We start from the raw sequence: 56,893 nt of genomic DNA, 5'->3' as shown, positions 1-56,893 counted from the left end.
ATCGGTGATGGCAGCAGTTTGATTTCCGGCGTGTCACAAGCGGCACCCAAGGCGCAGGTCAGCGAATCGATGACGCCTACCAGGTCCAGATGCAGCAATGCGCTGAGGGTGTTGGTCAGCGGCGCAACCAGATTCAGGACGGCATTGACCAGCGGCGTGATGGCGTCGAGAACCGGCAGGTTGATCGACAGCAACGTCTTGACCTGTGCGGTTCGTACATAGATCCGGTTGGGTCCCAACGGTGCCAGTGCCGCAGTCTTCGGGTTGCCGATGGCTGACAGTTGCGGCGGTTCCATCACCTGCACCCGTGCAGTGATCTGCGCCAGGCCCGCGAGGTTGATCGGCAGTGACGCCACCAGACCGTTTTTCTTGTTGGCTAACTGCACCACCGCTTCAATGAGGTCGAACGCTTTCAGGTTCACTGCCAGGGCCGAAATGTCAGTGCCACTTTCGACATGCAGCATATTACCCAGCACCACGCTCGTTGTGCCGGCCGCCACCTTCAGTGCCTGCAAGCTGACGATGGTTGCGCTGGCACCCAGTGTGCCGCCGGGGTCCAGAACATTGATCGCCGTCTGGATCAACTGGCTGACGTTGATCGTGTTGCCCAGCACCTGATCGTAGCCGGCGGCGGTCAGGCCCAAGTCGATTTTCAGTCGGTTCAGGTAGCCGAGCAGGCTGATGTTGGTATTGACCAATCCATTCCAACCCACCGCACTGATGTTGACGTTGCCTCCCAGCAAGCCACCGAACAACAAACTGGTGATGGTTGCCTTGCTGGTGTCGAATGTCAGTGCGGCACTGCGAATGGTCAGCGATGCCAGCGGCGGCGGTAACGCGGCGACTGCCGTAGCGTTCAGGGTGAGCGTTGCACCTGCGGGCGCACCGCCGAACAGCGCGCCGATGCCACCGGCAACACTCTGCATCACGACATGGCTGGCGATTACCCGGATGGCCTCGCTTTTGGCGGGGTCGACGGCAAATACCCGAAAGTTGTTGGCATCCAGGGTCACCGCACCGCAGGCGACGTTCAGTGCACGTCCATCACTGGGCAAAGCGAAACCATTGCGTTGGGCGCTGGCGGTGGCATAAACCGTTGCTGTTGAACCGGGGGAGCAGTCCCCCCCTCGGGTGGCGGATTCCAGGGCGGCCATGTCAGCGACACGTTGCAGACTGCGTTTTTCCAGGTAGAGCCGACCGCTGTCGATCACCACCAGCGCGAACATCAACGCCATCGCCAGCGTCAGCGCCGCCATCAAGCCGATCGCTCCCCGCTGCCGGGCCGGGCCGCTTAACTGCATGCGGGGAGACATGACGCACTCCTTTGCCGACGCGCTGCCTGGCGCGACCTCCATTGGTGAACAGCAGTGTAGTAGGGACTTTGGCTGGTTGCCGCTGATCAAAATCAAAAGATCGCAGCCTGCGGCAGCTCCTACAGGAGTACATCAATCCTATGTAGGCACTTTGGCTGGCTGCCCGCTGATCAAAATCAAAAGATCGCAGCCTGCGGCAGCTCCTATGTAGGAGCTGCCGAAGGCTGCGATCTTTTGATCTTCCCGCTATTTACCGCGGTGGATAATTGGACAATATCCGGGTGACCGTTTCACGTATCGCGTTGCTGCGGTCCGACGGGTTGGTGGTGCGGCTGAGCATCTGCTCGTCACTGCCGCGCCAGACCAGTTTGCCGTCCTTGCCGTCGAGCATGTCGATCTGGATGGTGGCGACCTTGTAGGGAACTACGCGGGTTTCGTTGTACATCGGTGCGCCCCAGTAGCCGTTCCAGGGGTTGCCCCAACCGCCGCCATAGTTAGTAGTGATCTGCTGCTGACGTTCTTCGACAACCAGGTAGGTCTGCACGCTCAAGTCACCTTTGGCACCGGCCGCCGCCGGGCGCAGGCCGCGTTGATCCAGTTGATCGGCCACCGACTGGCGCACACGTTGTTCGGTCAGGTCACTCTTGATCCGTGGGTCATCAGGGCGATATTGCAGGGCGGGTTCTTTCCAGCTCCAGCTGCGATAAGCGGCGAAGTCGCGGCTGGCATCGAAGTCGTGATTGACCTGGTTGGCGGCGCAGGCACTGAGCAGCGCGACCACTGCCAGTAAAGCGTAACGGCGGAACATGATAATTCTCCGGTAGAAGACATGAACCTGTGAAATGCTTCTTAACTGCAGAAGCTAACCAGGAGGATACGCCGACATGGCCTTTTCTACAGCCTCGCGTATGGCATCCGCTTGTTCCATTTGCGTGCCCTTGCGCAGGGTTTCAGCGCTGGAGCTCCATACCGGCTGGCCGCTCTGCGCATCGAACATGTCCACCTGCACCACCACGACCTGCTCCTGATAAGTCCGGACAATCGGCACGGTGTTGTACATGCCAATACCGTTGCCGTAGCCGCCGTGCCCGCCATAGTAGCCACCGCCGTAATAGCCATAGTCGTCCTGGACCTGGCGCAAGCGGGTTTCCAGACGCAGGTCGGCGCTGACAAACAGGTCCGCCGGGCGATTGTCATGCAGCGGGCGCAAGCCCCGTTGATCGAGGGCATTGCTGACCGCTTCGGCGACCTGCGCCGAATCCGCCCACGCACTGCCTGGTGGCAGGTGCCCGTTGAGCCAGGCCCAACTGCGATAACGCCCGTAATCACGCGGCGCCGCCGGGTAGGCACTGCGGTCGAAGGTCTTGGCCGCCTGAGGTGGTGCCGGTGGAAGTGGGTTGGAAGTTGCCACATACGGGTTGCCGCCCTGACAGGCAGCCAATCCCAGACACATGACCAACAACCCCGTACGACTTTTCATTTCGTGCTCCGATCAAACCGGTCGACAAATCCAGTGCAAGTAACGCCCAAGTCCGGCGAAGCTCGGGTGACGGCGGTGGGCCAGTTCCATTTCCAGCAGGTCCACCAGTTCGGCGCGGGCCTGGAATTCCACCGGCATGTAATCGTGAAAAACCCGCACCCCACTTTGGGTTTCGACCTGCCACAAACCCTCAAGTTGCGCCGCCAATTCCCGTGGATCAAGGGGTTGTTGCGGGGTCAGGCTTTGCTTCTCGCCAGCCATGTCGTTCTTGCGCATCTTGCGGAAATGGCCCTTGAGCAAGTTGCGGTAAATCAATGCATCGCGGTTGTAGAAGGCCAGTGATAACCAGCCATCCTGCTTGGTCAATTGATGCAGCACCGGCAGGATTGCATGGGGTTCGGCCAACCATTCCAGCACCGCATGGCACAGCACCAGGTCGTAGGGTTCGGTGAGTTGACCGAGCAATTCCTGCCACGGTGCCTGAATAAATGTCGCGGTCTGCCCAGCCTCGGCGAAGCGCTGACGAGCGCCTTCGAGCATGGGTTCGGCGGGTTCGGCCAATGTCACCTCATGGCCGCGCTGCGCCAGCCACAACGACATGTGGCCAAGGCCGGCGCCAATGTCCAGCACCCGCAACGGTCGGGCCGGCAAGGTTTCAGCCAGATCCGCCTGAAGCACCGCCAGACGGATCGCGCCTTTGGCCCCACCGTAGATTTTTTCGGCGAAGCGGGTCGCCAGTTGATCGAAATGACGGTCGCTCATCAGCTGAACCTCCGTTCGCTGTCGGCCAGTTTGCTGCGCACCACTTCATTCATGTCCAGACCCAACTCACTGCACAACAACAATAGATAAAGCACGATGTCGCCGACTTCCTGCCCGGCATGGGCCAGTTTGTCCGCCGGTAACTGGCGAGACTGGTCTTCGGTCAGCCACTGGAAAATTTCCACCAGCTCGGACATTTCCACGCTCGCGGCCATGGCCAGGTTTTTCGGGCTGTGAAATTGCCGCCAGTCATTGCGGTCACGGATGGCGTGCAGGCGTTCGGTCAGTTCAACAAGGTTCATCGGGCTCTCCTGAAGGCGTATAGCTTCGGGGGGATGGCGAGTGAAGGCAAGTGACAAAGATTGGGGGCTCGCTCCCACAGTGTTAGTCAGGAATCTTTGCGCCATACTCAAAAAGATCGCAGCCTTCGGCAGCTCCTGCAGGGAACTCGGTGCGATGATCGATAGCCCAAACCACGCCTTTCTTTGATCAGGACGCTCATTCCATGCAGGTAGAAGGTTTTTTCGAATGGCTCGGCCAAGCCCTCGGTTCCGTCATCCGTTTCATCGTTGATGGCCTCAGCGGGCTGTTTCAAATGATGAGCCGCGCCAGCAGCAACTTTGTCGAAGGCTTGTCCCGCGCCTTGGGCATGGACACCTCGATCATCAGCATCGCCACGCTGATCCTGGGGCTGCTGTTGTTGTGGTCGGCGATCCGCGCATTCATGAATGCCTCGTTCATCATGGGCATCATCTGGCTGATGCTCGGGCTGTGGCTGCTGAGTTGGGTGGTTCACTGACACCGCCCAATCCTTGATCGCGATAAAGCTGAAAATACCCCAGGGTTACAGATTCTCAGCATTATCGCTGACGACCTTCGCGAGCAGGCTCGCTCCTACAATGGTTCGCGGCATATTCCAAAATGTGTCGCTACAATGCCCGCTCCCCAAGGAGCCTGCATGTCCAACCTGATTGCCGACTGGCGCGACCGCCCCACCCATCGTCGGGTCTTGGCGCTGGCTGCGCCGATGATTCTCTCGAATATTTCCGTACCGCTGGTGGCGCTGGTCGACAGCACCGTCATCGGCCACTTGCCCCACGCCCATCAGCTCGGTGCCGTTGCGGTCGGCGCCAGCCTGTATACGTTTCTCGCCTGGGGCATGGGTTTCCTGCGCATGGGCACGACCGGGTTCGCCGCCCAGGCAGCCGGCCGAGGTGATGGCGCGGCGTTGCGGCAGATTTTGTTGCAAGGGCTGTTGCTGGCCATGGGACTGGCCGTGGTGCTGGGCGCAGCGGGTGTTCCGTTGAGCGGCGTGGCGTTGCATTTCATGCAGCCATCGACGGAGCTGGATCAAATGACCCGCGAGTTCTTCCACACGCGGTTGTTCGGGCTGCCGGCGGCGCTGGCCAGTTATGCGCTGGTCGGCTGGTTCCTCGGCACGCAGAACGCCCGCGCGCCGCTGGTGATTCTGCTGAGCACCAACCTGGTTAACATTGCGTTGAATTTATGGTTTGTTCTCGGCCTGGAATGGGGCGTGGTGGGTGCCGCTCGTGCGTCGGTCATCGCCGAGTGGACCGGTGCGCTGATCGGCCTGTTCATGACCCGTCATGCCCTGCGCGCCTACCCCGGTCATATCGCCTGGGCTGCCCTGGCGCTGTGGCAGAGCTGGCGACCGCTGCTGGCGGTCAACCGCGACATCTTCATTCGTAGCCTGGCCCTGCAATCGGTGTTTTTTCTGATCACCGTGCAAGGTGCGCGACTGGGCGATGCCACCGTCGCCGCCAACGCGCTGCTGCTCAACGGCTTGCTGCTGACGGCCCACGCACTCGACGGTCTGGCCCACGCCGTGGAAGCCCTGTGCGGGCATGCCATCGGTGCCCGCGACCGTGATGCCCTGCGTCGCTCATTGGTAGTGGCATGCGGCTGGTCGTTGCTGGCGAGCCTGGGTTTTGCCGTGATGTTCCTGTTTGCCGGTCACTTGTTCATCGAGATGCAGACCAACATCGAAAGCGTGCGCGACACCGCGTTCATCTACTTGCCCTACCTCGCCGCGCTGCCGTTGATCGCGGTGTGGAGCTACTTGCTCGACGGCTTGTTCATCGGCGCCACCCGCGCCCGGGAAATGCGCAACGGCATGCTGTTGACGGTCGCCTTGCTGGTGCCCTTCGGCTGGGCACTGCAAGGTTTCGGCAACCATGGGCTGTGGATAACTTTCCTGTTGTTCATGTTACTGCGCAGCCTGACCCTCGGCGCCATTGCCTGGCGTCTGCGCCAAAACGACGGTTGGTTCGCCCGCGCTCACTGAGTCGGCGTTGTCCTGACGAACGACGTAACCTCGTCCAGTACCGGCGCCAAACCGCGCAAGGGTCGGGACAACGCCGCCACCAGCATGGCGTGGCCGGTGCGAGAGAAGTACAGGTCCTGCACCGGCACGCCCGCTTCACGCAACTTGATTGCGAGACCGCCGGTATTGCGCGTCGGGTTGACCACCTCGTCGTCCGTTGAGGCCATCAACAACGCTGGCGGCGCGCCTTGGGTGACATGGTTGATCGGTTGCGATTGCGGCGGTGAATCCGGCCAGAAAAACACCGGGCGCACGTCCGGATTCTGGATCGGCAAAAAATCATAGGGGCCGGCCAGACCGATCCAGCCGCTAAGGTTGTGCGGCGAAAGGCCCACCGCCGCCAACAGCGCGAGGTCCAGTGCCAGCATCGCAACGTTATAGGCCCCGGAACTGTGCCCCATCAGGTACAAGCGCTGCGGGTTCCCGGCGTACTGCCGGATGTGCTCATGGGACCAGGCCACTGCGCTGGCGGCGTCTTCGAGAAACAGTGGATAACGCACCTGTGGATACAACCGATAGTCCGCCAGTACCGCGACGATCCCCCGGGACGCCAAGGCCTCACCGACAAATCCGTAGTCGCTGCGTGATCCACTGTTCCAGCTGCCGCCATAGAAAAACACCACCACCGGGGCACCCGCCATCGGATGGTGCGGCACATACACATCGAGTTTTTGCCGCGGATCACTGCCATAGGCAATGCCCTCGGTCTTATCGAAGGTCCCGTCGGGGGTCAGGGCATTGAGCATTTTCAGCGGTGAACACGCGCTCATTACCGCCAGCAGCAAACCGCCGAGCGCCAGGCTGATGATCCGCTTAACCCTGCTCGCCATCGGTGTCGAGCCTCATGTTCAGGGTTGAAGGTTCTGCCAACGGTTGCGCAGATTATCCAGGCATTCTTGCTGAGTGGCTCCCGACAAGGGCAGTTCAGGTACAACGCCGGGGTACTGCAAGCGTAGCCATAACCAGCCATCCAGCACCGGGCGTTCGCTAAAGCCCAGCGCCAGCCCTTCCTCCATGTGGGACCACAGCGTGTAGTAATCGGTCCCGGTGGATGTGCACCATTGCCACGCATGCTGTTCCAGCAGGCAGGTTTGCAGCCTTGCCTTCTGATGAGGGCTGAGTGTTTCTTCAATCGCTAACGGGCTGACGGCAAGCAACGGATTGATTAACTGTTGCCAGCCATGACGGCCGATTGCACGGTCGGCCCAGGTCCCGCCGTACCAGCGCAACTGGTTGATCGGCCCCAGCCAGCGACTCAACTCCCCGGCGTCGCAGGCATCAAAAAAGTAACTGGCGGTGTGCGGGTTGTAGTAACTCAGCAGGGCCCGGTGGTGCAGGCCGAAACTCACCGAGAGCATGCGCCGCAAGTGCGCCAGCAACGTCGACACCGGTGCTTCGCTGAGCAACAGCAGGCCCGGCCAGCGCTGTGCCTCGCCCTGACAGCGTTCGACCAGCGTCGGACAGGTCCTTAGGTCGATCAGGGCTGGACCTTGTTCACGCAGCGCATGCCACTCAGTGTTTTCGAACAACCAGAACCACCGGGCATGGCCAAACATGTGCTGCAGGGCTGACCCCGCCTGCGGCGCGCCCGGTACGTCCAGCAATAACCATTGCGGCAGCGTGTCCGGTGTCTGCACGGCGATCATGCCGCACCACTCTGGCCAAGCCGCGTCGCCGCACGACAGGTGCAAAGGGCCTGCGCGCAATGGTTGAAAGGGCCACCGCCGGGCAGCAAACACAGCAACAACAAGGGTTCACCGGAGCGCAACCATCCCTGTACAGCTTCAGAGGGGCAATCATCAGTGGCGTACGTCGTCTCTACCTCTTCGATCCGGTCTGGCTGATGCAGAAACCCGGTAATCAACGGTCGGTCCGGATCACCTTCGATAAAGCTCACCACCACCTCCGCGCCTTCACTCAACTGCGCGGCGCTTGCCAATGCCAGCCCCGGCGCCAATGGCAGCCAACAGTGGCTGGGCGTTGCACCTTCCCCCTGATACAACCAGTCAAATTGCACCGCCACCGGCCGGGAAGGGTCAGGCCGGAGCTCATCGACATCTACCACCCATGCACGCTGCAGCCCCCGCATGGTCGGTTTCTCTGCAATAGATGACGACTCAAACGCCACCTCCCAACGCATCGCACGCAACTGGTTGCTGTAGGGCGCGATGGGGTCCTGACTGCCCTGATGCTCGACATGGGTCAGCAGCCACAGCTGATTCCACTCGGCAACCGGATGCCCCGCCAGCGGCATCAGTTGAGCGCTGCGCAGCATCGGCAGGTCGCTACCGCACTGCGCACTCTGCACCGAACTGTCCGCGCTTCGCTGAACCTCGAAACGGCGCACCGCCGGGCGCTCGCCTTCGCTGCTGAACAGCGCCGTTTCGCCGCGACGGAAATGCCCCTGTCCATCGGCAAACACCACGCAGTGCCCGCGAGCCCGGTGTTCGAAGTGGTAGTGCAGCCGCTCCTGGGCGCACAGGCGTTGGATAAATTGCAGGTCCGATTCACGGTACTGCGTGCAGAAATCACGGGCGGGGTAATCGCCGTCCAGTTCAAAGCGCCGATCCTGGCCGACAATGCCGTGCTCCCTGAGCACCTGATCGAGGATTTGCGGCACCGAGCGGGCGCTGAAGATGCGCTGGCTGAAACGTTGGGAAAGGCAAGCCAGCCGAGGCCCCAGGCGCACATGACAGAGCCGGTTCATCGATCCATGTTCACGCTGGATCAGCTCATGCAATTGCCCGTGGACGCTGTTGCCCGCTGGCCCGAAATACAACGAGGCTGAACGGTACAAGAGGCTGGCGAGGTCGAGCGCGGGGTCATTGACCAGCAGCTCCATGTCGAATACGAATGGCTCACTGATGGCTTCTCTACCGGTAAAGGCCAGTACCTCGAAGACGTCGGACAGACCTGCTACGTCCAGACGAAATGCAGGTTCGTTGGCTGGATCGAACATCGGCGATTCTCTACAGGAGGGGCGGCCGGGGATTCTCGCCGAGAGACATGGCCGAGTAGAGAGGCGAAGTACAACTTAGGAAATGACCTACGCGAAAAGAAGACCAAATGGCCTGGATGGCCAAGGACGTAGGTCATTTCGCAGGGAAAAAGAGAGGCGTCGCACCAGGTCATCTGAAATTTCCGCAGCGTGCGGAACATTTTCAGACAACCCGATGAGAGCGGGACTTACCTCAAGAAGAGAGGTAAGACGAGCGGGTCAGGCCCAGACGCAGAGCATCAAGGAACTGAGTGCGCTCGCTGGCACTGATGCGGGCATTGGCGCACTTGTCGCGGTAGTGGGTCATCAGCTCTTCCGGCGACAAGTGGACGTAACGCAGCATGTCTTCGATGGTGTCGTGGGTTTCAATACCGGCGTGGTACACGCTGCCGTCGGCGTTCTGGTAGATGTTCACCGAATCGGTGTCACCGAACAGGTTGTGCATGTCGCCCAGAATTTCCTGATAAGCGCCGACCAGGAACACACCCAGCAGGTAGTCCTCGCCTTCGTTCAGCGCGTGCACCGGCAGGCTGGTCTCAATGCTCTGCTCGTCGACGTACTGGTTGATCTTGCCGTCGGAGTCGCAGGTCAAGTCCTGCAACACGGCACGACGCATCGGTTCTTCGTCGAGACGGTGCAACGGGATGATCGGCAGTACCTGGTCGATGGCCCAGGTGTCCGGCAGGCTCTGGAACACCGAGAAGTTGCAGATGTACTTGTCGGCGAGCTTGTCGTTGAGTTCGTCCAGCACCTGACGATGAGAACGCTGGCGCGCCTTCAACGAGTTGTGCAGGCGACGGCACACGGCGAAGTAACATTGCTCGGCCAGGGCTTTTTCAGCCAGGGTCAGCTTGCCATCGGCGTACTGGGCGGCGATATCGCTCATGTAGTGCGTGGCGCGCCAGTAGGTTTCGGTGACCATCTCGATATCGGTCGGACCCAGCAGGTCCACCAGCCACTGCACGGTTTCCGGCAGCGTTTCCTTGTTGTCGATCTGCGGCACGTCGTCGTTGTGTTTCTCGACGTCGGTGACCTGAATCACCAGCATGGCGTGGTGCGCGGTCAGGGAGCGGCCGCTTTCGGAGAAGATGTTCGGGTGCGGCAGGCTCTGCGCGTCGCAGAACTCCTTGAGCATCCCGACCACGACACCGGCGTAATCGTCCATGTCGTAGTTGATCGAACTGGCGTTACGCGAGTGCGTACCGTCGTAGTCCACGCCCAGGCCACCGCCGACGTCAATATGGTCAACCGGCAGGCCAAGGTTGCGCAGCTCGCCGTAGTAGCGGATCGCTTCCTTGAAACCGTGCTGGTAGTCCGCCAGGTTGGCGATCTGCGAACCCATGTGAAAGTGCAGCAGGCGAATGCCTTGGTCCAGACCGGCAGCGCGGAACCGTTCAACCACCGACAGCAGCTGCGCCGCCGACAAGCCGAATTTGGATTTCTCGCCACCGGTGTCCGCCCACTTGGACGATGCCAGAGACGACAGACGCACGCGCAGGCCAACCTGAGGCTTGACCTTGAGCGACGCCGCTTCTTCGATCACCAGGCCGACTTCGGATTCTTTCTCGATCACGATGAACACGTTGTGACCAAGCTTCTGGCCCATCAGCGCCAGACGGATGAACTCGCGGTCCTTGTAGCCGTTGCAGACGATGGTGCCGCCCTTCGGCGCCAATGCCAGCACCGCGAGCAGTTCAGGTTTGGAGCCGGCTTCCAGACCGATGGAGACGTTCTGGGTGGCGATGATGTTCTCGATCACCGCTTCCTGCTGGTTCACCTTGATCGGGTACAGCGCGGTGTACTTGCTCTGGTATTCCAGACGCTCGATGTTGGCGTCGAATGCGCCGGTCAGCTGACGCACGCGGTCTTGCAGAATGTCCGGAAAACGTACCAGCAACGGCAAGGACAGGCCGCTCTTGCGCAGCTGGTCAACTTGCTCGAACAGGTCGATAGGCGAACTGCTCGGACCGTTCGGACGAACTTCGACGCGACCGGCGTCATTGATCGCGAAATACCCGGCCCCCCAATGGCGAATCCCGTAAACACTGCGGCTGTCCGCAACTGTCCATTGGCTGCCATCGTCTTTGCGTGTGCGTCGTACGGACATCGAAGTCCCCTATAAAGAAGTCATAGTGCGTCGCCTGGATTCAGGCCGGCGCAGTCTAAAGAATGAAAATGACGGTTCGTCAACGAGGGATAGACCCCGCCGACCGCAGTGAGTTTAGAAACCGGTCATGAACAGGCTCTGTGAAAACCATGGTGACGACGCCAGCCCTTGAGGCAAACAGGACTGGATCAAGCCGCGGGTGGTTTTCACAGAGGCTGCTAGCCGCCGGACTTCTTTGCCTTGAAACCGTGCTTGATCAACTCGGCCAAGAGTAGCTCGACATGATCGCCCTGGATTTCAATGATCCCGTCTTTCAACGCTCCACCGGTGCCACAACGTTTTTTCAACGTGGTGGCCAGGTCCTTGAGCGCGTCTTCGGCCAACGGCACGCCGGTGATGGTGGTCACCGTCTTGCCGCCACGGCCCTTGCTTTCGCGACGTACACGAGCAACGCCGTCGCCGGCAGGGATTACGGTCTGTTTGCAGATACAGGCGTCCACCGGCTTACTGCAATCCGGGCAATGACGACCTGCGTCGGTGGAAAATACCAAGCCACCAAGGGCGGCGAAGGATGCGGCTTTTTTGGCCACCGGCAATCCTCTTGGGAGGACAAAGACTGGTCGCGGCAGGACACCCGGCACCATCGACCGCGAAGCCCCACTCAGGCAGGGGCAGCGCTACTGAAACGGGATAACTCTATGTAGGAGCTGACGAGTGCAACGAGGCTGCGATCTTTTGGTTTTGACGCAAATGCAAAGTCAAAAGATCGCAGCCTGCGGCAGTTCCTACAAAAGCAATACCGGTTCAGTTTGAAAAGGTCGCGCAGTGTAACGGCAAAAGCGCCGATTGCTAAGAGCCAATCGGCGCCAATTTATAGCGCTTTTGCGACGTCTTCGCCGCGAGCCCGAAGATAGCGCTTTAACGCTGCCAAAGAGTCCGGGCAATAAGGCTTTTCGTCGATTTCCCGTAGCACTTCATCAATCGGCAAAAAGCGCGCTTCCAGCACCTCTTCCGGTTGCAGGATCAACGCGCCATCCCACACCGCTGAAAACGCCGAACACCACAGGCGATTACCGGTGTCTTCGAAGAAAAAGTGATCATGGGCGGTCAACTCCACTCCGCTCACACCGAGCTCTTCTTCCAACTCACGGGCTGCTGACTCGGCATAAGTTTCAGTGGCAAGCACCATACCGCCCGCCGCCACGTCCCAATACCCTGGATAAATGGCTTTGCTCAATGTCCGACGGTGCACACAAAGCTCACCGGCGGAATTGAACAACATAATGTAGGTGCCGCGCCCGATCAGCCCGCGCTCGCGCAGGTCGGACCGGACCAGGGCGCCGAGCAGGTTGTCCTGCTCGTCGACCCAGGCGATCTGTTCGGCATCCGAGGCCACCCGGTGGGCAACCTCTCTGGCGTTATCGACCATGACTCAGCCCTGATTCAGCAGTTGACGCAAATCGATCACCGCCGCGTTGGCCCTGGAAATGTAGTTGGCCATGACCAGCGAGTGGTTGGCCAGGACGCCGAAGCCGCTGCCGTTGAGAATCATCGGGCTCCACACTGGCTCTTGCGAAGCTTCCAGTTCACGAATGATCTGACGCACGCTGACCGTGGCGTTCTTCTTCGCCAATACATCGGCAAAGTCGACTTCAATGGCGCGCAGCAGGTGCGACAAGGCCCAAGCCTGACCGCGAGCTTCATAGAACACGTTATCGATCTGCATCCACGGGGTTTCGACGATTTCTTCGTCGACCTGCGGCACTTGGCCCGGGATAACCACTTCGGTTTTCAGCGAGGTGTTGAGCTTGACCCGGCCAACGCTGGCCGACAGCCGTTGCGACAACGAACCCAGGCGAGTACCGACATCCCCGAGCCAGTTGTTCAGGTTGTCGGCACGAGCGTAGAACAGCGCGTTTTTCTGCGTGGGATCCGACAGCCGAGCCTGATAGCGGCTCAAGGAGTTGATACCTTCCTGATACTCCGATTCGGTGGACGGCAGGATCCAGCTCTTGTTATCGAAGTTGAAGCGCGGCTCGGCCTTGGCCAGATCCGCATCTTCAGCCGATTGCGACTGCGAGCGGGCGAAGTCCTTGCGCATGGCGCGCGTCAGATCGCGCACTTGCACCAGCACGCCATATTCCCAGCTTGGCATGTTGTCCATCCACAGGCCCGGCGGGAAACGGTCGTTGGAGATGTAACCGCCCGGCTTGGTCAGCAAAGTGCCGGCAACGGTCTTGAGGGTTTCGACGGTGGTGTAGCCAACCACCATTTGCTTGCCTTCTTTCTCGGCAGCCATTTGCGCATTCTGCTGCACCGGAAACAGCGCGGGCTCTTCACTCCAGTACCAGCCCAGACCGCACGCCACCAGCAGGTAAATGCCGATCAGGGTAGCCAGCGCCCGGCTGAACAGCAGGCCACCCAGATAACTGCGGGTAGCCGATTTCGGTTCAGCGGCACGTTCAGGCGCGCTACCGGCGCGGTTCTTCCAGTCCAGCATGGCGATATCCTTTCAATCACTTGGGTTCATCGGTTCGACCACAACCATACAACAACGTGCCTTGGCCCGGCACCCGCCGTTGGGTTTATCCCGAAAATTACCGCCCGAACCTTCGTCAACCGTTGCCAATTAACCCAGTGCCCATGCCAGCGCTAAACGCCGATGACCGGCATTGAAATCTGCTGCAGCTCAGCTGGCCCAAAGAGATGGGCGATGCCCTGACCGTCGGTTCTGCGCGCGGCAACCTGTCCTTCCACAGTCGCAAAGTAGCGCTGCTGAGTCAGCGGCGCGGCCGTTTCGCTTTCAACGATGCGGAAGATCCTCGGTGACCGTGAAGCCTGGGGCGGCGGATTTCTCATCAACGCCATGACCTTGTGCTCGAAGATGAGCAGCGGCACCGCCCAGTCGCCGTAATCGGCTTCAGGCCTGATCAACCGCCACTCGCCACGCTCAACCTGATGGAGCACCTCGTCGTCGATGTCGATCATCAGCCCGGCACGCAACTCGTGCATACCTTCGATCGGTTGCCGATCTTGCAAGGCCTGACGGACGTGATCCAGTGCTTGCTCGCCGGGGTAGGCATGTTGGCGCTCCCACGGGGTCAGATGAAACTCATCGACCAGCCTCATGCCGACGCCTCTGCACTCCACTCGTCGGAGCCCATGGTCCCGCTGATTTCATGCCGCCAATAGATTCGCCGGTAGCTGAAGTGGACTTTCTCCAGCTGCGTCAGGTGTGCGGTGCCCGGGTCCTGGCAATGCGGCATGAGCACTTCGGCACCGATGATCAACGCGTCCTCCAACTCCATCGTGTAGAAATGTTCCTGCGTTCCCTGCGCCGAGGTGCGATACCACTCGACGCGGCACTGGCTGAGCAACTCCCCGGAACACAAAGCGTTGTTGATCAGCGGCGATGACTTGTCGATTGACTTGGTAATGATCAACGGCTTGTGCATCCGGCGACCCGCTCCTGACCCTCTGGGCACAAAAACGCCATGGCTGAGCGCCTGAATCATGATTTGGTCCGCACGTCCCAACTGGTAGATGTTGCCCACCGACGCCTGGGTGAAGGCACCGGCGCTGATGAGGCCTTGGCGTTCACCGCGCAGGGTCATGAAGGCTGGGGATGGCATGGTGGGGTTCCTTTTATTGAGGTTGAGGCGCGAAGGAATGGGATGGGATTCTTGGGGGCGGTCACTGGTCATCATCGAAGGGTGTCCACGGCTTGCCTATCGAGAGGGTGATCAGATAGCGCTCTTCGTCTGGATGCGTGCTGTCTGCGAAACGGTGCATGAACATCGCTACCTGGTATTTTTCACCCGCCAGCCAGTAAGTCGTTCCTACCCGGTTCTTAGCCCGTAGCCGGGCACGCCATGCCGGTGTGTCGGCAAAGGGCGGATAGGTTCTGGGGCCGGCAACCCGCCATCCGCCGCGGCGCCACTGATCCTGTAAATCCAGCGCTACCTTCAAGGCGTCATCGAGCAGCAACGGCTCGACCATAGGTGACATGCGGATACTTATGATTATGTTGTCGTCAAATCCAACGGTGAAAAAACGTGCCTGAGGAGTAATGAATTCGTACTGCTGGTCGATGAATCGCAATCGTGCATCAGTCGTGGGAAGCCCCATCCAGATTTCACCGGGTATCAGTGGACTAAAGGACGCGGACGAGCGTTCGCGCAAATCTTCATAGGTGCCACCCATTTCCAGAGCGATTTCCGGCTCATCCGACAGCACTCCGATCGCCCAGAGCACCCCCAGTACAATCAAAATCATCAACACTGCCTGCCGCCAGCCGCGATACGCTCGCCACGACATGATCACGACTGCCCGCCCACCGCAGCGATCTCTCGAATGGATTGCTCCAACGCCGGCCGGTCAGCACCCTGCAACATCTCGTCGAAGCGAGATGCGGCCCGCAGCACAAAGGGCATTCGTTGTTGAATGTCCGACAAGTCCGCCAGCGGGCTGTTATCAAAACCGATGGTTCGCCCATCCTCTACACGCTGGCATTGGCTGGTAAGCGTCAACTCAATAGCCTGGGCCGCACCGGAAGGAAAGCCGGTCACATAGGAAACGTGGTTGCCACGCAGCAACGCCACCAACTGGCGATCTTTGTAAATCGTAGGCTGGAGAATGTTGCGCTGCTCATGCCCCGCCAAATGCTTAACGCCACCGACTATATCTCCGGCGTCTATCGCCTCAAAAGCTTGTAGAACCTCAACGTAACTCAACCCAAAAGGGAGTGCTTCCTGATCCACCGGCCAAAACACCGGAAACGTCGGATGCCCATAAATTCCCGCTCGGTTCTCCAGACAGTACTTCAACTCCCTCAACCCACGCTTCGCATAAAACTCATGCAACGGATAAACATCCAGAAACAGCGTGGTATTCCCCAATGCCATCATGTCGTGCACATGCCGGTATTGCTGCTGTACCAGCGACAAATCCTCGCCCGCGGGATAGAGGTCCAAAGAAGGAACAGGGTTACGCGCATCCGCTTCTTTATAGTTGCGCAAAGCATCTGCCTGTTCTGACATCCTGCCCGATGTCAGCAGACCGTATTCACGGCGGCTGTCTCGCAAACGCACCCGAGCCTCACGCTCCTCGCCAATACGCTCCACACTTTGCGCCGCATGCAACAACCCGCAACCGACCTGCTTGGAAGCAAACGCCGCCAACCCGGCCCACTGAAACCGAGGGTCATGCAGCCACAACCGGGCATAAGCCGCGTTGATCACGCGGTTGCGCTCCACCGGATCGGCGATCAATACACCGTTGGGCGCGACGATCTCTTCAGCCTCGCGCTGGTAGATACGCCAAAGGCATGAGCACGTGAGAATCGGCACCTCGGTGACCAGGGTTTTGCTGCCGTAGAGCCGCTCCTCCTTGCATTCACAATCGGCAATGGGTGTGGTGTTGTGGTTCAGCCGCTGGTCATCGCTGGGATGTTCTTTGAAACACAGGGTCATGGTTCGCGGGCCGGCTGTAGGGGAATCCCTGAACCCTATCAGGCGAAAATCCCGACGGGATCATGCACGCGCAAAATCAGAAACAGCTGACAGACGAGGTCCTCCAAGCCATGGGAAGCGGCCTGAAAATGATCAGGAAATCTCCTGGAACACCCAATTTATGGGGTTCTACCGCCTAGCGTCGCGCCCACCGAGACTCATTGGTCACAAACTGAATGCACTCACATTGCAGATTGTTGACGTACAGCACTCATGCAATCGAAAAGAGGTGCTAGCATAGAGCCACCAGTCGACCTCAGCGTGCACCCTAACTAGTAGTCAGGATATGACCGAGCAAGAAGACCCCAGCCGCGAGCGCCTCAAGCATCACTTTGCCCAGCGGGTAATTCATCAAGCACGTCAGATTCTTGAGATATGGCAGCGCCTGCAGCACACCGAATGGTCCATCAACGATCTGTCGGAACTGAGCGAGGCCAATTTGCGCCTGCTACGTTTCGCCGAGCGCTTCGAACAACCTGAACACACGCAACTGGCACGCCACATCGGCCAGTCGCTGGAGGCTGTCGACGCCAATCGCGGACGCCTGAGCAGCGGACTGATCACTGACCTCAACCGCTTGATGCAGCGCCTGTCACGTACCGGGCTGCGCCATGGCGATCAACTCGACCAAACGTTCCTGCCGCCGTTGCGCAAGCCGATTTACGTGATGCTGCAGGATCACGAACGTGGCGAGCGCCTGGCCAAACAACTGGAATTCTTCGGGCTTAGCGCCCAGTCCCTGGACAGTGTGGCGGCGTTTCGCTCCTCAATGGTCGAGCGATTGCCGGCAGCCATCGTCATGGACGTCGATTTCAGCGGCCCCGGCATCGGGCTGAAATTGGCCGCCGAAGCCCAGGAAGGTCTCGATCACCGTTTGCCGCTGCTGTTCTTCAGCCTGCACGAAACCGACACCCCGACCCGCCTCGCTGCGGTGCGTGCCGGTGGCCAGGAGTTCCTCACCGGCACCCTCGAAGCGTCGAGCCTGCTGGAGAAAATCGAAGTCCTGACCTGCGTCGCGCAGTACGAACCCTATAAAGTGCTGATCATCGACGATTCCCGCGCCCAGGCCTTGCACACCGAGCGCCTGCTTAATAGTGCAGGGATCGTGACCCGGACCTTGATCGAGCCGATCCAGGCCATGGCCGAACTGGCGGATTTCCAGCCAGACCTGATCATCCTCGACATGTACATGCCCGCCTGCACCGGCACCGAACTGGCCAAGGTGATCCGCCACAACGACCGCTATGTCAGTGTGCCGATCATTTACCTGTCGGCCGAAGACGACCTGGACAAGCAACTCGACGCCATGAGTGAAGGCGGCGACGACTTCCTGACCAAGCCGATCAAGCCCCGGCACCTGATTACCACCGTGCGCAACCGAGCGGCGCGGGCCCGCAACCTGAAAGCACGAATGGTTCGCGACAGCCTTACCGGTTTGTACAACCACACCCACATTCTGCAACTGCTCGAAGACTGCTCGTTCCGTGCCCGCCGCGAGAACAAGCCGCTGAGCTTTGCGATGCTCGACATCGACCACTTCAAGCGGGTCAATGATAGCCACGGCCACCCCATGGGCGACCGGGTGATCAAGAGCCTGGCACTGTTCCTCAAGCAACGTTTGCGCAAGACCGACTTCATCGGCCGTTACGGCGGTGAAGAATTCGCCATCGTCATGCCCGACACCGATCTCGAAGCGGCCTACGCCGTACTCGATGAAATCCGTCAGCGATTTGCCGAAATTCACTACCCGGCGCAACCCCATGACCTGTGGTGCACCTTCAGCGCCGGGGTGGTCGAGTGGTACGAAAACTCCGACAGCCTGTTGATGGCGAGCCAGGCGGACGAGGCGCTATATCGCGCAAAAGACGCCGGGCGTAATCGCGTACAGGCTGCCCGGACGTCAAAGCAAAGTGCCACTTTTTCATCGCTAATGACCCCTTCCGTCATAACCCTGTAACAGAAACGCAATAAATTCAGGCGCTTACCACTCTGTCGTTGGTAGACAAAAATGCGCCTGAAGTTGCTGACCAATCTCAATACTCTTCTTTTAGTTGCCGTGTGCGTGGCGCTCGGTGCCACGCTCTGGTGGTCGCAAAAAGCCCTCGAACGCCCTTATCTATTAATGGAGCGTTACCTTGGCCTGTCCCAGCAGTTTCAAAATCAAGTGGCGCGCAACATTGAAGATTACCTGGCCAGTGGCGATGCCCTGCGCTTGAGCAGCGCCAGCCAGGCTATCGATGGCTTGCAGAAAGAACTCGGCGAGCTGCCACCGGCACTCGCCGAAACCTTGCGCCCCAGTCTGACGACCCTTGACGAATTCAGCAAAACCGACCTGCTGGCCGCCGGTAAACTCGCGGGTGACCCGCAAGCCCTGTTGCTGCAAGCAGAGCGGGAACTGGGTGCCAGCCTTGATCAACTCAGCCAGTACGCCAGCGGCAATGCGGCGTACCTGACACCGCTGCTCGCCGCGTCCCAGCATTTGGGCAAACTGTCGCTGGCCCGGGATAAGTTGGTCAGCAGCGGTCGCAGCGAACTGGCCGCCGATGTCGAGCGCGAAGTCACCAGCCTCCGCACTCAAGCCGGACAACTGGACGCCCTGCCCCTGTTGGGCGTGGCCGCCAGCAGCGAATCAAATACCGACGATTTCGCCGCGATGATGGGGCTGGAGAACACTGAGAAAACCGTCGCCGAAGATGCCGGCGTCGGTTTCAAGCGTGAACTCAACAGCCTGCTCACTCGCTACCCGGCAGAACTGGCGCGCACCCGCGACCAGATCCAGAAACGCGCCGACCTCAGCACGGCGACTCACCTGAAAATCGCCGCCGTACAGCAAGCCATCGCGGGTCTGGAGCCTGTTGTTCGTGCGCAACACGGGCAGATCCAGGGTGAAGTGCGACTGATGCAAGGCGTGATGATCGGCCTGATCCTGCTGATCGCCCTGCTCATCGACACCCTGCAACGGCGCCTGGCGCGGACGCTGACCAACCTGGCACCCGCCCTGTCGACCTGGGCCGAGGGCGACTTCAGCCGGGACATTCAATTGGGCGCGACCAATCGCGAACTGCATGACATCGAAGCGTCGCTCAATCGCCTGCGCGCCTATCTGGTGGACTTGGTAGGGACCATTCGCCTCAATGCCGAACAGGTGGCTGGCAGCAGCCGAACCCTGGCCGAGCTGAGCAATGACTTGCACAGTGGTGCCGAACATCAGGCGAGCGACACGGCACTGATCCGCGATTCCCTCGGCGAACTGGAAGCGACCATCCAGCAAGTCGCCGGTGACGCCAGCCAGGCCGCCGATGCCAGCCGCCATGCCGGCCTGGCAGTGGAGCATGGGCAGAAGGTCATTGGCCTGAGCCTCACCGGCCTGCATGCGTTGGTGGAAGAAGTGCAGGGCAATGCGCAGATGATCGAGCACCTGGCCGAAGAGTCCGGCACCATCGGCGGTGTCTTGACGGTGATCCGTTCGATTGCCGACCAGACCAACTTGCTGGCCCTGAACGCCGCCATCGAAGCAGCCCGCGCCGGGGAAATGGGCCGCGGTTTTGCTGTGGTGGCAGAAGAAGTCCGCTCACTGGCGCAACGCACCGCCGGTGCCACCGCCGAAATCCAGACGCTGATCGCCGGCCTGCAAACTGCCGCGCGACAATCGGTCGAAGGCATGCGCGCCCAGGTCGAACACGCCGAAGCCACGGCCAACCAGGCGCAGGCCGCTGACGGCGCACTGGATAAAATTGTCGGGGCAATCCAGACCATTTCCGACACCGCCGTACGCATCGCCGATGTCACCGCCCAACAGAGTGGTGCAGTCAGCGAAATCCGCGATCACAGCGAACGGATTCACCAGTTGGGTGGGGACAACTTGCTGCGTATCGGCGAAGGGCGCGAGCAAGGGGAGAATTTGCTGGTACTGGGCGGGCGATTGCACACAGCCGTCCAGGCCTTCCGCCTCTAATCGCATTCATTTGCAGGAGCTGGTAGGAGCTGTCGAGTGAAACGAGGCTGCGATCTTTTTGGTTTTAAGATCAAGATCAAAAGATCGCAGCCTCGTTTCACTCGACAGCTCCTACCGGCTCCAACGGGCTCCTACATACGGACCCGAGGCGACTCCGCTATCATTCCCGCACCTTTGAAACGCGAGATAGTCATGCGCCGTTTGCTCTACCTGCTGTTTCTAGTGCTCGCCCTGCCGGCTACCGCCGCCGGGTTGCTGGACACTCGGCCAAATTCGACCCTGGGCTCGATCAACAACAGCGCCGACTTCCTGCCGGTGCGCGAAGCCTTTCAACTGAGCCTGGTAGAAAGCACACCGCAATCAATCAAGCTGCGCTTCGTCGCCACCGAGGGCTACTACCTCTACCGACATCGCTTTCAATTCCGCGCCGATCCGGCTGACGTCGCCCTCGGCACCGCGCAACTTCCTGACGGGCAAAAAAAGCACGATGAGTACTTCGGCGACGTCGAGGTCTACCACGGCATTCTCGATGTCGTACTGCCGCGCACCGATCAGCGCGCGTTCACCCTGACGGTGACCTATCAGGGCTGCGCCGACAAAGGCTTGTGCTATCCGCCCGAGACCGAACGCCTGAGCATCGATGGCAACGGCGCTACAACAAGTCATGCCTGGGGATGGCGCGAGCTGGCGTTGTTTTTCCTTGCCGGGCTGGGCCTGACCTTTACGCCTTGCGTACTGCCGATGCTGCCGATCCTTTCCGGTGTGGTGCTGCGCGGCCAGGTCGGCGGCTTGCGCGGTTTCAACTTGTCGCTGGCCTACGTGTTGCCAATGGCGGCCTGCTTTGCGTTGCTCGGTGCGTTAATGGGGATGTTTGGCGCACAGCTCAATTTGCAGGCGCGCCTGCAATCGGCCTGGGTGCTGGTGCCGTTTGCAATGTTTTTTGCGCTGTTTGCCTTGGCCATGTTCGGCGTTTTCGAACTCAAGTTGCCGCATGCAATCAGTAGCCGGCTGGACCGGATTGCCGGGCGCACCGAAGGCGGTTCGTTGTGGGGCGCAGCGGTGCTGGGCGTGGTGTCCAGCCTGCTGGTTTCGCCCTGCGTATCGGCACCGCTGGCCGGTGCGCTGCTTTACATCAGTGCCAGCGGCGATGCACTGGGCGGCGGTCTGAAACTGTTCATGCTCGGCCTCGGCATGGGTGCGCCGCTGCTGCTGGTGGCCACTGGCGGAGCCGCATGGCTGCCAAAAAGCGGGCCATGGATGATCTACGTGAAAAACGCGATTGGCGTGCTGCTGCTGGGGCTGGCGATCGGCTTGCTCAGCCGGGTATTGCCGGGCCAGATCACCTTGTTGCTGATCGGCCTGCTGGCCGGTGGCGTCGGTTTGTTCATGGGCGCGCTGGAGTTCGTCTACAAACCGCCGAGAAAACGCCTGGGCCAATTGCTCGGGATGTTCCTGGTGTTTTACGCACTGGCCTGTTGGTACGGCGCCTTCAGCGGCCAGACTGATCCGTTCAACCCGATTGGCCAGACACGTACGGTTGTCGCCACCGAATCAACGCCAAACACCACCCCCTGGCAAACCGTCAGCACCCCGGCGGACCTCGACCGCATGCTGGCCGAAGCCCGGGCGTCCGGCACACCGCTACTGCTCGACTGGTACGCCGATTGGTGCATCAGCTGCAAAGTCATCGAACACGAAGTGCTCAACGACGCTACCGTGGTTGAACGCCTCAAGGGTTATCGGCTGATCCGTTTCGACATCACCGACAGCAATGCGCAGCAACGCACCCTGCTCGACCGCTACAAGCTGTTTGGTCCTCCGGCGCTGATGTTTTTCGGCAAGGATGGCGTCGAGCGCGCCGATGTGCGGGTGATCGGCGAGATCAACGCCACGGACTTCGCCGAACGTGTCGCCAAGGCGAATGACCGGATTTAATCAAGCGGTCATATATTTCGCGCAAACATCGGACATCGTGCTGGCTATTGCAGAGAACTGGACAGTCACAAAGGCTTTGCGGCATAGTCGCCGGGTTCTGACAATTGCACATAGATAACATAGGAACAGCCGATGGCGACGCTACTGGTTCTGCACGGACCCAACCTGAACTTGCTTGGTACCCGCGAACCGGGCACCTACGGCGCCACGACACTGGCGCAGATCAACCAGGACCTGGAACGCCGTGCCCGCGAAGCCGGCCACCACCTGCTGCATCTGCAAAGCAATGCCGAGTATGAATTGATCGACCGCATCCACGCCGCTCGCACTGAAGGCGTGGACTTCATTTTGATCAACCCGGCAGCTTTTACGCATACAAGTGTCGCATTACGTGACGCGCTGCTGGCGGTGAGCATCCCATTCATCGAAGTGCATTTGTCTAACGTGCACAAACGCGAACCTTTCCGCCATCACTCTTACTTCTCCGACGTAGCGGTGGGAGTGATCTGCGGCCTTGGCGCCAGCGGTTATCGACTGGCCCTGGAGGCCGCACTAGAGCAGCTTGAAAGACAGGCAACGGCTTGAACAACAAGCGTTGAACGCCCCTGACCGACCCTTGGGAGTTGATGATTCATGGATATCCGTAAAGTTAAGAAACTGATCGAATTGCTGGAAGAGTCCGGCATCGACGAGCTCGAGATCAAGGAAGGCGAAGAGTCCGTACGCATCAGTCGTCACAGCAAGACCCCGGCTCAGCAGTACTACGCACCGGCTCCAATGCACGCGCCAGCTCCGGCGCCTGTCGCTGCTGCTCCGGCTGCTGCCGCTGCCCCTGCTGCACCGGCCGCCCCAGTGCTGAACGGCACCGTTGCCCGTTCGCCAATGGTCGGCACGTTCTACCGCAAATCTTCGCCAACCTCGCCGTCCTTCGTAGAAGTTGGCCAGACCGTGAAGAAAGGCGACACCCTGTGCATCGTTGAAGCGATGAAGATGATGAACCACATCGAAGCTGAAACCAGCGGTGTGATCGAATCCATCCTCGTCGAAGACGGCCAGCCGGTTGAGTACGACCAACCGCTGTTCACCATCGTTTGAACCGCGGAGAGCCTTTGATGACTGCGAAGTTGGAAAAAGTTCTGATCGCCAACCGCGGTGAGATCGCACTGCGGATTCTGCGCGCCTGCAAAGAGATGGGCATCAAGACCGTCGCCGTTTATTCCAAGGCTGACAAGGAACTGATGCACTTGGGCCTGGCAGACGAGTCCGTCTGCATCGGTCCGGCATCGGCCGCCCACTCTTACCTGCACATCCCGGCCATCATCGCCGCGGCTGAAGTGACTGGCGCCACCGCCATTCACCCTGGCTACGGTTTCCTCGCGGAAAACGCCGACTTCGCCGAACAGGTCGAGAACTCCGGCTTTGCCTTCATCGGCCCGAAAGCTGAAACCATCCGCCTGATGGGCGACAAGGTTTCGGCCAAGCACGCGATGATCGCCGCTGGCGTACCCACCGTTCCTGGTTCAGACGGTCCGCTGCCGGAAGACGAAGAAACCGCTCTGCGCATCGGTCGCGAAGTCGGTTATCCGGTAATCATCAAAGCCGCTGGCGGCGGTGGTGGTCGCGGCATGCGCGTTGTGCATAAAGAAGAAGACCTGATCTCCTTTGCCAAACTGACTCGCACAGAGGCAGGCGCAGCGTTCGGCAACTCGATGGTCTATCTGGAAAAATTCCTGACCAACCCACGTCACGTGGAAGTCCAGGTACTTTCCGACGGCCAGGGCCATGCCATCCACCTGGGTGACCGCGACTGCTCGCTGCAACGTCGCCACCAGAAAGTTCTCGAAGAAGCGCCGGCACCGGGCATCGACGAGAAGGCTCGCCAGGAAGTCTTCGCCCGCTGCGTCAAGGCGTGCATCGACATCGGCTACCGTGGCGCAGGCACTTTCGAGTTCCTGTACGAGAACGGCGCGTTCTACTTCATCGAGATGAACACTCGTGTCCAGGTAGAGCACCCGGTTTCGGAAATGGTCACAGGCATCGACATCGTCAAGGAGATGCTCAGCATCGCCGCTGGCAACCCACTGTCGTTCACCCAGGATGACGTGGTCATTCGCGGTCACGCACTGGAATGCCGGATCAACGCTGAAGACCCGAAAACCTTCATGCCAAGCCCGGGCACGGTCAAGCACTTCCACGCGCCAGGCGGCAACGGCGTTCGCGTCGATTCGCACCTGTACAGTGGTTATGCCGTTCCGCCGAACTACGACTCGTTGATCGGCAAGCTGATCACCTACGGCGCAACCCGTGACGAAGCCATGGCGCGTATGCGCAATGCTCTGGACGAGATCGTGGTCGACGGGATCAAGACCAACATCCCGCTGCACCGTGACCTGACCCGCGATGAAGGCTTCTGCAAAGGGGGCGTGAACATTCACTACCTCGAGCACAAGCTGGCTGGCGAGAAGCACTAAGCTTCGACCCGATCAACAAAGCCGCCTTCGGGCGGCTTTGTTGTTTCTGAAGCAAGATCAAAAGATCGCAGCCTTCGGCAACTCCTACATGGCCCGTGTAGGAGCTGCCGCAGGCTGCGATCTTTTCGGCATCACCGCGCGATCAACCATGGTCGTCTTCTGCTCCGCGCTCGCGTAAACTTGCGCGCTTCTCGCGGCCCGCTAGGCTGCAATCAATATTTTTCAAAGGTGCCCGCCATGCCTTGGCTGCAAGTACGTCTCGCCATCAGCCCAGAACAAGCCGAAACCTACGAAGACGCTTTCCTTGAAGTGGGCGCCGTGTCGGTGACCTTCATGGACGCCGAAGATCAGCCGATCTTCGAGCCGGAACTCAATACCACGCCGTTGTGGTCGCACACCCATCTGCTGGCCCTGTTCGAGGGCGGCACCGAAGCCGGCCCGGTACTGGCTCACCTGGAGTTGCTGACCGGCAGCCCGCTGCCCGAGCATCACAGCGAAATCATCGAAGATCAGGACTGGGAACGCAGCTGGATGGACGGTTTCCAGCCGATGCGTTTCGGCCAGCGCCTGTGGATCGTCCCGAGCTGGCACGCCGCTCCTGAGCCTGACGCCGTGAACCTGCTGCTGGACCCGGGTCTGGCGTTCGGTACCGGCACCCACCCGACTACCGCTCTGTGCCTGGAATGGCTGGACGGCCAGGACCTGAAAGATTGCAACGTGCTCGATTTCGGCTGCGGCTCAGGGATTCTGGCAATTGCCGCCCTGTTGCTGGGCGCCAAGGAAGCCGTCGGCACCGACATCGACGTACAGGCGCTGGAAGCCTCCCGCGACAACGCCGGGCGCAACAATATCGCCGAAGAACTGTTCCCGCTGTACCTGCCGGAAGACTTGCCGCCAGTTCAGGCTGACGTGCTGGTCGCCAATATTCTTGCCGGCCCGCTGGTGTCTCTGGCACCGCAATTGTCCAGCTTGGTCAAGCCGGGTGGTCGCCTGGCCCTGTCGGGCATCCTCGCCGAGCAAGGTGAGGACATCGCAGCCGCCTATGCCAAGGACTTCGATCTGGATCCGATCGCCAATCGCGATGGCTGGGTGCGCATTACCGGCCGTCGGCGCTAGAATGAGCACCTGCACAGACCGGATCGCCGCATGACCGACAGCTTCGTCACCCAGTGCCCGCATTGCCAAACCAGCTTCCGCGTCAGCCATGCTCAGTTGAGCGTGGCCCGCGGGGTCGTTCGGTGTGGCTCATGCCTGCAGGTATTCAATGCCGCCAAGCAATTGCTTGAGCAGGCCGGCAAAGATCCTGTCGCGCCGGTCACTCCGGTCACTGTCGAAACACCGGGACCGTCAGAACCCAGGGCCATCAGCCAAAAGCAGTGGACCGCCGCCGAACTGGACCTGGACAGTCTCGACCTCGACGAAGAACTCGCCCGGCTCGAACAGCGGGAAATCCAGCCCACCACCGAATTCAACCGCCATCGCGAAGACACGCTCAGCGCCCACCGTGATAACACCGAAACGGAAGAACCCTGGTCCGACAGCCTGTTCAGCGAGTCCGCTGCCGATCGCGCCCTGGTCGATGAAGACGATCTGCCGGAGCTGGAACTCGAACCGAGCAAACCCTCGCGCACCGAACCTTCGCTGTCCCTGGAACCCGTCGAAGCCGACGACGAAGCACAGCCGCCACAACTGCGCTTGCATGACCCGCTCGACGCACCGACTCATCACGAACGCCTTTCGGCAACGGCAACCGATGAGATCGACGATAACCTGCCGTCTATCGAGCCACTGCGCAAACGACGCGAACGCAGTGAGCCCGGCGTGCGCGCCGAGGTGCTGCAGGACCTGACTGACGATCCGCTGCAACTCGACTGGCAAAAACGCCGCTCGCCGTGGGGGCGCCGGCTCTTCTGGCTGCTACTGATCTTGCTCGGTGCCGGAGCCCTCGTCGGCCAGTACGTCGCGTATCACTTCGATGAACTGGCGCGCCAGGACCAATACCGTCCGTGGTTCCAGCAACTGTGCCCGCAAATCGGTTGCACCGTGCCATCCAAAGTCGACATCGCGAAAATCAAAAGCAGCAACCTGGTGGTCCGCAGCCATCCGGAATTCAACGGTGCTCTGGTCGTCGATGCGATCATCTACAACCGCGCCCCCTTCTCCCAGCCGTTCCCCTTGCTGGAACTGCGTTTTGCCGATCTCAACGGCCACCTGATCGCCAGCCGTCGCTTCAAGCCCGGCGAGTACCTCAACGGCGACCTCGAAGGCATGGTCGAAATGCCACCGCAAACGCCGATCCACATCGCGCTGGACATTCTCGATCCAGGCGCCAAAGCAGTGAACTACAGCCTGAGCTTCCACTCACCCGAGTGAAACGGTTCACTGATTGCCAATTGACGACAGCTTTCCGACTTTGCCTGCGCGGACCAAACCGCTGGCGATAACAGAATAACTGTTCAGATTTTGTTCAATTCAGCCTTTATCCAGTCATCGAGAGCGGGTATCATGCCAACCCTTTTTCGAACTCTCATGATCCGGCCCCACAACAGGGAAGTCCTATGTCGGCGGTACGCATCGGTCCATACACATTACACAACGGCTTGATTCTCGCCCCGATGGCGGGCGTCACCGACCAACCCTTTCGTCAGCTGTGCAAGCGATTGGGCGCGGGGCTAGTAGTCTCGGAAATGGTCACCAGCGACATGAGTTTGTGGAACACCCGCAAGTCGCGGATGCGCATGATTCACGAAGGTGATCCCGAGCCACGCTCGGTACAGATCGCCGGTGGTGACGCGCAGATGCTGGCGGATGCGGCCCGGGCCAACGTCGAACTGGGCGCACAGATTATTGATATCAACATGGGCTGCCCGGCCAAGAAGGTCTGCAACAAGGCTGCCGGTTCCGCACTGTTGAAAGATGAAGCATTGGTCACCGAGATCCTGCAAGCCGTCGTGGCTGCGGTTGATGTGCCGGTGACCCTGAAGATCCGTACCGGCTGGGACCGGGACAACAAGAACGGCCTGACCGTGGCGAAGATCGCCGAGCAGGCAGGCATTACGGCGTTGGCGGTCCATGGCCGCACCCGTGCCGATTTGTACACCGGTGAAGCCGAGTACGACACCATCGCCGCGATCAAGCAGGCGGTGTCGATGCCGGTCTTCGCCAATGGCGATATTGATTCGCCGGAAAAGGCCCGATACGTGCTCGACGCGACCGGTGTCGACGGCCTGTTGATTGGCCGGGCTGCCCAGGGGCGGCCATGGATTTTTCGCGAGATCGACCATTTCCTGCGTACCGGCGAGAAACTCCCGGCGCTGGAATTGATCGAGGTGGAACGCATTCTGCTAGAGCATCTGGCTGCGCTGCACGTCTTCTATGGAGACGTGATGGGCGTACGCATTGCTCGAAAGCATGTGGGCTGGTATCTCGCAACCTTGCCGGGCGCCAGGGAGTTTCGCGCCCACTTCAATCGTTTGGAAGATACGGAAGCACAATGCGCCAACGTTCAGGGCTTCTTCGCTGAACGTTACAAGAGCCTGACAGGGGACGGAGAGGGGGTGGCCGCATGACGATGATGACCGAGACTTTAGTGAGTGGAACTGCACCCGTGAGCGACAACGTAAATTTGAAACAGCACCTCAATACCCCGAGCGAAGAGGGTCAGACCCTTCGTGGGAGTGTCGAGAAGGCGCTGCACAATTATTTCGCCCACCTTGAGGGCGCTGCCGTCACGGATGTGTACAACCTGGTGCTCTCCGAAGTCGAGGCTCCCCTGCTCGAGTGCGTGATGAACTACGTCAAGGGCAACCAGACCAAGGCCAGCGAGATGCTCGGACTCAACCGAGGCACGCTGCGCAAGAAACTCAAGCAGTACGATTTGCTGTAAGCATTCAATCAAACCAGAAAGGCGCCCGCGTAAAACCGGTCGCCTTTTTTGCTGACTCCTTTGCTTTTGATGGAAATTGAAATGACCGACCAGACTACCCGCCTGCCGATCCGCCGCGCCTTGATCAGCGTTTCCGACAAGACCGGGATCCTTGAATTCGCCAAAGAACTTGAAGCCCTGGGCGTCGAGATCCTCTCCACCGGCGGGACGTTCAAGTTGCTGCAGGACAACGGCGTTGCCGCAGTGGAAGTCGCGGATTACACCGGTTTTGCCGAAATGATGGACGGTCGGGTCAAGACCCTGCACCCGAAAATCCACGGTGGGATCCTCGGTCGTCGCGGTATCGACGATGCCATCATGAACGAGCACGGCATCAAGCCGATCGACCTGGTAGCCGTCAACCTCTACCCGTTCGAAGCCACCATCACCAAGCCAGGCTGCGACCTGCCGACCGCGATCGAGAACATCGACATCGGCGGCCCGACCATGGTCCGTTCCGCCGCTAAAAACCACAAAGACGTGGCCATCGTGGTTAACGCCGGCGACTACGGCACCGTTTTGGAAAGCCTCAAGGCCGGCGGCCTGACCTACGCTCAGCGTTTCGACCTGATGCTCAAGGCCTTCGAGCACACCGCCGCCTACGACGGCATGATCGCCAACTACATGGGCACCGTGAACCAGGCTGCTGAGACCCTCAGCACAGAAGGCCGCAGCGAATTCCCACGCACCTTCAACAGCCAGTTCATCAAGGCCCAGGAAATGCGCTACGGCGAGAACCCGCACCAGAGCGCGGCATTCTACGTGGAAGCCAAGCCTGCCGAAGTCGGCATCGCCACCGCGACCCAACTGCAGGGCAAAGAGCTGTCGTACAACAACGTGGCCGACACCGACGCCGCGCTGGAGTGCGTGAAAAGCTTCGTCAAACCAGCCTGCGTCATCGTCAAGCACGCCAACCCATGCGGCGTGGCCGTGAGCCCGGACGCTGAAGGCGGTATCCGTCAGGCCTACGAACTGGCCTACGCCACCGACACCGAATCCGCGTTCGGCGGAATCATCGCCTTCAACCGCGAGCTGGATGCTGAAACCGCCAAGGCGATCGTCGAGCGTCAGTTCGTCGAAGTGATCATCGCCCCAAGCGTCAGCGCAGAAGCCCGGGCCATCGTCGCCGCCAAAGCCAACGTACGCCTGCTGGCCTGCGGCGAGTGGTCGGCTGACCGTGCCGCTGCCTGGGACTACAAGCGTGTGAACGGTGGCCTGCTGGTACAGAGCCGCGATATCGGCATGATCGGCGCCGATGACCTGAAAGTCGTGACCAAACGTGCACCGACCGAACAGGAAATCCACGACCTGATCTTCGCCTGGAAAGTCGCCAAGTACGTCAAGTCCAACGCCATCGTCTACGCCAAGAACCGCCAGACCATCGGTGTCGGCGCAGGCCAGATGAGCCGCGTGAACTCGGCGCGTATTGCCGCGATCAAGGCTGAACACGCTGGCCTGCAAGTGCAGGGTGCGGTCATGGCATCCGATGCATTCTTCCCGTTCCGCGATGGCATCGACAACGCGGCCAAGGTCGGTATCACTGCGGTGATCCAGCCAGGCGGCTCGATGCGCGACAACGAAGTGATTGCAGCGGCAGACGAAGCGGGCATCGCCATGGTCTTCACCGGCATGCGCCACTTCCGTCACTGATAGACCGCTCCCCCTGTAGGAGCTGTCGAGTGCAACGAGGCTGCGATCTTTTGATCTGGTTTTTTCAAAGCAAAATCAAAAGATCGCAGCCTCGTTGCACTCGACAGCTCCTACAAGGACCCACAGATTCTTGAGGTTTTTGAAATGAATGTTTTGATCATTGGCAGCGGTGGCCGTGAACACGCCCTGGCCTGGAAAGTGGCTCAGGATCCGCGCGTGCAGAAAGTGTTTGTCGCCCCGGGCAACGCCGGTACCGCCATCGAAGCCAAGTGCGAAAACGTCGCCATCGACGTGCTGGCACTCGAACAGCTTGCAGACTTTGCCGAGAAAAACGTCTCCCTGACCATCGTTGGCCCGGAAGTGCCACTGGTTGCCGGCGTTGTCGATCTGTTCCGCTCCCGAGGCCTGGATTGCTTCGGCCCGACCGCAGGTGCCGCCCAGCTGGAAGGTTCGAAGGCTTTCACCAAGGACTTCCTGGCTCGCCACAAGATTCCGACCGCCGACTACCAGAACTTCACCGAGATCGAGCCAGCCCTGGCTTATCTGCGTGAAAAAGGCGCACCGATCGTGATCAAGGCGGATGGCCTGGCCGCCGGTAAAGGCGTGATTGTTGCCATGACCCTGACTGAAGCCGAAGACGCCGTGCGCGACATGCTCGCTGGCAACGCTTTCGGCGACGCAGGTTCCCGCGTCGTGATCGAAGAGTTCCTGGACGGCGAAGAAGCCAGCTTCATCGTCATGGTCGACGGCAAGAACGTACTGCCTATGGCCACCAGCCAGGACCACAAACGCGTGGGTGACGGCGACACCGGTCCGAACACCGGCGGCATGGGTGCTTACTCCCCGGCGCCAGTAGTGACCAGCGAAGTGCACAAGCGCGTGATGGACCTGGTGATCTGGCCGACCGTGCGCGGCATGGCCGAAGAAGGCAACGTCTACACGGGTTTCCTGTACGCCGGCCTGATGATCGACAAGGCTGGTAACCCAAAAGTCATCGAATTCAACTGCCGTTTCGGCGACCCTGAGACCCAACCGGTCATGCTGCGTTTGCAGTCGAGCCTGGTGCTGCTGGTCGAAGCCGCTTTGGCGCAGGCGCTGGACAAGGTCGAAGCACAATGGGATCCACGTCCGAGCGTCGGTATCGTGCTGGCCGCCGGCGGCTATCCTGGTGACTATGCCAAGGGCGTAGCCATCAACGGTCTGGATGCAGCCGCAACACTGGAAGGCAAAGTCTTCCACGCCGGCACTGCACTCAACGACGGTCAAGTCGTGACGGCCGGTGGCCGGGTACTCTGCGCCACGGCCATGGGCGCCAGCGTCGATGCGGCTCAACAGCAGGCTTACAAGCTGGCAGCAAAAATTGATTGGGAAGGTTGTTTCTATCGCAAGGACATTGGCTACCGCGCCATTGCCCGCGAACGTGGCGAAAATCAGGAATAAGCTACCCTTTCTGCCAGGCAAGGGCTTCGTGCCCTTGCCTGACTATTCCGCCGCCGCGCATAGTTATATTCTGGCATCAACCTACGAAGGGATTTCGCCGTGCGCTGGCTCAGGATTGCCATAGGTTTCACCGTCACTCTGCTGACCTTGCTCTGCATGCTCCCGGCTCAAGCCGCGCAAGGCAGTGGTTGGGCCGTATTGCTCGACGAACAGGGCGACCTGCAACTGAGCGACATCCGTTCCGCCCGCTATACCAATCAATTCAGCCCCATCGAACTCGACCGCCTCACCGCCGCCGAGCCCGATGGCGCGCTCTGGCTACGCTTTCGGCTCGCGCCCGGCAAGCATGAGCAATTGCTGCGCGTATTCGCGCCCGACCTGCTGCATTTCAACATGTACGTGCTGGACGGCGACAAGCTGATCGAGCAATCGAAGACAGGTAACGAACAGCCCCAGGCTGAACGGCCACTGCCCAGCAGTGATCTGATGCTGCCGCTGCCGCAAAGCGACAAGCCGCTCGACGTTTACCTGCGACTGGTCTCCGAACACCAGTTACGCCCCTATATCACCTTGCAATCGGCGGTCCTGACCGCAGCCAATCAGAACCAGACACTGATTTACGGCCTGCTGCTCGGCTGTATTGGCATGCTGATCCTGCACAACCTCATTCGCTACGCCTACACCCGCTCGCGCAGCTCCGTCTGGCTGGCGGCCTCCGAAGGGTGCCTGATGCTCAGCCTGGTGCTGCTGCTGAACCTGGCGGGACCCTGGCTTCCGAACTGGCAATGGGTGCAGACGCCAGGCGCCTATCTCGCCTTGTTGATGACGGCGCCCTGCGGCCTGATGTTTGCCTTGCGCTTTTTCGTGCCCCTGGGCCAGCACCCGCTGAACAAACTGATCGTAAGCGAAATCCTGTTGATCATGATCTGCGGCCTGCTGCTGCTGTTCGTCAACACGCTGCCGCTGAATATCATCACCTACGCAATGGTTGCCCTGGCAGGCTTGACCATGTTGTTCGTCAGCGCTTTTCACTGGCAGAAAGGCTATCGCCCGGCGCGGTTGTTCGTGGCCGCCATGGTGGTTTTCAACCTCGGCATCCTGATCATCCTCCCCGCCCTGCTGGGTCTGACACTGATCGAACCCCATGGCCTGATCACCACCCTGCTGGCGTTCATTTGTATCAGCGGCCTGCTGATGAGCATTGCACTGAGCGAGCGTCAGCGCAGCATCACTGAAGATCGTTTCAGCATCAGCCGCGACCTCGCGGCCAGCAACGCCGAGATTAACGCCAAAGCCGAATTCCTGGCGAAGATCAGCCATGAAATCCGCACTCCGATGAACGGCGTGCTGGGCATGACCGAGTTGCTGCTGGGCACGCCGCTCTCGGTCAAACAGCGCGACTATGTGCAGACCATCCACAGCGCCGGCAACGAACTGCTGACGTTGATCAACGAAATTCTCGACATCTCCAAACTCGAATCCGGGCAGATCGAACTCGACGATGTGCAGTTCGATCTCAACGCATTGATAGAAGACTGCTTGAGCATCTTCCGCGCCAAGGCCGAACAACAGAACGTCGAGTTGATCAGTTTCATCCAGCCGCAAGTGCCGCGAGTCATCAGCGGCGACCCGACACGACTGCGCCAGACGCTGTTGAGCCTGGTGGAAAATGCGCTGAAGAAAACCGATGAAGGCGAAATCCTGATCGTCGTCGCACTCGACGAACGCAGCGCCAAACCGCGCCTGCGCATCGCCGTGCAGGACAGTGGCGAACCCATGGACGCTGAGGAGCGCGACGCGCTGATGCACGCGGAACTGCACAGCAAGCACTTCCTTTCGGCCAACCGCCTGGGCGGCAATCTGGGGCTGGTAATCGCCCGCCAGTTGATTCGTTTGATGCAAGGCGAATTCGGCATCAAGAGTGGCAACAATCAGGGCAGCACCTTATGGCTGACTTTGCCGCTGGACCCTGATCGCCTTGAACACCCGACCTCCGACCTCGATGGCCCGCTGCAGGGCGCTCGGGTATTGGTGGTGGACGATAACGACACCTGCCGCAAAGTGCTGGTGCAGCAGTGCAGTGCCTGGGGCCTGAACGTCAGTGCCGTAGCGTCCGGCAAGGAAGCCTTGGCGCTGCTGCGCACCAAGGCCCACTTGCGTGACTATTTCGACGTGGTCCTGCTGGACCAGAACATGCCCGGCATGACCGGCATGCAACTGGCCGCCAAGATCAAGGAAGACCCAAGCCTGAACCACGACATCCTGCTGATCATGCTGACCGGTATCAGCAATGCGCCCAGCAAGATCATCGCGCGCAACTCCGGGATCAAACGCATCCTCGCCAAACCTGTGGCCGGCTACACACTCAAAACCACCCTGGCCGACGAGCTGACCCAACGCAACAAGGGCCTCGCCGTGATGCAACAGCCGTTGTCCGGGCCGACCCTGCCAGTGAAAGTGCCGAGCGATTTCCGCATTCTGGTGGCCGAAGACAACAGCATCTCGACCAAGGTTATCCGCGGCATGCTGGGCAAACTCAACTTGCAACCGGACACCGCCAGCAACGGCGAAGAAGCCTTGCAGGCGATGAAGGCCCAGCGTTATGACCTGGTGTTGATGGACTGCGAAATGCCGATCCTCGACGGTTTCTCGGCGACTCAGCAACTGCGCGCCTGGGAAGTCGGCAACCAGCGGATTCGCACCCCCGTGGTCGCGTTGACCGCGCACATCCTCGCCGAGCACAAGGAGCGCGCGCGCCAGGCCGGCATGGATGGGCACATGGCCAAACCGGTCGAACTGTCGCAGCTGCGTGAACTGATCGAACACTGGGTCGCCCAGCGCGATCAGCAGAACCGCGCGGCGTCACCAACGTCCTGAGCCGACAGACTCCGCAACGCCTGATAGACTCCCCTCGACTTCCCTCGCCAGTGAGCCTGCACCATGCTCCACGTGTTGTTCAGCGTTTACCTGAAGATGCTGGTGCTCTACAGCCCGTTCTTCGTGTTGTCCTGCTTTATCAGCCTGACCCGCGGTTATTCGCGCAAGGAACAACGTCGTCTGGCCTGGAAAGTGGCGATCGCCACGCTGGTCTCCAGCGTCTTGCTGTACCTGTTCGGACGAGTGATTTTCAGCGTCTTCGGGATCACCGTGGACGCCTTCCGCATCGGTGCCGGCAGCGTGCTGTTTATCTCGGCACTGGGCATGGCCCAGGGTAAGTCGGCGGTGCAGACCGACAACGTACAGCAGGACGTGACCATCGTCCCGCTGACGATCCCGTTGACCGTCGGCCCCGGCACCATCGGTGCCTTGCTGGTGATGGGCATAAGCCAGCCGCACTGGGACGACAAGTTCACCGCGATTCTCAGCATTGCCCTGGCCAGTTTCACGGTCGGCGTGGTGCTTTATCTGTCCAACCACATCGAGCGCATTCTCGGCGATCAGGGTTTGCAGATCGTCAGCCGGTTGATGGGGTTGTTCGTGTGCGCGCTGGCCGCGCAGATTATTTTCACCGGGGTGAAGGGGTATCTGGTGCCGTAACGGCACAGACACCCCAAATGCCAGCTCACACTATCCGTTCAACTGAATGATCCTTTCCTGACGCCGATTCCCCAACAAGGAAATAACGGTCGCTCGGGAAAGGTCGTAGTCTTCCGGCTCCAGGTTCACTCGGTATCCACTGACCGATACATTGGCGAGCACTTTTTCAGGCAGGAATCGATAAGCCGAAAGATCGCCAACGATAGCCTCGTCATATGCGAAGGCTATCGTTGCAACGGTCAAAGTCGTGCCCGCCGACATCACGCCAAACTGAAACCGTACCTGCCTGTCCTGTTGCAAGGCATGTTTTCGCAGCACATCCTTCGCCGGTGAAGACAACCGTTGCAGACAGGTATTCAGAAATTTGACCCCTGCCGCCGGTAGCCACTGGCGCAACACCTGTTGTGCCAACTCACTGAGATCAAAACTGCCAGGCAATGGCACGGGAAGGCTGACGTATGGATCGCTGAACAGCATGCCGCCCAAGGTCCTCATCGCCATCTTGTTGGCGTGGACCCAAGAGTCGTGTTCATCAGCATTCGGGAATTGATGGCTGGCCACTGTCTGCGCGTAAAGCAGTGCATCCAGACCGTCCTGCCTTTCAGGTGCGGACAACTCATCGGCCACCAACATCAACGCGCCGGAGCATATGAAAGTTTCGTAGTTCAAACCTTTGCTCATGACTGTCGTCCTTGTGAAAAGTCAGAGGCTCGCACCTCTGACTTTCATGATGCTCAGGCTGCGCCGAACTCGTAGCTGATCGCCTTTTGGCGTTGCTCGGCCAAGGCCTTCACGATCAACGGCTCGACCATCAAGTAGTCTTCTTCATCAATGTGCATGGTGGCTGCGCCGTTGTAGATTTCGACATTAGAGCTGCTCCATTCCACGAACAGCACTTTGGTCGGTTGGGCGCTGGTAAAGTACTGAACCGCCGCGATTGCCATGGTGATGTCGCCATCAGCTCCTTCCAGGGCACTCGACATACAGAAATTGCCGCCCTCGGCTTTCTTGGAATTGCGCTCGAACAGTTTCAACGCCTCGGGCTCGTTTTTCAGCGCATTCATGGTCGCATCCGCCACGCTGGACAGTACTTTCAAGGCCGCCGCTCCTTTGCTGACAGCGGCAGTCACTGCCGTATGAAGAACGCCGAGGGCAAGATTATCCATGCTCAACTTCTGCGAAGTTGCCTGATAGCGGTTATACGGTGAACTAAAAGCAAACCATCCCGCGAGTTTCATCAGCCTCATGAACTCTTCGTAACGCTGTTCTCTTTGTTTTGGCGCAGGGTATTTAAGCAAGGCAACCAGATCTGCGTACATATAGGTGTTTTTTACAATACGCTTGCTTCGTTTGGACATGCTGCTATCGAAACCGGCGATGCCGCTCCCCATGATGGCAGCATTCAGCTCGTCCTTGTCGATAGGCAACTGTGCAGCGGAAAAGCCTGTAAACGATCGGGCGATGGGCTGCTGAGCGAGAAACGTGTTGTTCTCTTCGAATAACGCGATGCGGTCAGCAACAGATACTTCCTGAACATTAAACTTGGTCATTACATTGATTCCTTTCAAATTAACTAAGCGCCATCGTGGCGCAAGAGCAAACTAACGCCCAAACCAAAGTCAATCAAACAACAAGGAATTCAATTAATTTCAGAAGCAAAAAAAGTTCGCCATTTTCAAGCTGCAAAGGACAATTCAGACAAATGAAAACGGCCCCGAAGGGCCGTCATCAATCACGCGTTGGGTTTATCGCCATACCAGCGTGGCGTGTACACCCAATCGCCACCTCCGGACCGCGGGAACACACAAGTCGTGGATGAGCCGATCAACACCATGGTGCGCATATCGACCTGGTCAGGCGTCAATTGCCCGAGGGTCGTGACCCGCAAGGTCTGCCCCGGCCGACCGATATCCCGCCCGAGTACAACAGCGGTGTCAGGTGTGCGGTGACGGGAAACGATGTCCAGCGCCTGCCCCAATTGCCACGGGCGCGAGCGCGAGATCGGGTTGTAGAACGCCAGGGCCAGGTCAGCCTGGGCCGCCAGGTCCAGACGTTTCTCGATGATCGACCACGGTTTGAGGTTGTCCGACAGCGACAGCACGCAGAAGTCATGGCCCAACGGCGCACCGGCCTGGGCCGCCGTCGCCAGCGAGGCGGACACACCCGGAAGGATTTCAAGATCGACGTTGTGCCATGCGGCATCGGTGGACTCATGAAGCGCTTCCAGCACCGCCGCCGCCATGGCAAAAACACCGGGGTCACCGGAAGAAACCACCACCACCGAGCGCCCTTGGGCCGCCAGTTCGAAGGCGTGGCGGGCGCGCTGCATTTCCTCACGATTGTCGGTGCAATGCAGTACCTGGTCTGCGCGGAACGGCCCGGCCATCCGCACGTAGGTTTCGTAACCCAGTACATCATTGGCCCGAGCCAGCTCCGCCTTGACCGCCGGCACCATCAGCTCGGCAGCGCCGGGCCCCAGGCCGATCACGGCCAGACGCCCGCGAGGACGGCCGATCTGCAACGGGTCCAGCGGCTGCTCGGCGAGTGCAATGGCAATCGCGTCATCACCAACGATGGAAACTGACTGCCCGATAGCCTGGCGCGCCAACGCGCTGGCCACACCAACAGCGCTGACAAAACGCAATGGCACACCCAATTCGAGCGCTGCTTCGCGCAACGTGGCACTGGCCATTTCGGTATCAGCGGCCAACAAGCACGCCACCGATTGCACGGCGATTTTGGCCTGATGCAGCGCCTCGCGAATGGCCCCCGGCCTATCCGCCACGTCGCCTGTCACGGCAACCAGCACATTGCGCGGATAGATCAGCAATTCGTTAGCGGCCGGCGCGCGCTCGGCATGGCCGACATGCACCGTCAGCCGTGCCTGCTGATCTTCAGGCAACTGCGCCTGCGCCAACCACGGTGCCGAACCTTCGATGCGTACCGTTTCCCCCGCCAGCAAATCGGAAACGAAACGCTTGCCCAACGCCAGATCGCCCAAGGTATATCCGCTGGGAGGGTTGAGCAGGCAGGTGCCGAAACGCAGTTCGCCACTGGTGGTGATAGCCGCCGCGACGTCGAGATGGGCCGCAATTTCACGCGCCAAAACGTTCACGCCGCCCAAGCCTCCAAGCAGCGGCACTACCGCGCTGCCGTCTTCGGCAACCGCCAGCACCGGCGGCTCGACGCCTTTCTCCAGCAGCAACGGCGCGAGTGTGCGAATGACAATTCCGGCCGCGCACAAGGCGATGATCGGCGTGTCCTGTTGATAAAGCTCACGCAGGGTCGCACCGAACTCGCGGTAGACGCGGTCCGCACCGTCGACCCGTTCGGCCAGGCCGTGGATCAGCGCTCCGGGGTAGAGCTGCTGAATGCTGCGCGCGGTCGCGAGGCTGCCATTGCCGAGAATGACAATCGCCGGAACTGGACGAGTCATCAGCCTTGCCACCTTTCACCGGGAACGATGATCAGCGAGAAGTACGGCGAGGACATCGGCTCGACTTCATCCAGCGGGACGATTTTCTGATTGGCCATGGTCGCGCGCTCGACGTACAGCGCCCGCTCGGCCAGACCAAGTTCTTCCAGCACCTGACGCACCTTAGGAAAGTTACGCCCCAGCTTCATGATCACCGCAGCATCGGCATCGGCCAGGCGGCGCTTGAGTTCGTCGAGGGGCAACACACCGGACAACACCGACAGGCTCTGATTGCGATACACCAGTGGCGCACCGAGCACCGAAGCACCGCCGAGCATCGAGCAGACGCCGGGCACGACTTCAGCCTCATAGCGCTCGGAGAGGCGGTCGTGCAAGTACATATAGGAGCCGTAGAAGAACGGATCACCTTCGCAGATCACCGCCACATCACGGCCCGCATCCAGGTGCGCGGCCAGTTGCTCACCAGCGGCATCGTAGAAATCGCTGATCACCTGCTCGTAGGACAGCGGCGCCGGCAGTGCCTCGGTGGTCACCGGGTACACCAATGGCAACAACGTTTGTGCATCCTGTAAATGCGCTTCGATGATGCCGAAGGCGTTGCCCTTTTTACCCTTGGCGACGAAGTACGCCACCACCGGCGACTCGCGCAGCAGGCGCAGGGCTTTGACGGTAATCAGTTCCGGATCACCAGGGCCGACGCCAAGGCCGATCAAACGTCCAGGTTGCTGCATTATTCGATCTCCGTGGCGAGGGCATTGACGGCGGCGGCGGCCATGGCGCTACCACCCAGCCGACCTTGCATGATGACGAAAGGCACGCCGCGACTGTCTGCGGCGAGCATTGCCTTGGATTCGGCGGCACCGACGAAGCCCACCGGGAAGCCAAGGATCAGCGCCGGTTTCGGCGCGCCGGCGTCGATCATTTCCAGAAGGTAAAACAACGCGGTCGGCGCATTGCCGATTACCACCACGCTGCCTTCCAGGTGCGGACGCCACAGCTCCAGCGCGGCGGCGGAACGGGTGTTGCCCAATTCACGGGCCAGTTCAGGAACGCTGTCGTCGCGCAGGGTGCAAATGACCTGATTGTTCGCCGGCAACCGCGCGCGGGTCACGCCTTCGGACACCATCCGCGCATCACACAGGATCGGCGCACCGGCGGCCAGCGCATCGCGCCCGGCCTTGCCCGCGCCTTCGGAAAACTGCAAACCGTCGATGGCGTCGACCATGCCACAGGCGTGGATCACGCGAACCGCGAGTTTTTCCAGATCGGCCGGGATTCGCGCAAGGTTGGCCTCGGCGCGAATGATCGCGAAGGAGTTGCGATAGATCTCCTGACCGTCGCGGATGTAATCAAGCATCAAGGGGGCTCCGTGAGCGGGCGTCGAGCAAGGCTGCGACCGCTTCAATAGTAAGTTTGCGTGCGTGCAGCGCGCCGAAACCCGGCTGCGCTGCATCGCGAAAATAGAGGTCGTAATGACCGGGAGAAACGGCCAGCAGCGTCACCGGCGCAGTATGTGCGGCGGCGCACGAGCGCGAGCAGCCGGACAGATGCACATTCAGCACCTGTCCGTGGCGTTGCAGCAACGCGGCCAATTGCCGGGCATCGCCCTTGGTGTCGGCCAGGCCTTTGCCGCAACCCGCTGAACCGGTGCAGGCGATCAATCGCGACAGCGGCTGACCGGCGTTGCATAACAGGCCCAATTGCTCCAGCCGTTGAACAACTTCAGCGGCGTGCGCTTGGCAGACATTGGGCAACAACAGGTTTTGCCAAGGGGTGAATCGCAGGCTCGCGTCGCCAAACGCTTGCGCCAGTTGCGCAGCGCCCCGAAGCATTGTGGGGTCAAGCCGTCCCAGCGGTGGCACGGTGCCAATGTAGACCCGCCCAGCTTCAGCCTGGGGGTGAACGCCAATGTGCAGAACGTCTGCACCCGAGGTGCGCCGCCAGCCTGTAATGGCTTGAACCGGCAAACGCTCGGCCAGTCGCGCCAGCAATTCTTCGGTCGACTGTTCGGCCAGCAAATGACGCATCCGCGTTTGCTCGGGACGCGCCAGATCGAGGAACAACTCAAGCACAGCTACCACAAGATCGTGGCCATGTTGCAGCGCCACCGAACCCGCTGGCGCATCCGTTGGGCACCCCGCCAGTCCGAACGCCCAGCCTCGTGCGCCGTCGCGCTCGAAAGCCGAGAGCCACAGGTCATGGGGATGTTCAAGCATCGCCAGGGCTTCGCCGCCATCCAGTTGCACGGCGAACTTGGCGCTGAGGTCATGGAAATGTTCGTGTCGCTGCACGGTGGCCAGGATCTGCTCCGCCAGCGGGCGAGTGTCGAACAGCATCTGCCGATCGATCCCGGCGCTCGGGCTGAGCATCAGGTTGCGTACGTCATCGCCCGCCGCACTTTGCGGCCCCAGCCCCGCCTCCAGCAAACCGTCGATCAATGCCGTTTGTTCGCCGCCGATGCCACGTATCTGCAGGTTGGCGCGATTGGTCGCTTCGATGGCTCCGCTGGCGAAACGCTCGGCTGCGTTCGCCACCGCCATGGCCTGAACGGCGCTGATCGAGCCGCCGGTCAATTTGATACGGCAGATACCGCCATCCAGCGCCGGGACAATACGCAGCAACCCCGGACAGGCCGAGGGGCGTAAGGCGATGGACATCGGGCGTTGGTTCAAAGGTGACCCGTTCAGGTGGCGAAGCGATTGGCGGCAAAAGTGCGCGGTATTATGCCTGCTTTGCTTCACGGCATGAAAAGACTCCGGTCGGATTGCCAGCGCCCGATTGCCGTTACAGCGTCAACTCAATCTCCGTCAGGCGCATTTCCTTCACTGCCGCTTCCAGCTTTTCGCGGTACTTGCTCATTTCCCGCGTTTTGATCGCGAACCGCCGTACCCGAATATCCAGTTGCGACCGGGGATGCTCGACATCCCAGAACAGCAATCTGGAGCTCCAGTTCAAACTGAGCAAGCGGACATTGGTGATCAGCATCTCCAGCTCGCCAGCACGGCTGTACTCTGCTGGCAGAAAGCGAAAGTCGCCGGATTGCTGGGCTCTGGCAGTCAACAAATCGAGCGCCGAACGATCATGTTCAAGAACGCCGAAGGTTTCTTTGATCAACCTCAATTTCGCCCGGCTCACTTGCGTCGACAAGGCCTTCGACCAACTGTCCACCAGGTTGCCAGTGTAGTTGTTGTCGATAACCACCACGGGCTGGTGTTCCAGGCTCCAGCCGACAGACCAGAGCATGCCCGAGTAGAACTCGAACCATTGAGCCGGCTCGCGTTTACGGTCATGTCGAAGGTCGGCGCGACTCTCCGCCCAGCGCATGCTGTTCTTGATGTACTGCTTATCTTCCCTGGACAGCCCGGGGAAAAACGCCAACAGATTGTTTTCGAGTACCGAAGCACTGTTTTGCAGCGGCGATTCAAGACCGCGCTGCGAGTCATTCAAAATTGAATCCATGATTGATGTCCTGCCTTCCTGGCATTTGTTTGTTGATCCTGCCGTTTTCGTGGCAGGTGAAACCACCCTAACAATTAAGCACCGCCAGCTAAAAAAACATCCTCGACATTTGATGTCCGCTGTCTCCCCGCCGGGAAGAGAAGGCACTCAGCCCGAGGAACCCGCGTTATCATGCCGCCCACCAACGATGAACGCGTGATTGAGGAACGGCATGACCCCCTGGCTGACGGTAGTAGGCATCGGTGAAGACGGTTTCAAAGGTCTGGGCAAGAACGCCCGGCACGCGCTGCTGCGTGCCTCACGGATCTTCGGCGGCCAGCGGCATCTGGACCTGTTGCCCCCGTGCATTCGGGGCGAGCGCCATGGCTGGCCAAGTCCGTTTTCGGTTGAGCCTGTGCTGGCCCGGCGCGGCGAGCCTGTCTGCGTGCTGGCCAGCGGCGACCCGATGTTTTTCGGCGTCGGCGCCAGCCTCGCCCGGCAACTGTCCAGCGATGAAATGCTGACGCTGCCGGCCTCTTCTTCTTGCTCGCTCGCGGCCGCCAGAATGGGCTGGCCATTGCAGGAGGTCGTCACGTTATCGGTGGTGGCTCGCCCGATTTCAGCACTCAACGCACAAATGTTCAGCGGCGTGCGCTTGCTGGTGCTGAGCAACGACCGCCATAGCCCCGCTGCAATTGCCGCATTGCTGCGAGAGCGTGGTTTCGGCCCGAGTCGCTTCACTGTGCTGGAACACTTGGGCGGCCTCGCCGAGCGGCGTATCGACGGCATCGCCAGCGACTGGACCGACCCGGAAGTCGCCGATTTGAACCTGATCGCCATCGACTGCATTGCCGAACCGAATACACCTCGCCTGTCGCGCCTGGCCGGCCTGCCGGACTCAGCCTTCAGGCATGACGGCCAACTGACTAAACGCGACGTGCGCGCAATCACCCTCGCACGCCTGGCACCGGTTCCCGGCGAGCTTCTGTGGGACGTCGGCGCTGGCAGCGGCTCGATTGGCATCGAGTGGATGCGCGCCCACCCAAGTTGCCGGGCGCTGGCCATCGAAGCCGACGAAGGGCGGCAGCAGATGATCGAGTACAACCGCGATGCTCTCGGTGTGCCTGGCCTGCAACTGATTCGCGGCAGTGCGCCGCAAGCCTTGTTGGGGCTGGAACGTCCGGACGCGATTTTCATCGGCGGCGGTGTCACCCGCGAAGGCGTGCTGGACACCTGCTGGGCTGCCCTCAAACCCGGCGGCCGGCTGGTCGCCAACGCAGTTACGCTGCAAAGTGAAATGACGCTGATGAGCTGGCGTGAGCAGCACGGTGGCGAGCTGACGCGTATTCATATCGCCCAGGCGCAACCGCTGGGCGACTTCGATACCTGGCGTCAGGCATTGCCGATTACCTTGCTGGAAGTGACGAAGCCTTACGATGCGTGACGAAACCGCCGAACAACCCGCGCCGCTGCGCAGCGGCCTGACCACGGGCAGCTGCGCCACCGCCACCAGTCTTGCAGCGGCACGCCTGCTGCTGGCGGGCACGGAGGCGGACGCGGTGGAGATTGTCCTGCCCAAGGGCAAACAGGTGCAGATGCGCCTGGAGTTCTGCCGCCTGACCGATGACGGCGCCGAGGCCGGAACCATCAAGGACGCCGGCGATGATCCGGACGTAACCCATGGCGCCCTGCTCTATTCGCACGTGCGCTTGTGCGGCGAACCGGGCATCCGCTTTAACGCCGGTCGCGGCGTGGGCACGGTCACCCGGCCGGGGCTGGTGCTGGGTGTCGGCGAACCGGCGATCAACCCGGTGCCGCGCAGAATGATCAGCGATCACCTGACTCGACTGGCTGACGAACTCGGTTACGGCGGCGGTTTCGAGGTCACTGTCAGCGTCGAGGACGGCGAGGCACTGGCGCTGAAAACCATGAACCCGCGCCTGGGAATTCTCGGCGGGCTGTCGATCCTCGGCACCAGTGGCATCGTCCGGCCGTTTTCCTGCGCGGCCTACATCGCTTCGATCCATCAAGGCATCGACGTCGCGAAAACCAACGGCTACCTGCACATCGCCGCCTGCACCGGCAACGCCAGTGAAGACACCATGCGCCGGGTCTACAACCTGCCGGAAATTGCCCTGATCGAGATGGGCGACTTTGTCGGCGCAGTACTCAAACACCTGCGCAAAGTGCCGGTGGACAAACTCAGCATTTGTGGAGGCTTCGGCAAGATCAGCAAACTGGCCGCCGGTCACATGGACTTGCACAGCCGGCATTCGAGCATCGACCTGCCGCAACTGGCCGAATGGGCCGCTGCGGTGGGCGCCGACGGCGCATTGCAGCAAGCGATTCGCGAAGCCAATACCAGTCAACAAGCCCTGGCCATGGCCAGCACAGCGGGTGTCGCCCTCGGCGATGCGGTGTGTCAGCACGCACTGGATTTTGCCCGTAGCGTGGTGCCGGCACAGGTTCAGGTCGAGGTGTTTGCCATCGACCGTCAGGGTGAAGTTGTCGGCCATGCCGGAGCTTTTCAATGAAACGTGTTCTGTTACTCGGCGGCGTGACCGAAGCCCTGGCCATCGCCCGAACCCTAGGGCCGCAGCACATCTATAGCCTGGCGGGCGTCGGTCGCGTGCCAACGGATCTAACCTGCCAGGTTCGCGTCGGCGGTTACGGCGGTGCCGAAGGGCTAGCGCAGTTCATCCACGATAAAGGGGTCGACTTGCTGCTGGATGCTACACACCCCTACGCCGCACAAATCAGTCAAAACGCCGCGACGGCGTCTCGCTTGAGCGGCATTCCCTGCTGGGCACTGCGGCGCCCGGCATGGCAAGCACAGACAGGCGATGACTGGCGTGAAGTCAGCGATTGGGCAGAACTGATCCAGGCGTTGCAACCCTTCCGGCGACCGCTGTTCACCCTTGGACGAGAACCGTTGCAGCATTTGCAGGAAATCCCGCCAGAGCAATTCTGGACCCTGCGTGCACTGGACGTGTATCCGGGCAACGAGCGCTGTGAAGTGATCGGCGCGCGCGGGCCGTTCCTGATCGACGACGAACGCGAACTGTTCGAACGTCGGCAGATCGATGTGCTGATCAGCAAGAACAGCGGCAGTACCGCGACCGAACCGAAGCTGGAAGTGGCACGGGAGCGTGGGGTGCCGGTGATTGTTTTGACGCGGCCGGTGTTGCCGGGGGTTGATCGGGAGTTTCTGTCGCGTGAGGAAACACTTGATGCATTGGCGGCGTTTGTTCAGTAAGGCAAAATCGGCGGCTTGCATGAACAGTAACCTATTTGTTACCTTCAAGGCCGCTTGTGATCACACTCGAAGAATACTTGCAGGACAACCAAACAAGCCCCTTTGGACGCTGGTTTTCCACCTTGAATGCGCAGGCAGCACTTAAGGTTTCTACTGCGTTGCTGCGACTGGAGCTTGGCAATACATCCAATATCAAGTGGTTTGAAGGTCTTGGTGAATACCGAATAAATTGGGGGCCGGGCTACAGAATCTATCTTGTTCAAGAAGGGAAACGCCTGATCATCCTTTTCGGTGGCGGTCATAAGTCCACTCAAAAAGCCGACATCAAACAGGCAAAAGTACTGATAGCCGAATTCAGGTCCCGAAAAAAAGCTGAACAGAACCGGAGATAAAGTCATGGCGCTCACCCGAAGCTACAAACACACCATTGCCGAGCGTGCCCAGCGTGACCCCGAGTTCGCCCAAGCATTATTGGATGAGGCTGCTACTCTGTTTCTTAACGGCGAACCTGAAATGGCCAGAATCATTTTGCGCGACCTCGTCAATGCCACTGTCGGTTTCGAAGCACTCGCAAAGGAAACCGCGAAGCCCAGCAAAAGCCTCCATCGAATGTTGTCCGCCAAGGGCAACCCAAGCATGGACAACCTGGCTGCGATATTCGCCGTAATCCGCGCTACGCTTGGAGTAGATATGCAAGTACATGCGGTACGAGCGCACTGACAGTTTGAGAAACAATCGACTCTTACTGCGACACCACACCGCACGCCGCGTTTTTACTTATCGGCCCTGATCAGGCTAAATAGCCGCGCCTGACCGCCCACCCCAATGGATTTTGTCCCATGTCCCGACAACGGCTCGCAATTGCCTGGATAGCCTGCTTCGCAGTGCTGTTCAACCTGCTCGCCATGCCGATGTCCGGAGCGATGGCGCAGACGGCGAAGTCGCCCGCCGAACAGTTGTTGTGGGGTAGTTTCTGCTCGTCCAGCGGCACCAAAATGGTGGCGATTTCCCTGGGCGACATCGAACAGAAAGCCCCGCAAAGCGACGATCATTCCAACATGCAGCATTGCTGGTGCTGCTCCGGCTCCGCACCGTTGGTGGCGCTGCCCGGGCATGTGCCGCAGCTGTATTTCGCGCAGTTCGAAGCCAATCGAAGCCTGCCCGCCGACTCTCTCAACACGCCGACACCGCGCCAGCAATGGCCAAGCCTCAACCCCCGCGCCTCCCCTCTGGTGTGATGACTTCTCGCAATTGACCTGCGTTTTGAATCGCTCTGGAGAACTGCCATGTTGAACAAATTCCTCGTTCTGGCCGCGTTGCTGCTGCCTGCCTGCTTTGCCAATGCTCACGAATACAAGGCCGGGGAGCTGGAAATCGCTCACCCGTGGTCACAAGAGTTGCCACCGAATGCACCCACCGTCGCGGCGTACTTCGTGATTCACAACGAAGGCAAAACCGCCGACCGGCTGCTCAGCGTCGAAACCCCCATTGCCGGCGAAGCTCAGCTGCATGAGCACCTCATGCAGAACGACGTGATGAAAATGCAGCACGTACCGAGTGTGGAAATCCCTGCGGGTGGCGAAATTACTTTTGCGCCGATGGCCTACCACGTGATGCTGCTGAACCTGAAAGACCGCAGCCTGCTGGTTGACGGCAAGCGCTTCCCGATGACCCTGCACTTCGAGAAGGCCGGTGACGTAAAAGTCGAAGTCGCCGTGCAGAAGCAGGCGCCCGACGATACGCAAGCGCACGTGCATACCCAGTAATCGCCTGAGCTGAACACGCCCATGCGCCCGCTTAGCGCCAGGTCATCCGTGTCACGTCGTCAGCCCATGAACCTGACACGTGGCAGCTGGATCAGCCTGTTCGCCATGCTGATGATCTTTATCGGTCCGCTGATATCTCAGTCGATGCCGATGAATTCGCGCGCGGCCATGTCTGCGAATATGTCCATGAGCATGTCGATGGACATGAGCATGGATATGTCGGCGATGGAGCACGCCGACGACGCACAAGCCAGCGCCGAGCACTGTCCGCCAAAAGCCGCACATCACGCCATCTGGGAAAGATGCGGCTATTGCAGCCTGCTGTTCAATTGCCCGGCGCTCACCGGTGGCGTGTCATTTGCCGCATTCGATACACCGCTCGCCAACACGTTCACCACCCCGTCCCCACGCCTGGGTCATGCCCGGCAAACCTTCTTCCCCGGCGCCCGCACCCGCGCCCCGCCCGTCGTCGCGTAAACACCCACTTCTGATTTCACACGGTTACGAAAACAGCCAAAGCCACCTGTGGGAGCGAGCTTGCTCGCGATAGCGGCAAGTCATTCGACATTGATGTTGGTTGACCCTTCCTCATCGCGAGCAAGCCCACTCCCATAGGGATTACGCAGGCTGCCGGCCGTGTCGTTTACGACTGTTCGATGGAAATTGTCATGTCCAGGTTTTCTGCTGACCCACGCTTGAGCCTTGCCCAAGCCTCTTTTACCCCGAACGAATCCAGTATTCGTTTCAGGCACGCCACCGCCATTCTTTGCGGTGCGCTGCTCGCACCCTCGGTGCTGGCCGAAGAACACGTCGACCCCAGTGAAGAACTGAGCCCGACGGTGATCACCGCCATCGCGCCGAGCTCGCCTCTGACTATCGTCACCAACCCCAAGGACCCTCGCCAGCCGGTACCGGCCAGCGACGGTTCGGATTATCTGAAAACCATCCCTGGCTTCGCCCAGGTGCGCAATGGCGGCACTAATGGCGACCCGGTGCTGCGTGGCATGTTTGGCTCGCGGCTGAACATCCTCACCAATGGCGGCATGATGCTCGGTGCCTGCCCGGGCCGGATGGATGCGCCAACCTCGTACATTTCTCCGCAAACCTACGACACACTCACCGTCATCAAAGGCCCGCAAACGGTGCTCTGGGGACCAGGTGCCTCGGCCGGCACCCTCCTTTTCGACCGCGACCCGGAAAGCTTCGGCGCACTCGGCACCCGCGTAAACGCCAGCGTGCTGGCCGGTTCCAACGGCCGCTTCGACAAACTGGTGGACGCCGCTGCTGGCGGACCACTGGGCTACGTACGCGTCATCGGCAACACAGCGCACTCCGACGACTATAAAGACGGCAACAACGACACCGTGCCGTCGCGCTATGACAAATGGAACGGCGACGTCGCGCTCGGCTGGACCCCGGACGCAGATACCCTGCTGGAGCTGACCGCCGGCAAGGGTGACGGCGATGCCCGTTATGCCGGGCGCGGCATGGACGGCTCGCAATTCCAGCGCGAGAGCCTCGGCCTGCGCTTTGAGAAGTCCAACCTCAGTGACGTACTGGAAAAGCTTGAGGCGCAGGTCTACTACAACTACGCCGACCACGTGATGGACAACTACACCCTGCGCACGCCATCCGGCACTGGAATGATGGCTGGGCCGATGGCGTCCAATGTTGACCGCCGCACCCTCGGCGCACGGATCAAAGCCACCTGGCGCTGGGCCGATGTGCAGTTGATCAGCGGCATCGACGCGCAGACCAACGAGCACCGTCAGCGCAACGCCATGGGTGTCGACACTTACAAAAACCTGCCCTACACCAAGGATGCCGACTTCCATAACTATGGGCTGTTCGGCGAACTGACCTGGTACGCCGCCGAGCGTGACCGCCTGATTACGGGTGCACGCCTGGACCGCGCCTCCGCCAAGGATTATCGGCAGACAACCGGTTCGGGAATGATGACTCGCCCGAATCCAACTGCTGACGACACCCGCGCCGACACCTTGCCAAGCGGCTTCATCCGTTACGAACACGACCTGGCCGACAGCCCCGCTACGTTGTATGCAGGCCTCGGTCATACCCAGCGTTTTCCGGATTACTGGGAGCTGTTTTCGCCCAACTCCGGCCCCGTCGGATCGGTGAATGCCTTCGACTCGATCAAGCCGGAAAAAACCACCCAGCTCGACTTCGGCCTGCAATACAGAACCGAAGACCTCGAAGCCTGGGCCTCGGCTTACATCGGCCAGGTGCGTGATTACATCCTCTTCAATTACACGCCCGCCATGATGGGCATGACCTCGCAAGCACAGAACATCGACGCGCGAATCATGGGCGGTGAAATGGGCGCGGCGTACAACCTCACCCGCCATTGGAAAGCCGATGCAACCCTGGCCTACGCCTGGGGCAAGAACAGCAGCGACGGCAATGCACTGCCGCAAATGCCGCCGCTGGACGCACGTTTCGGCCTGACCTACAGCGAAGACAACTGGAGCGCCGGTGCACTGTGGAGAGTGGTCGCCGCGCAAAACCGCATCGATCAAAACAAAGGCAACGTGGTCGGCAAGGACTTCGACAAAACCCCGGGCTTCGCTGTGTTCTCGCTCAACGGCGCCTACCGGATCAACCAGAACTGGAGGGTCAGCAGCGGCGTCGACAACCTGTTTAACAAAGCCTACGCCGAGCACTTGAACCTGGCGGGCAACGCCGGTTTCGGCTACCCGGCCAACGACCCGCAAGCCATCAAGGAACCGGGGCGAACGCTCTGGACCAAGGTGGATATGAGCTTTTAAGAGCTTCGCGGGCAAGCCTCGCTCCTACAGAATCACCACTGTCCCTGTAGGAGCGAGGCTTGCCCGCGATCGGTTGCGCAGCAACCGCAAACAAACAACTAAAAGATCCAAGCCAAGCGGAGCACATGTGATGAAACAGCCCAAAGTAAATTTCTACAACCTCGCCTGGCGCTGGCATTTCTATGCCGGGTTATTCGTTGCGCCATTCATGGTGATGCTGGCCCTGACCGGCACCATTTACCTGTTCAAGCCACAACTCGATTCACTGATGTACAGCAGCCTGCTCAACGTCCCCGCCGGCCATCACACCGTCCCGGCCGATGACTTGCTCAAGCGCGTGAAAGACGCGTATCCGCAGGGAACGATCAAGCAGTACCTGCCACCGGTCAACGCCGAGCGCAGCGCTCAGTTTGTCGTGCTCAATGGCGGCAGCGAGCTGAACGTATTCGTCGATCCGTACCACGGCGACATCCTCGGCGAGCAAGACGCCAAGAAGAACCTGCAAGCGGTTGCGCGGGCGATTCACGGCGAGTTGATGATCGGCACCGTCGGTGACCGGCTGGTGGAAATGGCCGCTGGCTGGGGCGTGGTGCTAGTGGTTTCCGGGGTGTTCCTGTGGTGGCCGCGCGGTCAGGCGGCGGGGATTTTGTGGCCACGCCTGAGCAGTCGTGGTCGGGTGCTGTGGCGCGATTTGCACGCCGTGACCGGTTTCTGGGGTGCTTCCCTGCTGCTGGTGATGCTGCTCAGCGGCATGACCTGGACCGGGTTCTGGGGCCAGCAATATGCGGCCGTGTGGAACGTTTTTCCGGCAGCCATGTGGGACAACGTGCCGAAGTCCGACGTCGAGGCGCGCAGCCTCAACAGCGCCACTCGCCAGACCGTGCCATGGGCGATGGAAAATACCCCGATGCCAATGTCCGGTGCGCATGCCGAACACATGGCCCACGGTGGTGCGCAGGCCGGCCCGGCCGCGCCGACCATCAGCCTGCAAGACGTGCAAAACATCGCCGTGCAACGCAAGGTCGAACCGGGTTACAGCATCACATTCCCGACCACCGCCACCGGCGTTTTCACCATCGCCGTGTTCGCCGATGACCCGCGCAACGACGCCACCCTGCATGTTGATCAGTACAGCGGCGACGTCCTCGCCGACGTGCGTTACGAACACTACGGCGCCGTGGCCCGCGCCACCGAAATCGGCGTGATGCTGCACGAAGGCAAGATGTTCGGCACGCTCAACCAGATCATCGTCCTGTTGATCTGCATGATGATCCTGCTCAGCGCCGTCAGCGGCGTGGTGATCTGGTGGAAGCGCCGTCCGCAAGGCAAATTCGGTGTGCCACCGCTGCGTCACGATTTGCCGAAATGGAAAACCGCGATGGTGATCATGTTTGCATTGGCCGTGGCGTTTCCGCTGGTGGGCGCTTCGCTGGTGGTGGTGTGGGTGCTGGATCGTGTGCTGCTGTCGCGTTTTAACCGGCAAACTGAATCGGCCTCATCTTCATCTTGAGACAGGCGAGATGCGCGAAGTTAAAGGCGCTGTAAACTTCGCGCGTTTGGTTTCCCCCAAGTTTATTTTCACCTACAGGCCCTCATCGCGAGCAAGCTCGGCTCCTACAGGTCTTGCGACGGACACAAAACCTGTAGGAGCCGAGCTTGCTCGCGATGGCGTCATCAGCATCAGCAAAAATCTCAGAGTTAACGCATGACCTCGCTGAACCTCACAAACCTCGCCTGGACGCCCCTGGGCCACGGTCATTGTCATCACCAGTTCCAGCTGCGTGATGCCTCGCTGCACGTGGCCGCCGGCGAGTTTGTCGGGCTGATTGGCCCCAATGGCAGCGGCAAGACCAGCCTGTTGCGTTGCGCCTGGCGCTTCAGCAAACCGGAGAACGGTGAGGTCCGGCTCGATCATCACAACGTCTGGAAGCACTCCTCACGCTGGTGCGCGCAGCGCATAGCCGTGGTGTTGCAGGAATTCCCAGACGCCTTCGGCCTGACCGTGGACGAGGTGGTCGCCATGGGCCGTACGCCGCACAAAGGTCTGTTCGACGGCGACACCCTCGAAGACCGCAACCTCGTGACCCAAGCCCTGGAATCGGTCGGCCTCGAAGGTTTCGAAGACCACGCATTCTCCACCCTCTCTGGCGGTGAAAAACAGCGGGTGATCCTCGCCCGCGCCCTGGCCCAACAACCGCAACTGCTGATCCTCGACGAGCCGACCAACCACCTCGACCCACGCTATCAGCTGGAGCTTTTGAGGCTGGTCAGGCGCCTGAAGGTCAGCACGCTGGCAAGCATTCACGACCTCAATCTGGCCGCCGCTTTTTGTGATCGGCTGTACGTGATCAACCACGGGCGCATCATCGCCAGCGGCACGCCAAAAGAAGTCCTGAACGCCGCGCTGCTGCGCAACGTATTCGGCGTCGAAGCACTGATCGATGAACACCCTTTGCACGGCTACCCACGAATCACCTGGATTACTCAACCATGAACCTGCGTTCCCTGCTGTGCGTCGCGCTGTTGCTGGGCAGTGCCCACGCCTTGGCCGACGCCACGAAATACCCGCTGACCATCCAGAGTTGCAACCGCGAAGTGACCTTCAGTCAGGCACCGAAACACGCGGTCAGCCACGACATCAACATGACCCAGATGATGCTCGCCCTCGGCCTCAAGCCAAGCATGGCCGGGTACAGCGGTGTGTCCGGCTGGAAGTCGGTGACGCCGCAAATGCAGACCATCCTCGATGGTTTGCCGGAGCTCGCGGCCAAGTACCCGTCAGTGGAAACCCTGCTCAATGCCAACGTCGATTTCTTCTTCGCCGGTTGGGATTACGGCATGCGCGTGGGCGGTGACCTCACGCCGCAAACCCTGCAACCGCTGGGCATCAATGTCTATGAGTTGACCGAGTCCTGCGCCTTCGTGATGAAGCGTCCAGCGGCCACTCTGGAAGACACCTATAACGACCTGCGCAACCTCGGCAAAATCTTTGACGTGCAGGATCGCGCCAATGCACTGATCGCCGATATGCAGGCGCAAGTCGCCGGGATTCGCAAGAATCTGCCCGCCGACAAGCCACGGGTATTTCTCTACGACAGCGGTGAAGACCGGGCCATGACGTCGGGCCGACTGGGCATGCCGCAAGCCCTGATCGACGCCGCCGGCGGGCGCAATGTGCTTGATGACGTCGAGGCGAGCTGGACCCGGGTCAACTGGGAGAACGTGGTCGAGCGTAACCCGCAGGTGATCGTGATTGTCGACTATGGCGAAGTCTCCGCTGAACAGAAGGAACAATTTTTGCTGAACAACAAAGCCCTGCAATCGGTGGACGCGATCAAGAACCAACGCTTCATCGTCATCCCTTACGTACAGGCCACGCCGGGAATCGACAATGTGCTGGCGGTCGAAACCCTGGCCAAGGGTTTCCACGGCGAATGATCAATCGTCGCTACGCCTTGTTGCTGATCGCCCTTGGCGCGTTGTTGCTGGTGTCGTGTGTGGTTTCGCTGGGGGTTGGGCCGGCGCGGGTGCCGGTGGACGTGGTCTGGCGGATTCTGTTGCACCAGCTGTTCGGTATTGGCGTGGCGGACTGGAGCGCCGGTCAGGAACATATTGTCTGGTTGATCCGTGTGCCGCGCATGCTGCTCGGCGCGTTGGTGGGTGCCGGGCTGGCGTTGATCGGTGCAGTGCTGCAAGCGGTGACACGCAATCCGCTGGCCGACCCGCATCTGCTGGGTGTGACTTCCGGGGCGACGTTAGGCGCGGTAATCGTGGTGTTGCATGTCGGTGAAATCGTCGGCCTGCTGACCTTGCCCATCGCAGCGTTCATCGGCGCGCTGCTGAGCATGCTGCTGGTGTTGATGATCGCCAACCGCAACGGTCGGCTGGACAGTGACCGCCTGCTGCTGTGCGGTGTGGCGGTGTCATTTGTAATGATGGCGATCGCCAATCTGTTGCTGTTTCTGGGCGATCACCGCGCCAGTTCGGCAGTGATGTTCTGGATGCTCGGCGGCCTCGGTTTGGCGCGTTGGGAGTTGCTTGCAGTGCCGGCAGCCAGCGTGTTACTCGGGTTGGTATTGTTGCTGGGAATGGTTCGGCCGTTGAATGCGTTGATGGCCGGCGAGCAGACTGCCGTGACGCTCGGCCTCAATGCTCGCGCGGTTCGTCTGCGAGTGTTTGTAGTTGCCTCGCTGATGACCGGCGTGCTGGTGTCGATCAGTGGGTCGATTGGTTTTGTCGGGTTGATGGTGCCGCACATCGCGCGGCACCTGGTCGGGGCTGAACACCGCCGGTTGCTGCCCGTGTGCGTGTTGCTCGGCAGTGTTTTTCTGCTGTGGGTGGACGTCGCCGCCCGTACCCTGATCGCCCCGGAGGACCTGCCCATCGGCGTCGCCACCGCGGCAATCGGCGGCCTGTTCTTCATCGGCCTCATGCGCCGCCGCTGATGTCCCCACTGTAGGAGCTGCCGAGTGAAACGAGGCTGCGATCTTTTGATCTTCAAAAATCAAAATCAAAAGATCGCAGCCTTGTTTCACTCGACAGCTCCTACAGGGGTCGGCATCAGGTATGGGGAGTGTTCAATTCGGCGCTGATCGGGCCGCGATGGGGCCAGAAGGCATCAACTTCAAGCACCTGAAATTTGCTGGTGCCCAACAGTTTGGTAAAAAAAGTACTGACGCCTGCACTCACACCCTCATCCAGGACTGCGGTTTCGCTGGATGTGTGGCTCGGCGTGAATTTCAACAAGGCACCCCCACGACCACTCAGATAGCAGCTGGACCCCGGCACCGCGTTCTTTTTCAGCACCTGCGTGCTGAAACGCAAATCGCCCAGGGCCAGGTGATTGACAAGTTGGCGGTCGGTATCACTGACGATCGGGGCGATCACATTGACTACTTTATAGAACTGATGAACACCGGCCAGCCTGAAGCCTTCCGGGAACTGCGGCAATGGCAACGGCGCCACACCCGGCACCTTGATCTCGGCAATCGGACCGCCCGCTCCGGCGTAAAACAATCGGGCCGCCGCACCGGACTCGCCACCCGTCCCGTCTTCAAGGGGTTCAATCGCGACGAAAGAACCGGACTCGACGTGAAGCAAAATCCCCCCCAGGAACTGTTTGCCGTTGTATTCCCCGACGTGGTGCTGCGCCCAACGTGCAGCATCGTCGGCATGCGCAAATACCGGGCCCAGTGCAAACCGGTTGTCCTGCGGCCACCTGACCAGGCCGATGCCGGTTTTCACACCCTTAGCATCCACTCGAAACGGTGACCAGAAACTGCTGCGCACCACCACGCGCAGTTCACCATTGCGAACCACTTTGCGCAGGTACTCCAGCAAGGGTTCCTGGCCCGCCTCCAGTTCCTTCTCATAAATATGGGTCGCGCTGAAACTCGCCCATTGCTCGGCGGTACTCTTCGCCTCATACCTCAACAACGCCCCGTCTGCACAAGACAGATACAGTTTTAGATACATGCTCCCCTGGGCCGAAGACACCCTCACTGCATCCATCCCGCGAGCGAAATGCTGGGGAGTGATAAAGCTGTGATGAAGATCATCCGAGCGCGCAGCAGATACTTCTGGCGTGCACAAATAAAGTCCATGAATGCTGTAGCCCTGCGGCAATAATTCCTGGGGAAACAACCTTGCAGCGCTGAAATTGCCCTGCGGGCCGGGAACCGCAAGCGTCGTCATGTACCGCTCGGAGGTCGACGATTTCAGGATGAAGCCAAACATCAACTCCGCGCGCGGTTGCGTGTGTCTGTGGATATACCGCACCGCGTCGTCGGGCTGCGTGAACACCGGGCTTAACGCCGGCTCACCCACCGCAAAACGGCGCAACGCCGGCGCGATGGGGCTGGAGTACCCCGCCCAATGCGATAACCGTCGCGCCATCCCCCACACCCGGTTTTCCTGGACAACATAAAGCTCACCGGCCTTCGCCATCCGGTTGACGAACTCGCTGGGGGTCAGTTTTGCAGCACGCATCTGCAACTCGACTGGCGTTTGCCTCGGCTGCAGCTGACTGGCAGGCGTCAACGCAACGCCAAGCCGTTTTTCCTCGACGCTACCGCTTCGGGTGTATCTGATCAGACTGTCTTCCAGGCCGAGCAGGTATTCCGTACCGGGTGACAAGCTCGCCTCAGCACTGCCCTCATGCAGGATGGCGGACATAAAATCACTGGAAAACATATTGAGGTAGGTGTCCCGCTCCCGGCTCGACAAGGCAAAAACCGGCTCGACCTTGCGGCGCGAATGATAGCGGGCGACCACCGTGCTGCCTGCCAGGAACTCACCTTTGTCCGCCAGCTGGTCGAGGCGAATCCAGTTCGGCGGAAAGTTTTCAGCTTCGACTGGCACCGGCAACGTAGCGACAAACAAACCATCGGCCCGACGCAGCACCAAGCCACCATCGATCCGCTCGCGCCGCGTGCCCAGTTGCGCCATGGCGAAACGCACCGCGTCGTCCTGCCATAAATAGGCCGGGCTCAGGCGACGGCGCTGCACCAACGCATAAGGTTTCCATGAAGCAGAAACCGGACCTGCTTTATCCCAACACTCGCTTTTCACCCGCACTTCAAGGCTCCCAGCCGCAAGCACTTTTCCCATGACGCCCGGAAACGGCGGCACCTCGCCCGCCATCAGTGACAGCAAAGTCCTGGGGCCGACCGACTCCGAGCCGGTCACGAACAGCCTCGATGACGGTGAATAGCGATAGTGCAGCAAGGCTCCGTCGAGCGTGGCGATGTAGAGACTCAACGCCTGATGATGGGTCAGGCGCTGG

The 56,893-nt window shown here is 60.2% G+C and carries 53 protein-coding genes (2 of these 53 only partly in view); 29 read left to right on the top strand and 24 right to left on the bottom strand.

Annotated elements, in window-relative coordinates; translation table 11 throughout:
* The 5 genes from KUF73_RS24945 to KUF73_RS24925 all read right to left on the bottom strand — a co-directional run.
* Positions 1-1,313: the 5' portion of a pilus assembly protein TadG-related protein gene (locus tag KUF73_RS24945; protein ID WP_218440662.1), read on the bottom strand. 670 nt of this gene lie to the left of the window's left edge; 1,313 of the gene's 1,983 nt are visible here — the first part of the coding sequence; the start codon lies at positions 1,311-1,313; its stop codon lies beyond the left edge, outside the window.
* 250 nt (positions 1,314-1,563) lie between these two features.
* Positions 1,564-2,121 carry a DUF4136 domain-containing protein gene (locus KUF73_RS24940; protein ID WP_218440661.1) on the bottom strand — a complete coding sequence of 186 codons (558 nt, stop codon included), beginning with the start codon at positions 2,119-2,121 and terminating at the stop codon, positions 1,564-1,566.
* Between the two features lie 54 nt (positions 2,122-2,175).
* Positions 2,176-2,793, bottom strand: coding sequence for a DUF4136 domain-containing protein (locus KUF73_RS24935; RefSeq protein ID WP_218440660.1), 618 nt, complete (start codon positions 2,791-2,793; stop codon positions 2,176-2,178).
* Between the two features lie 12 nt (positions 2,794-2,805).
* Entirely contained in the window at positions 2,806-3,555 is a 750-nt protein-coding gene (locus KUF73_RS24930; protein ID WP_218440659.1) for a methyltransferase domain-containing protein, read from the bottom strand.
* The gene (locus KUF73_RS24925) at positions 3,555-3,857 is read right to left on the bottom strand and encodes a MazG-like family protein (RefSeq protein WP_007951009.1); all 303 of its coding nucleotides are present in this window, start codon (positions 3,855-3,857) and stop codon (positions 3,555-3,557) included. The genes KUF73_RS24930 and KUF73_RS24925 overlap by 1 nt, the downstream gene beginning before the upstream one ends.
* 203 nt (positions 3,858-4,060) lie before the next feature.
* On the opposite strand from KUF73_RS24925, the gene KUF73_RS24920 reads away from it, so the two are divergent.
* Entirely contained in the window at positions 4,061-4,354 is a 294-nt protein-coding gene (locus KUF73_RS24920) for a hypothetical protein (RefSeq protein WP_218440658.1), read from the top strand.
* Between the two features lie 159 nt (positions 4,355-4,513).
* Positions 4,514-5,860: an MATE family efflux transporter gene (locus tag KUF73_RS24915; protein WP_218440657.1), complete on the top strand. Its 1,347-nt coding sequence runs from the start codon at positions 4,514-4,516 to the stop codon at positions 5,858-5,860.
* On the opposite strand, the gene KUF73_RS24910 is transcribed toward KUF73_RS24915, so the two are convergent.
* The 11 genes from KUF73_RS24910 to KUF73_RS24860 all read right to left on the bottom strand — a co-directional run bounded on the left by KUF73_RS24910 (position 5,854) and on the right by KUF73_RS24860 (position 16,475).
* A complete protein-coding gene (locus KUF73_RS24910; protein ID WP_218440656.1) occupies positions 5,854-6,729 on the bottom strand; it encodes an alpha/beta hydrolase in 876 nt (291 codons plus the stop codon). The two genes, KUF73_RS24915 and KUF73_RS24910, sit on opposite strands and share 7 nt — an antisense overlap.
* Before the next feature lie 18 nt (positions 6,730-6,747).
* Positions 6,748-7,545 carry a DUF4123 domain-containing protein gene (locus KUF73_RS24905; protein WP_218440655.1) on the bottom strand — a complete coding sequence of 266 codons (798 nt, stop codon included), beginning with the start codon at positions 7,543-7,545 and terminating at the stop codon, positions 6,748-6,750.
* Entirely contained in the window at positions 7,542-8,858 is a 1,317-nt protein-coding gene (locus KUF73_RS24900) for a contractile injection system protein, VgrG/Pvc8 family (protein WP_218440654.1), read from the bottom strand. The genes KUF73_RS24905 and KUF73_RS24900 overlap by 4 nt, the downstream gene beginning before the upstream one ends.
* 232 nt (positions 8,859-9,090) lie before the next feature.
* Positions 9,091-11,004: an arginine decarboxylase gene (gene speA / locus KUF73_RS24895; RefSeq protein WP_218440653.1), complete on the bottom strand. Its 1,914-nt coding sequence runs from the start codon at positions 11,002-11,004 to the stop codon at positions 9,091-9,093.
* 218 nt (positions 11,005-11,222) lie between these two features.
* On the bottom strand, positions 11,223-11,594 hold the full coding sequence (locus KUF73_RS24890; protein ID WP_218440652.1) for a translation initiation factor Sui1: 372 nt from the start codon (positions 11,592-11,594) through the stop codon (positions 11,223-11,225).
* Positions 11,595-11,875: 281 nt separating this feature from the next.
* Entirely contained in the window at positions 11,876-12,433 is a 558-nt protein-coding gene (locus KUF73_RS24885; RefSeq protein ID WP_218440651.1) for an NUDIX hydrolase, read from the bottom strand.
* A 3-nt stretch (positions 12,434-12,436) separates the two neighbouring features.
* Positions 12,437-13,504 (bottom strand): DUF2333 family protein, encoded by a 1,068-nt coding sequence (locus tag KUF73_RS24880; RefSeq protein WP_218440650.1) that lies wholly within the window; start codon positions 13,502-13,504, stop codon positions 12,437-12,439.
* Positions 13,505-13,656: 152 nt separating this feature from the next.
* The gene (locus tag KUF73_RS24875) at positions 13,657-14,133 is read right to left on the bottom strand and encodes a hypothetical protein (RefSeq protein ID WP_218440649.1); all 477 of its coding nucleotides are present in this window, start codon (positions 14,131-14,133) and stop codon (positions 13,657-13,659) included.
* On the bottom strand, positions 14,130-14,636 hold the full coding sequence (locus KUF73_RS24870; protein ID WP_218440648.1) for an Hcp family type VI secretion system effector: 507 nt from the start codon (positions 14,634-14,636) through the stop codon (positions 14,130-14,132). The genes KUF73_RS24875 and KUF73_RS24870 overlap by 4 nt, the downstream gene beginning before the upstream one ends.
* A 61-nt stretch (positions 14,637-14,697) precedes the next feature.
* Positions 14,698-15,279: a hypothetical protein gene (locus KUF73_RS24865; RefSeq protein WP_256345688.1), complete on the bottom strand. Its 582-nt coding sequence runs from the start codon at positions 15,277-15,279 to the stop codon at positions 14,698-14,700.
* Positions 15,280-15,323: 44 nt separating this feature from the next.
* Positions 15,324-16,475, bottom strand: a complete 1,152-nt coding sequence (locus KUF73_RS24860; protein WP_218440647.1) for a DUF2515 family protein — start codon at positions 16,473-16,475, stop codon at positions 15,324-15,326.
* Between the two features lie 325 nt (positions 16,476-16,800).
* On the opposite strand from KUF73_RS24860, the gene KUF73_RS24855 reads away from it, so the two are divergent.
* The 14 genes from KUF73_RS24855 (at position 16,801) to KUF73_RS24790 (ending at position 35,427) form a co-directional block, all read left to right on the top strand.
* Positions 16,801-18,471, top strand: coding sequence for a PleD family two-component system response regulator (locus KUF73_RS24855; protein ID WP_218440646.1), 1,671 nt, complete (start codon positions 16,801-16,803; stop codon positions 18,469-18,471).
* Between the two features lie 51 nt (positions 18,472-18,522).
* Complete coding sequence (locus tag KUF73_RS24850) at positions 18,523-20,469, top strand: methyl-accepting chemotaxis protein (protein WP_218440645.1); 1,947 nt, start codon at positions 18,523-18,525, stop codon at positions 20,467-20,469.
* A 192-nt stretch (positions 20,470-20,661) separates the two neighbouring features.
* Complete coding sequence (locus tag KUF73_RS24845) at positions 20,662-22,404, top strand: protein-disulfide reductase DsbD (RefSeq protein ID WP_218440644.1); 1,743 nt, start codon at positions 20,662-20,664, stop codon at positions 22,402-22,404.
* A 132-nt stretch (positions 22,405-22,536) separates the two neighbouring features.
* Positions 22,537-22,989, top strand: coding sequence for a type II 3-dehydroquinate dehydratase (aroQ, locus tag KUF73_RS24840; RefSeq protein ID WP_047536984.1), 453 nt, complete (start codon positions 22,537-22,539; stop codon positions 22,987-22,989).
* A 48-nt stretch (positions 22,990-23,037) separates the two neighbouring features.
* On the top strand, positions 23,038-23,499 hold the full coding sequence (accB, locus tag KUF73_RS24835; RefSeq protein WP_218440643.1) for an acetyl-CoA carboxylase biotin carboxyl carrier protein: 462 nt from the start codon (positions 23,038-23,040) through the stop codon (positions 23,497-23,499).
* Positions 23,500-23,516: 17 nt separating this feature from the next.
* The gene (gene accC, locus KUF73_RS24830) at positions 23,517-24,875 is read left to right on the top strand and encodes an acetyl-CoA carboxylase biotin carboxylase subunit (protein ID WP_218440642.1); all 1,359 of its coding nucleotides are present in this window, start codon (positions 23,517-23,519) and stop codon (positions 24,873-24,875) included.
* Between the two features lie 237 nt (positions 24,876-25,112).
* Positions 25,113-25,991 carry a 50S ribosomal protein L11 methyltransferase gene (prmA, locus tag KUF73_RS24825; RefSeq protein ID WP_218440641.1) on the top strand — a complete coding sequence of 293 codons (879 nt, stop codon included), beginning with the start codon at positions 25,113-25,115 and terminating at the stop codon, positions 25,989-25,991.
* A gap of 30 nt (positions 25,992-26,021) precedes the next feature.
* Positions 26,022-27,248 (top strand): DUF3426 domain-containing protein, encoded by a 1,227-nt coding sequence (locus KUF73_RS24820; protein ID WP_218440640.1) that lies wholly within the window; start codon positions 26,022-26,024, stop codon positions 27,246-27,248.
* A 185-nt stretch (positions 27,249-27,433) separates the two neighbouring features.
* Positions 27,434-28,444: a tRNA dihydrouridine synthase DusB gene (gene dusB / locus KUF73_RS24815; protein WP_218440639.1), complete on the top strand. Its 1,011-nt coding sequence runs from the start codon at positions 27,434-27,436 to the stop codon at positions 28,442-28,444.
* Entirely contained in the window at positions 28,441-28,761 is a 321-nt protein-coding gene (fis, locus tag KUF73_RS24810) for a DNA-binding transcriptional regulator Fis (RefSeq protein WP_046819701.1), read from the top strand. Before dusB ends, fis begins: the two co-directional genes overlap by 4 nt.
* A gap of 81 nt (positions 28,762-28,842) precedes the next feature.
* Positions 28,843-30,450 carry a bifunctional phosphoribosylaminoimidazolecarboxamide formyltransferase/IMP cyclohydrolase gene (gene purH, locus KUF73_RS24805; RefSeq protein ID WP_218440638.1) on the top strand — a complete coding sequence of 536 codons (1,608 nt, stop codon included), beginning with the start codon at positions 28,843-28,845 and terminating at the stop codon, positions 30,448-30,450.
* 144 nt (positions 30,451-30,594) lie between these two features.
* On the top strand, positions 30,595-31,890 hold the full coding sequence (gene purD / locus KUF73_RS24800; protein ID WP_218440637.1) for a phosphoribosylamine--glycine ligase: 1,296 nt from the start codon (positions 30,595-30,597) through the stop codon (positions 31,888-31,890).
* Between the two features lie 99 nt (positions 31,891-31,989).
* Positions 31,990-34,767 carry a hybrid sensor histidine kinase/response regulator gene (locus KUF73_RS24795; RefSeq protein WP_218440636.1) on the top strand — a complete coding sequence of 926 codons (2,778 nt, stop codon included), beginning with the start codon at positions 31,990-31,992 and terminating at the stop codon, positions 34,765-34,767.
* A gap of 63 nt (positions 34,768-34,830) precedes the next feature.
* Complete coding sequence (locus tag KUF73_RS24790) at positions 34,831-35,427, top strand: MarC family protein (RefSeq protein ID WP_218440635.1); 597 nt, start codon at positions 34,831-34,833, stop codon at positions 35,425-35,427.
* 30 nt (positions 35,428-35,457) lie between these two features.
* On the opposite strand, the gene KUF73_RS24785 is transcribed toward KUF73_RS24790, so the two are convergent.
* The 7 genes from KUF73_RS24785 to KUF73_RS24755 all read right to left on the bottom strand — a co-directional run bounded on the left by KUF73_RS24785 (position 35,458) and on the right by KUF73_RS24755 (position 42,322).
* Complete coding sequence (locus tag KUF73_RS24785) at positions 35,458-36,108, bottom strand: hypothetical protein (protein ID WP_218440634.1); 651 nt, start codon at positions 36,106-36,108, stop codon at positions 35,458-35,460.
* A 53-nt stretch (positions 36,109-36,161) separates the two neighbouring features.
* The gene (locus KUF73_RS24780) at positions 36,162-36,977 is read right to left on the bottom strand and encodes a hypothetical protein (RefSeq protein WP_218440633.1); all 816 of its coding nucleotides are present in this window, start codon (positions 36,975-36,977) and stop codon (positions 36,162-36,164) included.
* Positions 36,978-37,159: 182 nt separating this feature from the next.
* Positions 37,160-38,863 (bottom strand): precorrin-3B C(17)-methyltransferase, encoded by a 1,704-nt coding sequence (gene cobJ, locus KUF73_RS24775; protein ID WP_218440632.1) that lies wholly within the window; start codon positions 38,861-38,863, stop codon positions 37,160-37,162.
* The gene (locus KUF73_RS24770) at positions 38,863-39,594 is read right to left on the bottom strand and encodes a precorrin-2 C(20)-methyltransferase (RefSeq protein ID WP_218440631.1); all 732 of its coding nucleotides are present in this window, start codon (positions 39,592-39,594) and stop codon (positions 38,863-38,865) included. Before KUF73_RS24770 ends, cobJ begins: the two co-directional genes overlap by 1 nt.
* A complete protein-coding gene (locus KUF73_RS24765) occupies positions 39,594-40,220 on the bottom strand; it encodes a precorrin-8X methylmutase (protein ID WP_218440630.1) in 627 nt (208 codons plus the stop codon). The genes KUF73_RS24770 and KUF73_RS24765 overlap by 1 nt, the downstream gene beginning before the upstream one ends.
* Positions 40,213-41,520: a precorrin-3B synthase gene (cobG, locus tag KUF73_RS24760; RefSeq protein WP_218440629.1), complete on the bottom strand. Its 1,308-nt coding sequence runs from the start codon at positions 41,518-41,520 to the stop codon at positions 40,213-40,215. The genes KUF73_RS24765 and cobG overlap by 8 nt, the downstream gene beginning before the upstream one ends.
* A gap of 127 nt (positions 41,521-41,647) precedes the next feature.
* Positions 41,648-42,322, bottom strand: coding sequence for a hypothetical protein (locus tag KUF73_RS24755; RefSeq protein ID WP_218440628.1), 675 nt, complete (start codon positions 42,320-42,322; stop codon positions 41,648-41,650).
* 211 nt (positions 42,323-42,533) lie between these two features.
* On the opposite strand from KUF73_RS24755, the gene cbiE reads away from it, so the two are divergent.
* The 13 genes from cbiE to KUF73_RS24690 all read left to right on the top strand — a co-directional run bounded on the left by cbiE (position 42,534) and on the right by KUF73_RS24690 (position 54,554).
* On the top strand, positions 42,534-43,745 hold the full coding sequence (gene cbiE / locus KUF73_RS24750) for a precorrin-6y C5,15-methyltransferase (decarboxylating) subunit CbiE (RefSeq protein ID WP_218440627.1): 1,212 nt from the start codon (positions 42,534-42,536) through the stop codon (positions 43,743-43,745).
* A complete protein-coding gene (locus tag KUF73_RS24745) occupies positions 43,738-44,835 on the top strand; it encodes a cobalt-precorrin-5B (C(1))-methyltransferase (RefSeq protein WP_218440626.1) in 1,098 nt (365 codons plus the stop codon). Before cbiE ends, KUF73_RS24745 begins: the two co-directional genes overlap by 8 nt.
* A complete protein-coding gene (locus tag KUF73_RS24740) occupies positions 44,832-45,557 on the top strand; it encodes a cobalt-precorrin-6A reductase (protein ID WP_218440625.1) in 726 nt (241 codons plus the stop codon). Before KUF73_RS24745 ends, KUF73_RS24740 begins: the two co-directional genes overlap by 4 nt.
* A 56-nt stretch (positions 45,558-45,613) precedes the next feature.
* Complete coding sequence (locus tag KUF73_RS24735; RefSeq protein ID WP_218440624.1) at positions 45,614-45,949, top strand: type II toxin-antitoxin system RelE/ParE family toxin; 336 nt, start codon at positions 45,614-45,616, stop codon at positions 45,947-45,949.
* 4 nt (positions 45,950-45,953) lie between these two features.
* Positions 45,954-46,277 carry a DNA-binding protein gene (locus tag KUF73_RS24730; RefSeq protein ID WP_218440623.1) on the top strand — a complete coding sequence of 108 codons (324 nt, stop codon included), beginning with the start codon at positions 45,954-45,956 and terminating at the stop codon, positions 46,275-46,277.
* A gap of 119 nt (positions 46,278-46,396) precedes the next feature.
* Positions 46,397-46,795 (top strand): DUF2946 domain-containing protein, encoded by a 399-nt coding sequence (locus KUF73_RS24725; RefSeq protein WP_218440622.1) that lies wholly within the window; start codon positions 46,397-46,399, stop codon positions 46,793-46,795.
* 48 nt (positions 46,796-46,843) lie between these two features.
* On the top strand, positions 46,844-47,323 hold the full coding sequence (locus tag KUF73_RS24720) for a copper chaperone PCu(A)C (protein WP_218440621.1): 480 nt from the start codon (positions 46,844-46,846) through the stop codon (positions 47,321-47,323).
* Between the two features lie 21 nt (positions 47,324-47,344).
* Complete coding sequence (locus tag KUF73_RS24715; RefSeq protein ID WP_218440620.1) at positions 47,345-47,800, top strand: DUF2946 domain-containing protein; 456 nt, start codon at positions 47,345-47,347, stop codon at positions 47,798-47,800.
* Between the two features lie 191 nt (positions 47,801-47,991).
* Positions 47,992-50,109 (top strand): TonB-dependent copper receptor, encoded by a 2,118-nt coding sequence (locus KUF73_RS24710; protein ID WP_218440619.1) that lies wholly within the window; start codon positions 47,992-47,994, stop codon positions 50,107-50,109.
* Between the two features lie 130 nt (positions 50,110-50,239).
* Complete coding sequence (locus tag KUF73_RS24705) at positions 50,240-51,619, top strand: PepSY domain-containing protein (protein ID WP_218440618.1); 1,380 nt, start codon at positions 50,240-50,242, stop codon at positions 51,617-51,619.
* Positions 51,620-51,814: 195 nt separating this feature from the next.
* Positions 51,815-52,603 carry an ABC transporter ATP-binding protein gene (locus KUF73_RS24700; RefSeq protein ID WP_218440617.1) on the top strand — a complete coding sequence of 263 codons (789 nt, stop codon included), beginning with the start codon at positions 51,815-51,817 and terminating at the stop codon, positions 52,601-52,603.
* Positions 52,600-53,547 (top strand): ABC transporter substrate-binding protein, encoded by a 948-nt coding sequence (locus tag KUF73_RS24695; protein ID WP_218440616.1) that lies wholly within the window; start codon positions 52,600-52,602, stop codon positions 53,545-53,547. The genes KUF73_RS24700 and KUF73_RS24695 overlap by 4 nt, the downstream gene beginning before the upstream one ends.
* Positions 53,544-54,554 carry an iron ABC transporter permease gene (locus KUF73_RS24690; RefSeq protein WP_218440615.1) on the top strand — a complete coding sequence of 337 codons (1,011 nt, stop codon included), beginning with the start codon at positions 53,544-53,546 and terminating at the stop codon, positions 54,552-54,554. Before KUF73_RS24695 ends, KUF73_RS24690 begins: the two co-directional genes overlap by 4 nt.
* Positions 54,555-54,669: 115 nt before the next feature.
* Here the strand turns inward: KUF73_RS24690 and KUF73_RS24685 are convergent, their stop codons facing one another.
* A protein-coding gene (locus tag KUF73_RS24685; protein WP_256345687.1) for a hypothetical protein crosses the window boundary here: on the bottom strand, positions 54,670-56,893 show its 3' end. Its footprint extends 2,309 nt past the window's final position; 2,224 of the gene's 4,533 nt are visible here — the last part of the coding sequence; its start codon lies off the right edge, out of view; the stop codon is at positions 54,670-54,672.

The organism is Pseudomonas sp. PD9R (genome assembly GCF_019200975.1).
GTDB lineage: Bacteria > Pseudomonadota > Gammaproteobacteria > Pseudomonadales > Pseudomonadaceae > Aquipseudomonas.
This window is presented reverse-complemented; position numbering and strand designations above follow the sequence as displayed.

What these genes read in the sequence shown, in the direction of transcription:
- KUF73_RS24745 (WP_218440626.1), top strand. Translation starts at nt 43,738, where the DNA reads ATGCGTGACGAAACCGCCGAACAACCCGCGCCGCTGCGCAGCGGCCTG.
- KUF73_RS24875 (WP_218440649.1), bottom strand. Translation starts at nt 14,133, where the DNA reads ATGAGGCTGGTCGATGAGTTTCATCTGACCCCGTGGGAGCGCCAACAT.
- KUF73_RS24920 (WP_218440658.1), top strand. Translation starts at nt 4,061, where the DNA reads ATGCAGGTAGAAGGTTTTTTCGAATGGCTCGGCCAAGCCCTCGGTTCC.
- KUF73_RS24770 (WP_218440631.1), bottom strand. Translation starts at nt 39,594, where the DNA reads ATGCAGCAACCTGGACGTTTGATCGGCCTTGGCGTCGGCCCTGGTGAT.
- dusB (WP_218440639.1), top strand. Translation starts at nt 27,434, where the DNA reads ATGTCGGCGGTACGCATCGGTCCATACACATTACACAACGGCTTGATT.
- KUF73_RS24850 (WP_218440645.1), top strand. Translation starts at nt 18,523, where the DNA reads ATGCGCCTGAAGTTGCTGACCAATCTCAATACTCTTCTTTTAGTTGCC.
- cobJ (WP_218440632.1), bottom strand. Translation starts at nt 38,863, where the DNA reads ATGACTCGTCCAGTTCCGGCGATTGTCATTCTCGGCAATGGCAGCCTC.
- fis (WP_046819701.1), top strand. Translation starts at nt 28,441, where the DNA reads ATGACGATGATGACCGAGACTTTAGTGAGTGGAACTGCACCCGTGAGC.
- KUF73_RS24865 (WP_256345688.1), bottom strand. Translation starts at nt 15,279, where the DNA reads ATGATTTTGATTGTACTGGGGGTGCTCTGGGCGATCGGAGTGCTGTCG.
- KUF73_RS24755 (WP_218440628.1), bottom strand. Translation starts at nt 42,322, where the DNA reads ATGGATTCAATTTTGAATGACTCGCAGCGCGGTCTTGAATCGCCGCTG.
- KUF73_RS24785 (WP_218440634.1), bottom strand. Translation starts at nt 36,108, where the DNA reads ATGAGCAAAGGTTTGAACTACGAAACTTTCATATGCTCCGGCGCGTTG.
- KUF73_RS24820 (WP_218440640.1), top strand. Translation starts at nt 26,022, where the DNA reads ATGACCGACAGCTTCGTCACCCAGTGCCCGCATTGCCAAACCAGCTTC.
- KUF73_RS24730 (WP_218440623.1), top strand. Translation starts at nt 45,954, where the DNA reads ATGGCGCTCACCCGAAGCTACAAACACACCATTGCCGAGCGTGCCCAG.
- accC (WP_218440642.1), top strand. Translation starts at nt 23,517, where the DNA reads ATGACTGCGAAGTTGGAAAAAGTTCTGATCGCCAACCGCGGTGAGATC.
- KUF73_RS24910 (WP_218440656.1), bottom strand. Translation starts at nt 6,729, where the DNA reads ATGGCGAGCAGGGTTAAGCGGATCATCAGCCTGGCGCTCGGCGGTTTG.
- cobG (WP_218440629.1), bottom strand. Translation starts at nt 41,520, where the DNA reads ATGTCCATCGCCTTACGCCCCTCGGCCTGTCCGGGGTTGCTGCGTATT.
- KUF73_RS24790 (WP_218440635.1), top strand. Translation starts at nt 34,831, where the DNA reads ATGCTCCACGTGTTGTTCAGCGTTTACCTGAAGATGCTGGTGCTCTAC.
- speA (WP_218440653.1), bottom strand. Translation starts at nt 11,004, where the DNA reads ATGTCCGTACGACGCACACGCAAAGACGATGGCAGCCAATGGACAGTT.
- KUF73_RS24855 (WP_218440646.1), top strand. Translation starts at nt 16,801, where the DNA reads ATGACCGAGCAAGAAGACCCCAGCCGCGAGCGCCTCAAGCATCACTTT.
- KUF73_RS24740 (WP_218440625.1), top strand. Translation starts at nt 44,832, where the DNA reads ATGAAACGTGTTCTGTTACTCGGCGGCGTGACCGAAGCCCTGGCCATC.
- KUF73_RS24870 (WP_218440648.1), bottom strand. Translation starts at nt 14,636, where the DNA reads ATGCCATCCCCAGCCTTCATGACCCTGCGCGGTGAACGCCAAGGCCTC.
- KUF73_RS24925 (WP_007951009.1), bottom strand. Translation starts at nt 3,857, where the DNA reads ATGAACCTTGTTGAACTGACCGAACGCCTGCACGCCATCCGTGACCGC.
- purD (WP_218440637.1), top strand. Translation starts at nt 30,595, where the DNA reads ATGAATGTTTTGATCATTGGCAGCGGTGGCCGTGAACACGCCCTGGCC.
- KUF73_RS24720 (WP_218440621.1), top strand. Translation starts at nt 46,844, where the DNA reads ATGTTGAACAAATTCCTCGTTCTGGCCGCGTTGCTGCTGCCTGCCTGC.
- KUF73_RS24715 (WP_218440620.1), top strand. Translation starts at nt 47,345, where the DNA reads ATGCGCCCGCTTAGCGCCAGGTCATCCGTGTCACGTCGTCAGCCCATG.
- KUF73_RS24780 (WP_218440633.1), bottom strand. Translation starts at nt 36,977, where the DNA reads ATGACCAAGTTTAATGTTCAGGAAGTATCTGTTGCTGACCGCATCGCG.
- KUF73_RS24900 (WP_218440654.1), bottom strand. Translation starts at nt 8,858, where the DNA reads ATGTTCGATCCAGCCAACGAACCTGCATTTCGTCTGGACGTAGCAGGT.
- KUF73_RS24725 (WP_218440622.1), top strand. Translation starts at nt 46,397, where the DNA reads ATGTCCCGACAACGGCTCGCAATTGCCTGGATAGCCTGCTTCGCAGTG.
- KUF73_RS24915 (WP_218440657.1), top strand. Translation starts at nt 4,514, where the DNA reads ATGTCCAACCTGATTGCCGACTGGCGCGACCGCCCCACCCATCGTCGG.
- KUF73_RS24710 (WP_218440619.1), top strand. Translation starts at nt 47,992, where the DNA reads ATGTCCAGGTTTTCTGCTGACCCACGCTTGAGCCTTGCCCAAGCCTCT.
- KUF73_RS24860 (WP_218440647.1), bottom strand. Translation starts at nt 16,475, where the DNA reads ATGACCCTGTGTTTCAAAGAACATCCCAGCGATGACCAGCGGCTGAAC.
- prmA (WP_218440641.1), top strand. Translation starts at nt 25,113, where the DNA reads ATGCCTTGGCTGCAAGTACGTCTCGCCATCAGCCCAGAACAAGCCGAA.
- KUF73_RS24940 (WP_218440661.1), bottom strand. Translation starts at nt 2,121, where the DNA reads ATGTTCCGCCGTTACGCTTTACTGGCAGTGGTCGCGCTGCTCAGTGCC.
- KUF73_RS24885 (WP_218440651.1), bottom strand. Translation starts at nt 12,433, where the DNA reads ATGGTCGATAACGCCAGAGAGGTTGCCCACCGGGTGGCCTCGGATGCC.
- KUF73_RS24705 (WP_218440618.1), top strand. Translation starts at nt 50,240, where the DNA reads ATGAAACAGCCCAAAGTAAATTTCTACAACCTCGCCTGGCGCTGGCAT.
- purH (WP_218440638.1), top strand. Translation starts at nt 28,843, where the DNA reads ATGACCGACCAGACTACCCGCCTGCCGATCCGCCGCGCCTTGATCAGC.
- KUF73_RS24880 (WP_218440650.1), bottom strand. Translation starts at nt 13,504, where the DNA reads ATGCTGGACTGGAAGAACCGCGCCGGTAGCGCGCCTGAACGTGCCGCT.
- KUF73_RS24935 (WP_218440660.1), bottom strand. Translation starts at nt 2,793, where the DNA reads ATGAAAAGTCGTACGGGGTTGTTGGTCATGTGTCTGGGATTGGCTGCC.
- cbiE (WP_218440627.1), top strand. Translation starts at nt 42,534, where the DNA reads ATGACCCCCTGGCTGACGGTAGTAGGCATCGGTGAAGACGGTTTCAAA.
- accB (WP_218440643.1), top strand. Translation starts at nt 23,038, where the DNA reads ATGGATATCCGTAAAGTTAAGAAACTGATCGAATTGCTGGAAGAGTCC.
- aroQ (WP_047536984.1), top strand. Translation starts at nt 22,537, where the DNA reads ATGGCGACGCTACTGGTTCTGCACGGACCCAACCTGAACTTGCTTGGT.
- KUF73_RS24695 (WP_218440616.1), top strand. Translation starts at nt 52,600, where the DNA reads ATGAACCTGCGTTCCCTGCTGTGCGTCGCGCTGTTGCTGGGCAGTGCC.
- KUF73_RS24845 (WP_218440644.1), top strand. Translation starts at nt 20,662, where the DNA reads ATGCGCCGTTTGCTCTACCTGCTGTTTCTAGTGCTCGCCCTGCCGGCT.
- KUF73_RS24930 (WP_218440659.1), bottom strand. Translation starts at nt 3,555, where the DNA reads ATGAGCGACCGTCATTTCGATCAACTGGCGACCCGCTTCGCCGAAAAA.
- KUF73_RS24690 (WP_218440615.1), top strand. Translation starts at nt 53,544, where the DNA reads ATGATCAATCGTCGCTACGCCTTGTTGCTGATCGCCCTTGGCGCGTTG.
- KUF73_RS24905 (WP_218440655.1), bottom strand. Translation starts at nt 7,545, where the DNA reads ATGATCGCCGTGCAGACACCGGACACGCTGCCGCAATGGTTATTGCTG.
- KUF73_RS24700 (WP_218440617.1), top strand. Translation starts at nt 51,815, where the DNA reads ATGACCTCGCTGAACCTCACAAACCTCGCCTGGACGCCCCTGGGCCAC.
- KUF73_RS24765 (WP_218440630.1), bottom strand. Translation starts at nt 40,220, where the DNA reads ATGCTTGATTACATCCGCGACGGTCAGGAGATCTATCGCAACTCCTTC.